The sequence below is a fragment of the Rhizobium leguminosarum bv. viciae genome, assembly GCF_012276115.1.
GTDB classification, from domain to species: Bacteria; Pseudomonadota; Alphaproteobacteria; order Rhizobiales; family Rhizobiaceae; genus Rhizobium; species Rhizobium leguminosarum_T.
The window spans coordinates 1-56,417 of record NZ_WIEU01000010.1; the positions used below are offsets into that span (position 1 = coordinate 1).

At 61.6% G+C, this 56,417-nt stretch carries 55 protein-coding genes and 2 pseudogenes (1 of these 57 running past the window's edge); 36 read left to right on the top strand and 21 right to left on the bottom strand.

Annotated elements, in window-relative coordinates; all coding sequences use genetic code 11:
• A pseudogene (locus tag GFM02_RS18265) lies at positions 1-209 on the top strand (sugar ABC transporter ATP-binding protein); the annotation flags it as partial.
• A gap of 3 nt (positions 210-212) precedes the next feature.
• Here the strand turns inward: GFM02_RS18265 and GFM02_RS18270 are convergent.
• The 3 genes from GFM02_RS18270 to GFM02_RS18280 form a co-directional block, all read right to left on the bottom strand.
• Positions 213-2,456 carry a glycoside hydrolase family 2 protein gene (locus GFM02_RS18270; protein ID WP_168273281.1) on the bottom strand — a complete coding sequence of 748 codons (2,244 nt, stop codon included), beginning with the start codon at positions 2,454-2,456 and terminating at the stop codon, positions 213-215.
• Between the two features lie 101 nt (positions 2,457-2,557).
• A complete protein-coding gene (locus GFM02_RS18275) occupies positions 2,558-3,556 on the bottom strand; it encodes a LacI family DNA-binding transcriptional regulator (RefSeq protein WP_168273280.1) in 999 nt (332 codons plus the stop codon).
• Positions 3,557-3,565: 9 nt separating this feature from the next.
• Positions 3,566-4,573, bottom strand: coding sequence for a Gfo/Idh/MocA family protein (locus tag GFM02_RS18280; protein WP_168322370.1), 1,008 nt, complete (start codon positions 4,571-4,573; stop codon positions 3,566-3,568).
• 202 nt (positions 4,574-4,775) lie between these two features.
• Between GFM02_RS18280 and GFM02_RS18285 the strand changes: the two genes are divergently transcribed.
• From GFM02_RS18285 to GFM02_RS18305, 5 genes are all read left to right on the top strand, one after another.
• On the top strand, positions 4,776-6,068 hold the full coding sequence (locus GFM02_RS18285) for an ABC transporter substrate-binding protein (protein ID WP_168273278.1): 1,293 nt from the start codon (positions 4,776-4,778) through the stop codon (positions 6,066-6,068).
• Positions 6,069-6,174: 106 nt separating this feature from the next.
• Positions 6,175-7,062, top strand: coding sequence for a carbohydrate ABC transporter permease (locus GFM02_RS18290; RefSeq protein ID WP_018243685.1), 888 nt, complete (start codon positions 6,175-6,177; stop codon positions 7,060-7,062).
• A gap of 1 nt (position 7,063) precedes the next feature.
• Entirely contained in the window at positions 7,064-7,975 is a 912-nt protein-coding gene (locus tag GFM02_RS18295; RefSeq protein ID WP_168273277.1) for a carbohydrate ABC transporter permease, read from the top strand.
• Between the two features lie 19 nt (positions 7,976-7,994).
• Positions 7,995-9,077 (top strand): ABC transporter ATP-binding protein, encoded by a 1,083-nt coding sequence (locus GFM02_RS18300; protein WP_020051753.1) that lies wholly within the window; start codon positions 7,995-7,997, stop codon positions 9,075-9,077.
• 57 nt (positions 9,078-9,134) lie between these two features.
• On the top strand, positions 9,135-9,884 hold the full coding sequence (locus GFM02_RS18305; protein WP_168273276.1) for a ThuA domain-containing protein: 750 nt from the start codon (positions 9,135-9,137) through the stop codon (positions 9,882-9,884).
• Between the two features lies 1 nt (position 9,885).
• Here GFM02_RS18305 and GFM02_RS18310 read toward each other — a convergent pair whose 3' ends face one another.
• The 3 genes from GFM02_RS18310 to GFM02_RS18320 form a co-directional block, all read right to left on the bottom strand.
• Entirely contained in the window at positions 9,886-10,797 is a 912-nt protein-coding gene (locus GFM02_RS18310; protein ID WP_168322371.1) for an SMP-30/gluconolactonase/LRE family protein, read from the bottom strand.
• A 95-nt stretch (positions 10,798-10,892) separates the two neighbouring features.
• Complete coding sequence (locus GFM02_RS18315; protein WP_168273274.1) at positions 10,893-11,714, bottom strand: SDR family oxidoreductase; 822 nt, start codon at positions 11,712-11,714, stop codon at positions 10,893-10,895.
• Positions 11,715-11,952: 238 nt separating this feature from the next.
• Positions 11,953-13,140 carry a phytanoyl-CoA dioxygenase family protein gene (locus tag GFM02_RS18320; protein WP_168273273.1) on the bottom strand — a complete coding sequence of 396 codons (1,188 nt, stop codon included), beginning with the start codon at positions 13,138-13,140 and terminating at the stop codon, positions 11,953-11,955.
• Positions 13,141-13,235: 95 nt separating this feature from the next.
• Between GFM02_RS18320 and GFM02_RS18325 the strand changes: the two genes are divergently transcribed.
• Positions 13,236-14,261, top strand: coding sequence for a LacI family DNA-binding transcriptional regulator (locus tag GFM02_RS18325; RefSeq protein WP_168322372.1), 1,026 nt, complete (start codon positions 13,236-13,238; stop codon positions 14,259-14,261).
• 64 nt (positions 14,262-14,325) lie between these two features.
• The gene (locus GFM02_RS18330; RefSeq protein ID WP_168273271.1) at positions 14,326-15,543 is read left to right on the top strand and encodes an adenylate/guanylate cyclase domain-containing protein; all 1,218 of its coding nucleotides are present in this window, start codon (positions 14,326-14,328) and stop codon (positions 15,541-15,543) included.
• Positions 15,544-15,560: 17 nt separating this feature from the next.
• Here GFM02_RS18330 and GFM02_RS18335 read toward each other — a convergent pair whose 3' ends face one another.
• The 4 genes from GFM02_RS18335 to GFM02_RS18350 all read right to left on the bottom strand — a co-directional run bounded on the left by GFM02_RS18335 (position 15,561) and on the right by GFM02_RS18350 (position 18,942).
• The gene (locus GFM02_RS18335; protein WP_168322373.1) at positions 15,561-16,340 is read right to left on the bottom strand and encodes an SDR family oxidoreductase; all 780 of its coding nucleotides are present in this window, start codon (positions 16,338-16,340) and stop codon (positions 15,561-15,563) included.
• Positions 16,341-16,422: 82 nt separating this feature from the next.
• A complete protein-coding gene (locus GFM02_RS18340) occupies positions 16,423-16,818 on the bottom strand; it encodes a DoxX family protein (RefSeq protein ID WP_130692781.1) in 396 nt (131 codons plus the stop codon).
• Between the two features lie 153 nt (positions 16,819-16,971).
• Complete coding sequence (gene dgoD, locus GFM02_RS18345; RefSeq protein WP_025396123.1) at positions 16,972-18,120, bottom strand: galactonate dehydratase; 1,149 nt, start codon at positions 18,118-18,120, stop codon at positions 16,972-16,974.
• 66 nt (positions 18,121-18,186) lie between these two features.
• The gene (locus tag GFM02_RS18350; protein WP_003543153.1) at positions 18,187-18,942 is read right to left on the bottom strand and encodes a FadR/GntR family transcriptional regulator; all 756 of its coding nucleotides are present in this window, start codon (positions 18,940-18,942) and stop codon (positions 18,187-18,189) included.
• Between the two features lie 212 nt (positions 18,943-19,154).
• Between GFM02_RS18350 and GFM02_RS18355 the strand changes: the two genes are divergently transcribed.
• The 6 genes from GFM02_RS18355 (at position 19,155) to GFM02_RS18380 (ending at position 24,904) form a co-directional block, all read left to right on the top strand.
• The gene (locus GFM02_RS18355; RefSeq protein WP_168322374.1) at positions 19,155-20,138 is read left to right on the top strand and encodes an arabinose ABC transporter substrate-binding protein; all 984 of its coding nucleotides are present in this window, start codon (positions 19,155-19,157) and stop codon (positions 20,136-20,138) included.
• A gap of 69 nt (positions 20,139-20,207) precedes the next feature.
• The gene (araG, locus tag GFM02_RS18360) at positions 20,208-21,713 is read left to right on the top strand and encodes an L-arabinose ABC transporter ATP-binding protein AraG (protein ID WP_168273268.1); all 1,506 of its coding nucleotides are present in this window, start codon (positions 20,208-20,210) and stop codon (positions 21,711-21,713) included.
• A 17-nt stretch (positions 21,714-21,730) separates the two neighbouring features.
• The gene (gene araH / locus GFM02_RS18365; protein WP_168273267.1) at positions 21,731-22,681 is read left to right on the top strand and encodes an L-arabinose ABC transporter permease AraH; all 951 of its coding nucleotides are present in this window, start codon (positions 21,731-21,733) and stop codon (positions 22,679-22,681) included.
• Positions 22,678-23,568, top strand: coding sequence for an aldose 1-epimerase (locus GFM02_RS18370; RefSeq protein ID WP_168273266.1), 891 nt, complete (start codon positions 22,678-22,680; stop codon positions 23,566-23,568). The genes araH and GFM02_RS18370 overlap by 4 nt, the downstream gene beginning before the upstream one ends.
• A complete protein-coding gene (locus GFM02_RS18375) occupies positions 23,569-24,348 on the top strand; it encodes an SDR family oxidoreductase (protein ID WP_168322375.1) in 780 nt (259 codons plus the stop codon). It abuts the gene before it with no gap.
• 124 nt (positions 24,349-24,472) lie between these two features.
• The gene (locus tag GFM02_RS18380) at positions 24,473-24,904 is read left to right on the top strand and encodes an OsmC family protein (RefSeq protein ID WP_168273264.1); all 432 of its coding nucleotides are present in this window, start codon (positions 24,473-24,475) and stop codon (positions 24,902-24,904) included.
• Positions 24,905-24,952: 48 nt separating this feature from the next.
• Here the strand turns inward: GFM02_RS18380 and GFM02_RS35590 are convergent, their stop codons facing one another.
• From GFM02_RS35590 to GFM02_RS18400, 5 genes are all read right to left on the bottom strand, one after another.
• Entirely contained in the window at positions 24,953-25,159 is a 207-nt protein-coding gene (locus GFM02_RS35590) for a 3-alpha domain-containing protein (protein WP_348643977.1), read from the bottom strand.
• Complete coding sequence (locus GFM02_RS18385; protein WP_348643978.1) at positions 25,059-25,520, bottom strand: MOSC domain-containing protein; 462 nt, start codon at positions 25,518-25,520, stop codon at positions 25,059-25,061. The genes GFM02_RS35590 and GFM02_RS18385 overlap by 101 nt, the downstream gene beginning before the upstream one ends.
• 131 nt (positions 25,521-25,651) lie before the next feature.
• Complete coding sequence (locus GFM02_RS18390; RefSeq protein WP_168273263.1) at positions 25,652-26,359, bottom strand: glutamine amidotransferase; 708 nt, start codon at positions 26,357-26,359, stop codon at positions 25,652-25,654.
• A 200-nt stretch (positions 26,360-26,559) separates the two neighbouring features.
• Positions 26,560-27,279 carry a hypothetical protein gene (locus GFM02_RS18395; RefSeq protein ID WP_168273262.1) on the bottom strand — a complete coding sequence of 240 codons (720 nt, stop codon included), beginning with the start codon at positions 27,277-27,279 and terminating at the stop codon, positions 26,560-26,562.
• 38 nt (positions 27,280-27,317) lie between these two features.
• Entirely contained in the window at positions 27,318-27,938 is a 621-nt protein-coding gene (locus GFM02_RS18400) for a MarR family winged helix-turn-helix transcriptional regulator (protein WP_246792294.1), read from the bottom strand.
• 158 nt (positions 27,939-28,096) lie between these two features.
• On the opposite strand from GFM02_RS18400, the gene GFM02_RS18405 reads away from it, so the two are divergent.
• From GFM02_RS18405 to GFM02_RS18420, 4 genes are all read left to right on the top strand, one after another.
• Entirely contained in the window at positions 28,097-28,705 is a 609-nt protein-coding gene (locus GFM02_RS18405; RefSeq protein WP_163883361.1) for a TetR family transcriptional regulator, read from the top strand.
• 48 nt (positions 28,706-28,753) lie between these two features.
• Positions 28,754-29,893, top strand: coding sequence for an efflux RND transporter periplasmic adaptor subunit (locus GFM02_RS18410; RefSeq protein ID WP_168273261.1), 1,140 nt, complete (start codon positions 28,754-28,756; stop codon positions 29,891-29,893).
• A gap of 27 nt (positions 29,894-29,920) precedes the next feature.
• Positions 29,921-33,067 carry an efflux RND transporter permease subunit gene (locus tag GFM02_RS18415; RefSeq protein WP_168273260.1) on the top strand — a complete coding sequence of 1,049 codons (3,147 nt, stop codon included), beginning with the start codon at positions 29,921-29,923 and terminating at the stop codon, positions 33,065-33,067.
• Between the two features lie 180 nt (positions 33,068-33,247).
• The gene (locus GFM02_RS18420) at positions 33,248-35,158 is read left to right on the top strand and encodes a beta-N-acetylhexosaminidase (protein ID WP_168322376.1); all 1,911 of its coding nucleotides are present in this window, start codon (positions 33,248-33,250) and stop codon (positions 35,156-35,158) included.
• Here GFM02_RS18420 and GFM02_RS18425 read toward each other — a convergent pair.
• Complete coding sequence (locus GFM02_RS18425) at positions 35,155-36,072, bottom strand: ROK family protein (protein WP_168273010.1); 918 nt, start codon at positions 36,070-36,072, stop codon at positions 35,155-35,157. The two genes, GFM02_RS18420 and GFM02_RS18425, sit on opposite strands and share 4 nt — an antisense overlap.
• A gap of 275 nt (positions 36,073-36,347) precedes the next feature.
• Between GFM02_RS18425 and GFM02_RS18430 the strand changes: the two genes are divergently transcribed.
• The 9 genes from GFM02_RS18430 (at position 36,348) to GFM02_RS18470 (ending at position 46,283) form a co-directional block, all read left to right on the top strand.
• The gene (locus GFM02_RS18430; RefSeq protein ID WP_026265462.1) at positions 36,348-36,926 is read left to right on the top strand and encodes an exopolysaccharide biosynthesis protein; all 579 of its coding nucleotides are present in this window, start codon (positions 36,348-36,350) and stop codon (positions 36,924-36,926) included.
• A 150-nt stretch (positions 36,927-37,076) separates the two neighbouring features.
• Positions 37,077-38,030: a sugar-binding transcriptional regulator gene (locus GFM02_RS18435; protein ID WP_168273009.1), complete on the top strand. Its 954-nt coding sequence runs from the start codon at positions 37,077-37,079 to the stop codon at positions 38,028-38,030.
• Between the two features lie 146 nt (positions 38,031-38,176).
• Positions 38,177-39,487, top strand: coding sequence for an ABC transporter substrate-binding protein (locus tag GFM02_RS18440; protein WP_168273008.1), 1,311 nt, complete (start codon positions 38,177-38,179; stop codon positions 39,485-39,487).
• 139 nt (positions 39,488-39,626) lie between these two features.
• Positions 39,627-40,499: a carbohydrate ABC transporter permease gene (locus GFM02_RS18445; RefSeq protein ID WP_168322377.1), complete on the top strand. Its 873-nt coding sequence runs from the start codon at positions 39,627-39,629 to the stop codon at positions 40,497-40,499.
• Position 40,500: 1 nt separating this feature from the next.
• Positions 40,501-41,331, top strand: a complete 831-nt coding sequence (locus GFM02_RS18450) for a carbohydrate ABC transporter permease (RefSeq protein WP_168283060.1) — start codon at positions 40,501-40,503, stop codon at positions 41,329-41,331.
• 18 nt (positions 41,332-41,349) lie between these two features.
• Positions 41,350-42,348: an ABC transporter ATP-binding protein gene (locus tag GFM02_RS18455; RefSeq protein ID WP_168322378.1), complete on the top strand. Its 999-nt coding sequence runs from the start codon at positions 41,350-41,352 to the stop codon at positions 42,346-42,348.
• An 84-nt stretch (positions 42,349-42,432) separates the two neighbouring features.
• On the top strand, positions 42,433-43,914 hold the full coding sequence (locus tag GFM02_RS18460; RefSeq protein ID WP_168322379.1) for a mannitol dehydrogenase family protein: 1,482 nt from the start codon (positions 42,433-42,435) through the stop codon (positions 43,912-43,914).
• A gap of 96 nt (positions 43,915-44,010) precedes the next feature.
• Positions 44,011-44,700 carry an HAD family hydrolase gene (locus tag GFM02_RS18465; RefSeq protein WP_131664478.1) on the top strand — a complete coding sequence of 230 codons (690 nt, stop codon included), beginning with the start codon at positions 44,011-44,013 and terminating at the stop codon, positions 44,698-44,700.
• Positions 44,700-46,283: an FGGY-family carbohydrate kinase gene (locus GFM02_RS18470; protein WP_168322380.1), complete on the top strand. Its 1,584-nt coding sequence runs from the start codon at positions 44,700-44,702 to the stop codon at positions 46,281-46,283. Before GFM02_RS18465 ends, GFM02_RS18470 begins: the two co-directional genes overlap by 1 nt.
• Before the next feature lie 64 nt (positions 46,284-46,347).
• Here the strand turns inward: GFM02_RS18470 and GFM02_RS18475 are convergent, their stop codons facing one another.
• The gene (locus GFM02_RS18475) at positions 46,348-47,202 is read right to left on the bottom strand and encodes a MurR/RpiR family transcriptional regulator (RefSeq protein ID WP_168322381.1); all 855 of its coding nucleotides are present in this window, start codon (positions 47,200-47,202) and stop codon (positions 46,348-46,350) included.
• 234 nt (positions 47,203-47,436) lie between these two features.
• On the opposite strand from GFM02_RS18475, the gene GFM02_RS18480 reads away from it, so the two are divergent.
• On the top strand, positions 47,437-48,150 hold the full coding sequence (locus tag GFM02_RS18480; RefSeq protein WP_168322382.1) for a sulfate transporter family protein: 714 nt from the start codon (positions 47,437-47,439) through the stop codon (positions 48,148-48,150).
• A 38-nt stretch (positions 48,151-48,188) separates the two neighbouring features.
• Here the strand turns inward: GFM02_RS18480 and nth are convergent, their stop codons facing one another.
• Entirely contained in the window at positions 48,189-48,995 is an 807-nt protein-coding gene (nth, locus tag GFM02_RS18485; protein ID WP_020051721.1) for an endonuclease III, read from the bottom strand.
• On the opposite strand from nth, the gene GFM02_RS18490 reads away from it, so the two are divergent.
• Positions 48,994-49,491 (top strand): DUF2244 domain-containing protein, encoded by a 498-nt coding sequence (locus GFM02_RS18490; RefSeq protein ID WP_064650913.1) that lies wholly within the window; start codon positions 48,994-48,996, stop codon positions 49,489-49,491. The genes nth and GFM02_RS18490 overlap by 2 nt on opposite strands.
• 177 nt (positions 49,492-49,668) lie before the next feature.
• Positions 49,669-50,541: a methylated-DNA--[protein]-cysteine S-methyltransferase gene (locus GFM02_RS18495; protein ID WP_026265460.1), complete on the top strand. Its 873-nt coding sequence runs from the start codon at positions 49,669-49,671 to the stop codon at positions 50,539-50,541.
• Between the two features lie 196 nt (positions 50,542-50,737).
• On the opposite strand, the gene GFM02_RS18500 is transcribed toward GFM02_RS18495, so the two are convergent.
• A complete protein-coding gene (locus GFM02_RS18500; protein ID WP_168322383.1) occupies positions 50,738-51,718 on the bottom strand; it encodes a sugar-binding transcriptional regulator in 981 nt (326 codons plus the stop codon).
• Positions 51,719-52,145: 427 nt separating this feature from the next.
• On the opposite strand from GFM02_RS18500, the gene tal reads away from it, so the two are divergent.
• From tal to GFM02_RS35175, 6 genes and pseudogenes are all read left to right on the top strand, one after another.
• Entirely contained in the window at positions 52,146-53,111 is a 966-nt protein-coding gene (gene tal / locus GFM02_RS18505; protein ID WP_168322384.1) for a transaldolase, read from the top strand.
• 92 nt (positions 53,112-53,203) lie between these two features.
• Positions 53,204-53,872 (top strand): DUF1345 domain-containing protein, encoded by a 669-nt coding sequence (locus GFM02_RS18510; protein WP_026265458.1) that lies wholly within the window; start codon positions 53,204-53,206, stop codon positions 53,870-53,872.
• Positions 53,873-53,920: 48 nt separating this feature from the next.
• Entirely contained in the window at positions 53,921-54,370 is a 450-nt protein-coding gene (locus GFM02_RS18515; RefSeq protein ID WP_077979431.1) for a DoxX family protein, read from the top strand.
• 136 nt (positions 54,371-54,506) lie between these two features.
• Entirely contained in the window at positions 54,507-54,998 is a 492-nt protein-coding gene (locus GFM02_RS18520) for a hypothetical protein (RefSeq protein WP_168322385.1), read from the top strand.
• Between the two features lie 194 nt (positions 54,999-55,192).
• Positions 55,193-55,471 (top strand): hypothetical protein, encoded by a 279-nt coding sequence (locus GFM02_RS35595; protein ID WP_168322451.1) that lies wholly within the window; start codon positions 55,193-55,195, stop codon positions 55,469-55,471.
• 25 nt (positions 55,472-55,496) lie between these two features.
• Positions 55,497-56,051: pseudogene (locus tag GFM02_RS35175) on the top strand (ATP-binding protein); the annotation flags it as partial.
• 88 nt (positions 56,052-56,139) lie between these two features.
• Here the strand turns inward: GFM02_RS35175 and GFM02_RS18535 are convergent.
• Positions 56,140-56,313, bottom strand: a complete 174-nt coding sequence (locus tag GFM02_RS18535; RefSeq protein WP_003552965.1) for a DUF1328 domain-containing protein — start codon at positions 56,311-56,313, stop codon at positions 56,140-56,142.
• 98 nt (positions 56,314-56,411) lie between these two features.
• Positions 56,412-56,417, bottom strand: the 3' portion of a protein-coding gene (locus tag GFM02_RS18540) for a helix-turn-helix transcriptional regulator (protein WP_168322386.1). Its footprint extends 1,101 nt past the window's final position; 6 of the gene's 1,107 nt are visible here — the last part of the coding sequence; its start codon lies beyond the right edge, outside the window; its stop codon occupies positions 56,412-56,414.

A 56,417-nucleotide genomic window follows, 5' to 3' on the forward strand; every position in this document is an offset into this window, starting at 1 on the left:
CGCGCTCGCTGACCGAGGGCGACTGCCTGATCGAGGTGGTGGAACCCGCCGGCTCCGACACCTTCGCCGTCACCAAGCTCGGCGGCAAATCCGTCGTCGCCCGCCTGCGCGCCGATACCGGCATCGCCCCAGGACAAAACACCCGCCTCGCCTTCAATCTCGACAAGGCCGTGTTCTTCGATCCCAATAGCCAGGCGCGGATCGCGTGAGGGTCAGGCGGCCGTCACGCCGAGCGACACCGGCGCGAAACGCGTCGAAACCGCTTCGACGGTGATCTCGCCGGTGAAGCCCGTCGCCTCCAGCCAGAAGCCGGCGGTGCCGCCCTGCAGCGGCACATTGGTCGGGCCGACGATCCTTGCCGGGCCGTGCACCTTCAGCGAAATGCTGTCGTTCATGAAAGGCAGGCGCTGGCCGCGCTGGTCGAGGGCGCGGATGATGACGCGCGTGCTGTCGCGTTCGCGGGCTTTCAGCGTAAGGCTATCGGCAACCACTTCCAGGGTCGTCGGCAGCGGATCGGCCATCAGCGTCAGGCTGGCCACCGGCTCGCCGCCGATATAACCGGTGAAGGTGCCGTCGATCCATTCGAGACCCCAGGTGCCAAGCTCATCGGCGGTAAAGTGCCGATGGTCGAGCACAACGGGCGGGTGCGGCAGATGCGGGTAGTTCTCGCGGTCCGGACCGATGCGCTTGCTGAGCGAACCATATTGCAGCTCCACCTCGTCGCAGTTGGTCAGGATGATCAGCGGCAGCACGCCGCCGATATTGCGTTCGCCGCGCGCCCAGAAGGTCACCGGCTTCATGACGATCTCCTCGGAAGGGTCGCACTGGCTAATATAGGCGAAAGCTGCGAATTTCGGCTCGCGGAACATGTCCATGACGCCGTGATAGCAGATGCGGTCGCCGGAGCCGAAATCCTTGTGGGTGTTGTAATCGAACATGCACCAGCCGATGGCGCCGGAGATATCGGGATCGCCATAGGCGGCATTCAGCACTTCCAGGTGCCGGCGCACATGCTCGGCCTGACGCTGCTCCTGGTCATAAATCTTCGTCGGGTGCATGTGGCCGTTGAACTCGGTGATGAGGTACGGCACCTTGTGCGACCGTCCGGTATTTTCCTGCTGGGCGCGCAGCGCGGTGCGCGGGCGGTTGGCGCCCGGCAGCTCTTCATTGCCGAGGATGAAGTCGTTCATCGTGTAGACGTCTTCGAGCAGCTCGCTCTCGGTGAGATAACGCACGCCGCCGGTCTGGCGGGTGCTGTCGAGTTCACGGGCGAGGCGATTGGTCTCGGCGTAGAAATCGTGATTATCCTGCGATTCGTTGATGCGCACGCCCCAGATGATGATCGAGGGATGGTTCCAGTCGCGCTCGATCATGCGGCGGACGTTCTCGATCGATTCCTGCTGCCATTCGGCATCGCCGATATGCTGCCAGCCGGGGATCTCCTCGAAAACCAGCAGACCGATTGCGTCGCATCGGTCGAGGAACCATTTCGACTGCGGATAATGCGAGGTGCGGACGATATTGCACTTCAGCACCGTCTTCATGATGTCGGCGTCGCGCTCCTGGGCGGAGCGGCCGGCGGCATAACCGACATAGGGGAAGGCCTGATGACGGTTGAGGCCGCGCAGCTTCAGCGGTTTGGCGTTGAGGAGAAACCCTTCCGGCGTGAATTCGGCGGTGCGGAAGCCGAACCTAGTCGAGACACGGTCGGAGCCGTGTTCGGTCCTGAGCTCGACGGTGACGTCATAGAGCGTGGGATCGGCGATGTCCCAGAGGGCGATGCCGGTGAGGCCGCCAAACGAGAGCGTGGTGCGGCTGCCGATCGTTTCGGTCGCGGCAGTGGCGACCACCGTGCCGTCGGCCTGTTTCAGCGTGGCGGTGACGGTCGCCGAGAAGCTGCGGCCCTCAGGATTGGCGATGTCGACGCGTATGGTCGCCGATTTCTCCGGGCGAAGAACGTCAGTGGTTTCGATCTTGAGATTGCGGATCGAGACCGGGTCGGTGACCTTCAGCCAGACGTCGCGGTAGATGCCGGCATAGGTCAGATAATCGATGCGGCCGCCGAAAGGCGGAATGTCTGGGTTCTCGCTGCCGTCGATCTTGACGGTGACGAGGTTCTCGCCCTTGACGAGCTTGCCGGTGAGGCGGGCCTCGAAGGGGGTGTAGCCGTCTTTATGGGCAATGATTTCTTCGCCGTTCAGATAAACGACGCTGTCGGCCATGGCGGCGTCGAAGACGAGCGAGACCTCGCGGCCCTCGAATTCCGGCAGCCAGCGCAGCACCTTCTGATAGGTGAAGGCGCGCTGATAGCTGGTCTCGTCGAAATAGCTGAAGGGCAGTTCGACGGCGGTATGCGGCAGACTGACCGACTTGGCCGCATCGAAAGCTTCGAGCAAACGCTGGCCGAAGCCCTCATGGAAACTCCAGCCTTCGTTGAAGGAAACGACGGAACGCATTCAGGCTCTCCCGGTTACGGCATCAGGGACGGTACGGCGCCTTTCGGCGCGTGAAAATTGAGTCATGGTATTCCTCCTTGATGCAATGGGTATGTGCGCGGTCAGGCGGTTGAGCCCCAGCGGGCGGTGCAGGTGAGCGTGATGCTGTGCGGGCCTTCGATCTCGGCGTCATGGCGTTCGATCAATTCGACGACGGCATCGATGAAGGCGACGTGGTCGAGGCTCAGCGTGGTGAGGTCGTTGCAATCCCAGGCGGCCATGGCAATGCCGTCCTGGCCGACGATGGCAATATCATCAGGGGTGTTCTTGCCGAGCACCCGGCGGGCCGCATCGCGTGCGCCGATCGCCATGACGTCGTTGCCGCAGATGATGGCGTCGACCTTATCCCGGTGCAGCAGGAGCACGGCTTCCTTGAAGCCGGAATCATAGGAGTAGTCACCGAAGGCCTGTGCCTCGAAAGCAAGTCCGCGCTTGGCTAGCGCATCGACGAACCATTTTCGCCGGAGCTTGTCGATCCAGCTTGAATTGGTGCCGGAGAGGTAGGCAAAACGCTTCTTGCCGTCGCGGACGATCTTATCGATGATCTCGTCGGCCGCCTCAGCGCCGTCGATGCGGATGCTGGAGACGCTTTCGTTGTCGAGCGGCTCGAAGGAGACGATGATCGGCTTCGTCGTATGGAAGATGTCGACCGCATCCTGCATCGACACCATGTCGGAAAAGACGACGACGTGATCGACCTGATAGGTGGAGGCAAGGCGCATCAGCTGCAGCCGGTCGGAATGATCGGCGCAGCAGAGGATGATCGGCAGCAATTGTCTCGCCTGCAGACGGTGGACGAGAAGCTGCTGCTCCTCGGCCTCGCAAGGGTTGCCGATCGCATTGACGACGAGCGCGACAAGCCGCGAACGCTGGTTGTTCAGCGAGCGGGCGATCGCGTTCGGCTGGTAGCCATGTTCACGGGCGACGGCGAGGATGCGGTCGCGCGTCGCGCTGCCGATGCGTGAATCCGGCGAGAAGGCGCGGGAAATGGTGGCGGAGGAGACGCCGGCGAGTTTCGCCAGTTCCTTCGAGGTGATCCGCCGTCTGCTCATACCGCTCATCTTCAGCGCCTATTGGGCGACGATCCTGACGGAAGCGCCGTCGGCCGCTGCCGATTCCTTAATTGCATCCCATAGCCTAGCGAATCTGAGGCCCATTTCAACGGAGCCGGAGTTTTCCATCTTTCCCTCACGAATGGCGAGGAAATTCTTCATAGGGTTGCCGAGAATCTCAGCTTCCTCGCGCGGCTCGGCGGTACGCCCGATACTGATCTCGCGCCAGCCGCCCCAGGCGTCGATGCGGACGATCGCCTTCGAATAGAAGAAGGTGATGTAGGAGGCGCAGCCCGGAGGGCCTTCGCCGGCGGCCGTCAATGTCGCCAGCGCGCCGTTTTTCAGCCGGGCGGAGACGGCGGTGGCGATATCGACCTGTCTGCCGTGGTTGTTCATATAGGCCGACACGCTGTCGAAATCCGAATTGGCGAGCAGGCAGACCGTGTTCATCATATGGGCGCCGGTATCGAACATGAAGCCGCCGCCGGAGATGCCAGGCTGCTGCTTCCAATGGCCGTCGTAGTTGGACGACCAGCTTTCCCAGATCATGCCGGATATGGCGATCAACGCGCCGAATTCGCCGGCGAGGGCCCGCCGGCGCGTGTCGAGCACCAGCGGCGACAGGCCGCCCTGGAAGGCGGTGACGATGGTGACGCCACTCTTTTTCTGCGCAGCGATCAGCCTCTCGGCCTCAGCAACCGTTGTCACCATCGGCTTTTCCAGGAAGAGGTCGAGGCCAGCCTCGGCGACGGCGGTTGCCTGCTCGGCATGGAAGGCGTGCGGGGTCGAGACGTAGACGATGTCGAGTTCGCCCCGGCATTCGGCAAGCATCTGGCGATAATCCTCGAAGCCCTTCGGTTTGGGTGCGCCGGCGGCGAGGCAGACGTCGATCAGGCGCTGGCGCGACGCCGCCGTGGTGTCGGCGAGTGCAGCAAATTCGATCTCGGGCATCTTGACCCAGCTCTCGGCATATTCTGCCGCCTTCAAGCCAGCGCCGATGACGCCGAGGCGCAATTTCTCAGACATGAAATTCCTCCCTGAATACATTGTGCACACGATTACACAAACCATATGGCGATGGCAATATCTAAATAGACAAGGAATATCAGCATATTAAAGCTCACCTTCGATTCTTTTCAAAGACCATCTTGTCAGTGCTAAGAATGCGTGTACATTTTCACAACCGGTGCTGGAGGGCGCCGTGTCTCTACACAAGGGAGGACTTCCGTTGAAGAAAATGGTTCTTGGCGGCCTATGCGCCATTCTGCTGAGCGCGGTTTCGACGCTGGCACAGGCAGAAACAATCCGAATTGCAAACCATGGTCAGGCCGGCATCGACGCGATGAAGTCGACGGTCGAGCGGATCGAAAAGAAATATGGCGTCACCGTCGAGGTCATCGAATATCCGGCACCCGACAAGGACTATCTTACCAAGCTCCTGACCGAGCTCGGCGCCGGCAACGCGCCCGACCTGTTTTCCATCCCGACCACGGCTGCCGTTGCCGACATGGTGGAAGCCGGTTACCTCGCGCCGGTTACCAAGGAGTTCAAGGCTTGGGACGGCTACGCCAACCTCTATGACGTCGCCAAGGAGCTTGCCGTCAGCCCGGATGGCGAAACCTATGTGATGCCGTTCATGCTCGGCATTCAGGAAATCTATTACCGCAAGGACGTTCTCGAAAAAGCCGGCATCTCCACCGAACAGCCGAAGACCTGGCAAGGACTTCTCGACCGCGCGGTCGAGATCAAGCAGAAGACCGGCGCCTACGGCCTGCTCTTCCCGGCCGGCGTCTCCTGGGGAAGCGGCGCCTTCGACGAAGGCTTCCAGCACCTGCTCGTCGGTTCCAAGACGCCGCAGCTCGTCGATGCCGACGGCAAGCTCGATCTCAATGGCGAAGGCATCAAGGATGTCTTCAACGTCTACAAGGAACTGATCGACAAGGATCTGATGCCGACGCAGCCGCTGCTCGGACCTGAGCCCTGGGTCGTGCCGAAGTACCAGATGTTCCCGGAAGGCAAGCTCGCCGCGACCACCTGCGGCTCCTGGTGCTATATTTTCGACTGGGGTCGCGAGAGCAAGAACCCGATCCCTGACGTAACGAAGGTTGTGGGAACCTGGACGGTTCCCGGCCAGAGCAGCGGCCAGTACGTACTTGCCAATCTCGCTGCGCCGTGGGCCGTCAATTCCAAGTCGGCCAATACGGAATTGGCGATCAAGGCGCTGATGGAGATCGGCTCGATCGAGACGCAGGTTTCCTACGCCGCCCGCATCGGCAACATCCCGGCCAGCAAGGATGCGGCTGACAATGCCGAGTTCAAGAAGCTGGCGGAACTGGTTCCGATCCATGCCGCCGCCGGAAACGGCGTGTTTCTGAAACAGGCCTCCGGTTTCGGCACGGTCTCGGAAGGTGTGGCGCGCGCTACCGAAGCGCTGCTGCGCAAGGAAACCGATGCCGCCGGCGCCCAGAAGATCCTTGTCGACTACGTCAAGGAAACGCTCGGCGACGACATGGTCAAGTAAGTTCCGGCACCCTCTCTTCCGCCACGACGGGGACGCGGCGCCAACGCCCGCGTCTTCCCGCTTTCATTCGATAAGCCGGTTCCATCGATAAGGTTTGTGAGCTTCCATGGCCCGAAACTCTCATGAAAAGCGCGCCGAGCGGCAATGGCTGCTGATCCTGCTGCCATCGCTGGTGCTGCTTCTGGCCTTCGTCATCTATCCGGCCCTCTATTCGATCTATCTGAGCTTTACCAATGAAGCGCTGACCGGGGCCGCGGCCCTTCGGCCCCGCTTCGTCGGTCTCAGGAATTACACGCGGCTTTTCAACGACGCGAAGTTCTGGAATTCCCTGTTCGTCACCTTCGTCTTCGTCATCGGTTCAGCGGTGATCGGCCAGTTCGTGCTCGGCCTGATCTCGGCAATTGCGCTGCGCCGGCCGATCCGCTTTCGGCGGGTGTTCTCGTCGATCATCCTGTTGCCGAATGCAGCCCCTGAAGTCGTCGCCGGTTTCATGTGGATCTCAATGCTGGCGGGCGGCGACAATGCCACACTCAGCCGCATTGTCAGTTTTTTCGGCATCACGCCGGCCGACTGGCTGCAGGTCTTCCCGCTGTCGATGATCATCGTTGTCAACACCTGGCGCGGCATCGCCACGGCGATGATCCTGCTGACGGCCGGCCTCAGCACCATTCCGGCGGAGATCTACGAGGCGGCCCGCATGGACGGCGCCACCCCATCGCAGATGTTCCGCCGCATCACCCTGCCGCTGATGATGCCGACGATCCTGCTCTACATGCTGATCTCGGCCGTCTCCACCATCGCCGTCTTCGGCCTCGTCTATGCGCTAACGCGCGGCGGGCCGGGCGGGGCGACCGAGGTCGTCAGCATCTATATCTACAACCAATCCTTCACGGCGTTCCAGCTGGGTTATGGTGCTGCGGTCGCCGTCGTCGCGCTCGTCATCTCGCTGATATTAGGTATCGCCTATGTCCGAGCCATGAAGGTGGAGGTCTGACATGGCCGTCGTTTCCCCGAGCGAAACTGCAAACAAGGGTCGCTCCGACCTCATTGCCTATGCGACACTGTCGCTGATCTCGATCTTCTGCGCCGTGCCCTTCTTCTGGGTGCTGCTCGCCTCGCTCGACGGCAACGCGCAGCTCTTCCTGCATTGGCCGGAGCAATGGACCTTCGCTAACTATATCAGAGTCTTCGCCAAGGAAGACGGGGCGAAGTGGCTGTTCAACTCGCTCTTCGTGGTCGCTAGCGCGACGCTGCTCGTCATGGTGCTTTCAGGGCTCGGCGGTTATGCGCTGTCGCGCACCCGGGCCTGGTGGAAGCTACCCTTCCTCTACGCGATCCTGCTCATCCGGGTGCTGCCGCCGACGGCGCTGGTCGTGCCGCTCTACAAATTCCTGCTGACGCTGAACAATGCGGAAGCAGCAGTGCTCAGGCCGATCTTCGGCAGCTATGCGCGCGACATCATGCGCTGGACCGGCTTCATCGACGGTTATCTCGGGCTGATCCTGGTGCTGGCGACGATGCAATTGCCGCTGGCGCTCTGGATCATGAAGACCTTCTTCGACGGGCTGCCGAGGGACTACGAGGAGGCGGCGCTGATGGATGGAGCGACGCTCATCCAGCGCATCCGCCGGGTGCTGATCCCGCTGGCGCTGCCGGGGCTTACCGCTGCCGGGCTGTTCGCCTTCATGTCGGCCTGGGGCGATTTCCTGCTGCCGCTGATCTTCCTGTCGTCGCCGGAGCTGCAGACGCTGCCGCTCGGTCTTTTCCGCGCCTTCCTGCGCGTCAACGAGATCGATTACGGCCTGCTGACCGCGCTGGCATTCATCTATCTGCTGCCCGCCGTCGTCGCCTTTGGTTTTGCGCGGCGCTTCCTCGTCCAGACGTTTTCGGGCGGCGTGAAGGGCTGAGATCAAGAAAGAGAAACAGATGATCAATCTCAGAAACGTTCGCAAATTCTACGGCGCGCTCGAGGTCATCAAGGGCGTCGACATCACCGTGGAAGACGGCGAATTCGCGGTTTTCGTCGGTCCGTCCGGCTGCGGCAAGTCCACGCTGCTGCGGATGATCGCCGGCCTCGAAGGCATCGACGAGGGCGACCTCATCCTCAACGGCAAACGCATCAACGACGTGCCGCCCGACAAGCGCGGCATCGCCATGGTGTTCCAGTCCTATGCGCTCTATCCGCATATGAGCGTTGCCGAAAACATCGGCTTTTCGCTCAGCTTGAAGAAGGTGCCGGAGGCGGAAATCCGCCGGCAGGTGGAAGCTGTGGCCGAAATCCTGCAGCTCACCGATTACCTCGACCGCCGCCCGGCCGCCCTTTCCGGCGGCCAGCGCCAGCGCGTGGCGATCGGCCGCGCCATCATCAAGAAACCGGCGTTGATCCTGTTCGACGAGCCGCTGTCGAACCTCGATTCGGCGCTGCGCGTGCAGATGCGCGCTGAGCTGCAACGCCTGCACCGCGAGCTGAAGGCGACCGTCGTCTACGTCACCCACGACCAGGTGGAGGCGATGACGATGGCAGACCGCATCGTCGTGCTGAACAAGGGTCTCGTGGCACAGGAGGGCGCGCCGATGTCGCTTTACCATCAGCCGGACAATGAATTCGTCGCGACCTTCATCGGCTCGCCGAAGATGAACATCATTCCCGTCGCCGCGACGCGGCCCATGACCGGCAAGCTGCATCTCGACAGCCCGATCGGGCTTTCGCTCGACCTGGCCGATGCGGACGGCGCGGTGCCGCAGGGCGAGGCCAAGCTCGGCATCCGGCCGGAGCATCTGAAGATCGCAGCCGAGGGCCAGGGACATTTCACCGCCGAGGTCGTCATCGTCGAGCGGCTCGGCGTCGAGACCTACATGACCGTCGGTTCGCAGCAGCAGCCGATCGTGGTGCGCGCCGAAGGCGATATCGCGGTGCGGCCGGGCGACCGCGTGCCGCTGACGGCCGATCCCGCCGCCTGCCACCTGTTCGATTCCGCCGGCCGGGTCATCCGTCCGGCAACCGCCTGACAATTTCGCCCGACACATCAAGACCTAAACATCGAGGCCCAAACATCGAGGAATGCCATGACAATCAAGGTCACCATCTGGAACGAGGGACGCCACGAGCAGCTCCATAAAGAGGTTCAGGAGATCTATCCTGATCGTATCGATGGAGCGATCGCATCAGGCATTGCCCATCCCGATTTCGAAATTCGCCGCGGCACGCTCGATGATCCTGATGAAGGCCTGCCGGACAGCGTGCTCGATGATACCGACGTGCTACTCTGGTGGGGGCATATGGCGCATGAGGAGGTCAGCGACGGGCTGATCGACCGCGTGCAGCAGCGCGTGCTGAAGGGCATGGGTTTGCTGGTGCTGCATTCCGGCCACCATTCCAAGCTCTTCCGCCGGCTGATGGGCACCAATGCCAACCTGTCCTGGCGGGAGACGCCGGAAGGCGACCTGGAGCGCGTCTGGGTGGTCAATCCCTCGCATCCGATCGCCGAGGGGCTGCCGCCCTATTTCGAGGTCAATGCCTCGGAAATGTATGGCGAGCCCTTCGATATTCCGCAGCCGGACGAGCTGGTGTTCATTTCCTGGTATTCCGGCGGCGAGGTGTTCCGCAGCGGCTGCACCTTCCAGCGCGGGCGTGGGCGCATCTTCTTCTTTAGCCCCGGCCACGAGACCTATCCGATCTATCACGACAAGACCGTGCACAAGGTGATCTCGAACGGCGTCCGCTGGGCAAAGCAGAAACACACCGATGGCCGCATCCTGGAAAACTGGCACCGGGCCGAGCCGCTGCACGGCCGCCCCGACAAAGCGAAGGCCTGATCTATGGATATTGTGCGCCGGTCGTCTTGAGATAGATCGAATAGACCGAACGCGTCGCAGTGATGAAGAGCCGGTTTTTCTTGGGGCCGCCGAAGGTGAGGTTGGACACCGTCTGCGGCACCCTGATCTTGCCGAGCAGCGCTCCCTCGGGTGAAAAGCAGTGCACGCCGTCGGAGGCACTCGTCCAGAGATTGCCGGCGACATCGAAACGGAAACCGTCGGGATGACCGACCTCGAGGCTGCAGAAATAGCGGCTGTTGGCAAGCGCCCTGCCGTCGATGACGTCGAAAACGCGGATATGGCGCGGCACGTCATGTTTTGCGGAGCCGGAATCGGCAATATAAAGCTTCGTCTCATCAGGCGAGAAGGCAAGGCCGTTCGGCTGGATGAAATCCTCGACGACGGCGTCGACCGCGCCGCTTGCGGGGTCGATCCGGTAGACGTTGCGCGTCGGCTGTTCGGGCTCGGCCTTGTGGCCCTCGTAATCCGACAGGATGCCGTACGTCGGATCGGTGAACCAGATCCCGCCGTCGGAGGGCACGACGACGTCGTTCGGCGAGTTCAACCGCTTGCCCTGGTAGCTGTCGGCGAGAACGGTGATCGTGCCGTCCGTCTCGGTGCGGGTGACACGGCGGCCGCCATGTTCGCAGGAGACCAACCGGCCCTGCCGGTCACGGGTATTGCCATTGACGTAGTTGGAGGGCGAGCGGAAGACGGAGACCGTCCCATCCGGTGTCCAGCGCATCATGCGTTCATTCGGGATATCGCTCCAGAGAAGGCAGTTCAGGTCGGAAAACCAGACCGGGCCTTCCGTCCAGCGGCAGCCGGAGTAAAGCTCCTCAAGGGCGGCGCTGCCGATGACCATTGCACCGAAGCGTTCGTCGCGGATGTCGTAAAGCGGATTGTCGCCCATGCCGGTTTCCTCCCTGAATGCTGCCGTTCTTTTCCTAGCGGCAAAAACCTGGAGGTGCCAGAGCCCGGCGATGGAAATGCCGGACTCCGGTTTCGTCAGAGAGCCGCGACCGGATGCGGCGAGCCGTCGTAAGCGCCCCAGATCGACTGGTCGAAGCAGATGACCGAGCCGGTCATCAGACCGGATTCGCAAGACGACAGGTAAGCGCAGGCGCGCGCCACCTCGTGCGGATCGACGAGGCGGCCGAAGGGCTGGCTTGCCGCCGCCTTCTCCAGCCAGTCGGCGGGGGCATCGTGATATTCACGCTGGATCCGGTCCTCGCCTTCGGAGGCCATCCAACCGATGTTCAGGCCGTTGACGCGGATGCGGTTGCGCAGCAGCGCGTAGGCGGTATTCTTCGTCAGCGTTTCCAGCGCGCCCTTGGAGGCGCAATAGGCGGCGATGAAGGGCTGGCCGGCTTTGGCCGACATCGAGCCGATATTGACGACCGTACCCTCGATCTTTTCGCGGCGCATGACCTTCACCGCCTCCTGCATCAGGAAAAACGGCGCGCGAACATTGACGGCGAACATGGCGTCGAAGAGTTCCGGGCTGGTATCGAGAATGGTGCCGCGATCGGTGATGGCGGCGGCATTGACCAGCGCGTCGACGCGGCCGAAGGTCTCGTCACAGGCGCGCACGACATTCTGTGCATCCTCGACCTTGCCGAGGTCGGCTTTGACGTAGACGATCCTGGCGCCGGTCGCAGCCGAAATCTCCGCCGCCTTCGCCTTGCCCTTGGTTTCGTTGCGGCCGCAGATGACGATGCCCTTTGCACCGCGTTCGGCGAAGAGACGGGCAATGGTTGCACCCAATCCTTGCGTGCCGCCGGTGACGATGGCGATCTTGCCGTCGAGGCGGCCGTGCTCTGTGCTCATGAGGTTCCTCCTTTGTGATGACGTACGAATGGTCTCCCGCGGGTGCGAGAGGCTTATGTCAGTGCGGATGCCCCCTCATCCGCCCTACGGGCACCTTTGCCTGGGTTGAGCCACCGGTCTCAACCCGTCCTTCGGACCCCCGCTGGGGAGAAGAGATTCGCGGCAACGTCTCGATTTCCCCTTCTCCCCTCGGGGAGAAGGTGCCCGTAGGGCGGATGAGGGGGCTCCAGCCTCCAAATCAGCTCAGCTTCTTCTGCGCCTGCTCGGCAAGTGCTGCCGTAAAGGCTTCATCGCTCCAGCCTTCCCGCAGCGCTTCATGCATCAGCTGCGCCTGTGTCTTCGGCGCCAGTCCGCCGAGCGGCGGGTCGCGGTCGAGGTTGGTCGGGAAGGAATAGCCCTCGGCGCAGGCGGCGACGGCGTTGGCGATTTCGTCAGGCGAGAGCCTGCCCTGCAGGGCCTTCAAGGCGGGAAACAGCCTGGCGCTCATCCTCTCGCGGTTGACGGTTTCCATTGCCCGGCCGAAGGCGGAGGAGACCTGCAGGAGGTTGGCGACACGCTTGATGTCGGCCGAGCGGTTGGTGCCGGCGGCATGGAAGAGGGCGGGATTGAAGAAGACGACGTCGCCTTTTTCGAGCGGCAGCTGGACATGGTTGGTCTCGAAATAATCCCGGAACTCCTGCCGCTTCAGCGCGAGATAGCCCGGCACATAGGTCTGGCTGTGCGGCAGGAAGAGCGTCGGGCCGCTTTCGAGCGGCATGTCGCAATGGGCAACCGCACCCTGCAATGTCAGTACCGGCGAGAGCCGGTGCACATGCGCCGGGAACTGCTCGATCACCTTTGAGGACTGAAAGCCGAGATGGTAGTCGCGATGCGCCGACTGCGCCGAACCGCCCGGATTGACTCGGTTGACCTGCGCCGTCATCTGGTAGCTCGGGCCGAGCCAGGCTTCGCTGGCCAGCGCGATGATGACGTTGCCGTAATATTCGGCGAAATTTGCCGGATCGGCGAGGCAATGTTTTTCCAGCGAATTCCAGATACGGTCGTTGGCGCCAGGCTTGGCGAAGTGGTCGCCGCCGCCGGTCGCGGTGCGATGCTGTTCCTCGATGATCGCATCGAAGATCGTGCTGGCGCGGTCGATGATGCCGGTGTCTTCGTAGGCGCGCTTGAACACGACGACACCAGGACCCTCGCCGAAAGCGTCGCAGATTTCCGCCAACATGGCGCGTCGGGCTTCTGGCGTCGCGGCCGCCGTCATCACCTTGCGGCTGTCATAGATCAGCACGTTTTTTTCGACCGCAGACGCCGAGGGGTAATCGGCAAGCGTGGTCGTCTTTTCCGCAAGGGCGCGAAACTCATCGAGATCGCAGGCGTCTTCGCTCAGCCAGACGCGGTCGGCGCGCAGTTTCTGCTGGTTGTCGGTTTTCATGGGGGGCTCCTCCCTCTTTCCAATGGAGGCACTATACGCCGCGATGCCAGGTGATATAGATCAGAAATCCATCAAAAAACCATCAGGCCGATCGCATGGCACACCTCTTTCTCGTCAAGGATATCGCCTTCCAGGCAGGGCTCAGCACCGCGACCGTCGACCGGGTGCTGAACGGCAGGCCGGGTGTGCGCCGGCAGACCGAGATGCGGGTGAAGGCGGCGATCGCGGAGCTGGAGAAGCAGCAAGCCGGGGCGATGGGCGGCGGCCGCATGCTGGCGATCGATATCGTCATGGAGACGCCGCAGCGTTTCAGCGATGCGGTGCGGGCCGCCTTCGAGGCGGAGATGGCGACCTTCCTGCCGGATGTTTTTCGCTGCCGGTTCCATTTTGCCGAGGTGATGAAGCCGGCCGAACTGGTGCAGCTTCTCGATCGCATCCGGCTGCGTGGCACGCACGGCATCGTGCTCAAGGCGGCTGACGTCGCCGAGGTGGCTGCCGCCGTCGCGCGGGCGGATGCGGCCGGCATTCCCGTCGTGACGCTGGTGACCGACCTGCCGAATTCGGCCCGCATCGCCTATGCCGGCGCCGACAACCGGGCGGCGGGAGAGACCGCCGCCCATCTGATCGGCGAATTCCTCGGGGCTGGCGGCGGCAAGGTGCTGGTAACGCTGTCGAGCGGGCGGTTCCGTGGCGAGGAGGAGCGCGAAATCGGCTTTCGTCGCGTCATCCGCGGCCGTTATCCCGACATCGGCATTACCGAAATCAGCGAGGGGCACGGCACCGATGCTGCGACGGGAACGCTTGCCGCGGCAGCGCTTGCGGCCGACCCCGCCATCAACGCCGTCTATTCGATCGGTGGCGGCAACCGGGCGGTGCTGGCGGCCTTCGACACGGCCAAACGTCCCGTGCGCGTCTTCGTCGCCCATGATCTCGATGCGGATAATCGCGCCCTGCTTGCTGCGCGTCGGATCGGCTTCGTGCTGCATCATGATCTCAGAACCGATGCGCGTTCGGCCTTCCGGGCGATCATGAGCCGGGCGACTGCCTTGCCGCGCGCGGTTACGCCCACGCTTTCATCAGTCGAAATCATCACGCCCTACAATATGCCCGCGGCCGATTGAGCCAATTGACTTCCTTCGATGCCGAATTCGGGCTACAGCTTTGAAGCGAGTATAGGTGAGCGGCATGGATTACAGCGACGTCAGCACGATTGCAGCCTGGATCACGGAGCAGGGACTGAAAGGCGCTTCAGAGGCCGAGTTGATGACCGGTTTCTGCTCGGCTTGCCGGGACGCCGGCCTGCCGCTCGACCGTGGTCTGGCGCTGATGGATACGCTGCATCCGGTGCATGAGGGCCGCGCCTTCCGCTGGGACAGCGTCGAGGAAGTCGAGACCGAATTCGAATATGGTCCGACGATCTCGGGCGAAGCGGCGTCGAACTGGCAGCGTTCGGCCTTCTATCATCTTTGGTCTCGCAACGAGCGGGAGATACGCCGGCGTCTTGGCTTCGGCGATCCGATCGATTTCTCCATGCTCGATACGATCGCTGAAGCCGGTCACACCGACTATGTGGCGATGATGCATCGTTTTTCCGAGGCCGGCACGATCGGCGAGATGGATTGCTTCTTCTCGCATTTCGCGACGAAACATCCGGAGGGCTTTTCCGATCACGACCTCGCCATCCTGCGCAAGCTGGTGCCGGTGTTGGGGCTGGCGATCAAATGCATCGCGCTCGGGCGTATCGCCCGCACCATCGCCGAGGTCTATCTCGGCGAGGACGCCGCGCGCCAGGTGATGGAAGGCAAGATCAGCCGCGGCAAATCGGAGCGGATTTCCGCGGCACTCTGGTTTTCCGACCTGCTGAACTACACCAAAATTTCCGACAGCGTGCCGCCGGAGGAGATCATCCCGCTGCTCAACGACTATAGCGAGGCGGTGATCACGGCGATCCACGAGTCCGGCGGCAACGTGCTGAAGCTGATCGGCGACGGTGTGCTCGCCATCTTCAAGGGTGCGGTGCCGGCGGAGACATGTCGTGCGGCGCTGAGCGCCGAATCGCTGCTGCGGGAAAAGCTGACCACGCTGAATGCTGTGCGTGCGACCGACGGCCGGGCGACGACCGACGTCTATATCGGCCTGCATATCGGCGACGTCTTCTACGGCAATATCGGCAGCCAGGACCGGTTGGACTTCACCGTCATCGGACCTGCCGTCAACGAGGTCAGCCGCATCGCCTCGATCTGCCGCTCGGTCGATCTCAACGTCTTGATGTCCTCCGATTTCGCCGCCGCGATACCGGAGGAGGAGCGCGCATCACTCGCCTGCATCGGGCGTTATGTGTTGCGCGGCGTGCAGCGCGCGCAGGAACTGTATACTCTCGACAGCGCCCGGCTGAACGGCTGAGTTCCCGACTGAAAAGGCTATCGCAGCAGACCCTGGCCGCCGTCGATCCAGATCGGCGTACCGGTGATGTGTCGGGCGCGGTCGGAGGCGAGGAAAAGGATGGTTTCGGCGACGTCCTCGCTCTTGCCTGCCTTGCCGCCGGCAATCGGGATGTCGCCCTCAGGCCAGATGACCGGAACCTCCGTCTCCTCGCGATGGCGGCTGTCGGTATTCGCGCCGATATTGGTCTCGATCTCGCCGGGGCAGACGGCATTGACGCGGATGCCGTGCCGACCGAGTTCGAGGGCGAGCTGCTGGACCATGGCGACCTGGCCCGCCTTGGTTGCGGTGTAGGCGGTGGCGCCCGGTGTGGTAAAGGTACGGGTGCCGTTGATCGAAGAGACGACGATGATCGACCCGCCATGGCGCTTCAGATGCGGAACCGTCAGATGCAGGGTCAGATAGGTGCCGCGCAGATTGACGGCGATGGTCGTGTCCCATTCATCCGGCCTCAGATCGTCGATCGGTGCCCAGACACCGTTGATCCCAGCATTGGCGACAACGATGTCGAGGCCGTCGAAGGTGTCGGTCAGTTGCGCGACGGCGTCCCGCATTTGAGGTTCGTCGCTGGTATCTGCCGTCAGCGGGATCGAATGGCCGCCGGCGGCCTTGATCTCGGCGCAAGTTTTTTCGACCTCGTCGGCGGTGCGGCTCAATGCTGCGACCTTTGCACCCTCGGCAGCGAGCCGCAACGCGGCCGCTTTGCCGATGCCGGAACCGGCGCCTGTCACCAATGCGATCTTTCCCTTCAGCTCCATGGGCGGCCTCTCCTTGCGGTTTTGCCGACATGCCAACTATTCGGCGCGGCAATTGGTTCCGGAAGGAGGCGGGCCGTCGCGGTTATCTGAGAAGCGTTTGCTTCAACGCCCATCTCTCCGGTCCGTGGACGGCGGCAAAGAGCAGACCGGCGAGGAAGGTAAAGTGATCGATGAAGAAGCCGAATTCGGCCTGGTTCTGCTGCCAATGGGACGGGCCGTGGAAGGCGAAAGCGAGGAAGATCACATAGATGCCCGCGAGCAGGCTGGCCTCGGTGAAGAAGGCCCCTGATATGAAAGCGAGTGCCAGCGCGATCTCGAAGAAGGCGGCGACCCAGGCAAGGAATGTCGCCATCGGAAAGCCGGCAGCAGTGATATAGCCCGCCGTTGCGCCGATATCGGCGAACTTGAAGCCGGCGGCCATGAAGAAGACGAAGCTGAAGATGATGCGGGCGACGATGATTGCGATTGCTCTGGCCATCCTGAAATCTCCTCTTTGAGTTTCCATTATGACGGAGGAGCCCCCCGATATCCTACACGGTGAATGAAAAAGGGCCGCTTGCGTGAACCTATCACTTTGAATTGCGCACAATCCTTTCCGAAAATCGGTTCCGATTTTCGGGGTTATGCGCTCTCACCATTCGGCGAAGCTGCCGTCGGCATGCCGCCAGATCGGGTTGCGCCAGCGGTGGCCCTCCTTGGCGCGCTCGATGACATAGGCCTCGTCGACCTCGATGCCGAGACCCGGACCCTGCGGTATCGAGACGAAACCATCGGCATAGTGGAACACCTCCTTGTTGGAGATGTAGTCGAGGATGTCGTTGCCCTTGTTGTAGTGGATGCCGAGGCTCTGTTCCTGGATGAAGGCATTGTAGCTGACGGCATCGACCTGCAGGCAGGCGGCAAGCGCGATCGGACCCAGCGGGCAATGCGGCGCCAGCGCCACGTCATAGGCCTCGGCCATGGCTGCGATCTTGCGGCATTCGGTGATGCCGCCGGCATGAGAGAGGTCCGGCTGGATGATGTCGACGTAGCCATCGGACAGAACCTGCTTGAAGTCCCAGCGCGAAAAGAGCCGTTCACCCAGCGCAATCGGCGTCGAGGTGTGGTTGACGATATCGCGTAGCGCTTCCTTGTTTTCGGAAAGCACCGGCTCTTCGATGAACATCAGCTTGTAGGGATCGAGCTCCTTGGCGAGGACCTTGGCCATCGGCTTGTGGACGCGGCCGTGGAAATCGACGCCGATGCCGATATGCGGGCCGATCGCCTCGCGGATGATGGCGATGGTCTCGACCGCCTTCTCCACCTTTTCGTTGGTGTCGACGATCTGCATTTCCTCGCAGCCATTGAGCTTGATCGCCTTGAAACCGCGGGCCACCACTTCCTTGGCATTGTTGGCGACATCCGAGGGACGGTCGCCGCCGATCCAGGAATAGACTTTGATGCGATCACGGAGCTGGCCGCCGAGCAGGGAATGGATCGGCTGGCCGAGCGCCTTGCCCTTGATGTCCCACAGCGCCTGGTCGATGCCCGAGATTGCGCTCATGTGGACGGCGCCGCCGCGATAGAAGCCGCCGCGATACATCACGGTCCAGTGGTCTTCGATCAGGAAAGGATCCTTGCCGATCAGGTAGTCTTCCAGCTCATGGACGGCGGCCTGAACGGTGAGCGCACGGCCTTCGACGACCGGCTCGCCCCAGCCGACGATACCTTCATCGGTTTCGACCTTCAAAAACAGCCAGCGCGGGGGAACGATATAGGTGGTGAGCTTGGTGATCTTCATCGCTGTTCTTTCAGTCTCTTCCCGGGTTTGCGATCGGCGGCACGTCCGCAGATTTGTCGTGATCGGTCATTTCGTTCTGCCGATCGCTTTTTCGGCGGCGGCAAGATCGCGCACCGCAAGATCGAGCATGCGGTTGGCGCATTCGCGGGCGCCAGCCTTGTCGCGCATGCGCAGGGCCTCGACCAGCTGGCCGTGAACGAGCACCGCATCCTCGCGGTTCTCGACGCCGATATTGGAGGCATGCAGCGCATATTTCAGCGCCGCGTGAATGGCGCTCGACAGGCGGCGGAAGACTTGATTGTGGCTGGCGGTGAGCAGCACCGTGTGGAACATGACGTCGGCATCGGTGAAGCTTTCCGGGTCGCGGGCGCTGTCGCGCATCTGCCGCCAGGCATTGTCGAGATCGGCGATCTCCTGGGCGCTGGCGCGCTCGGCGGCATATTCGGCGGCTGCCGGCTCGATGGTGCGGCGGGCTTCGAGAATGCAGCCGAGCAGGTCGAAATCCTTGATATAGGGACCCATCCATTCAAGCACGTCAGCGTCGAGGATGTTCCAGTCGTCCTTATCGCAGACGGTGGTTCCGATGCGCGGCTTGCCGCGGACAAGGCCTTTGGATTCCAGCACTTTCAGCGATTCGCGAATGACGGTGCGGCTGACGCCGTAGAGTTCGCAGAGATCGTTCTCGCGCGGCAGCGGCGAGCCCGCGGGATAGCGGTCCGCACAAATATCCTGAGCGATCGCCGCCGTGACGTTGCGGCGTACGCGCGGGCGGCGCTCGATGCGGCGGCTTTCGGCCCCGCTCTGTCGCTCGATTGTTTCCAACTCACCTCTCCGCTCTGTCTCGCGCGCTAGGCAACCGAACCTGATTATCCGAATTCGATCCGCTTTGCGACGCTTCCTCCCGGCATCTCGTCAATAATCCTATTATTCCAATCATCATACATTGGCAATTGACTGGTATGATGATTTATCATAATTCATTGGACGTTGCCTGGGAGGCAGCGCTCGGTTTTTGAGAGTTTAGGGAGAGAGACATGCGCTTGTTCAAAGCAGCCATTCTGGCTGGCACTTTCGCCATTCTGGCAGCCGGCTCGGCATTTTCCGCGGACGTCAAGATAGGGTTTATCGTCAAGCAGCCTGAGGAGCCTTGGTTCCAGGACGAATGGAAATTCGCCGACCAAGCCGCCAAGGAAAAAGGCTTCACCGTCGTCAAGATCGGTGCCGAAGACGGCGAGAAGGTTCAGTCGGCGATCGATAATCTCGGCGCCCAGGGTGCGCAGGGCTTCATCATCTGCACGCCCGACGTCAAACTCGGCCCCGGCATCGTCGCCAAGGCCGAAGCCAACCAGCTGAAGCTGATGACGGTCGACGACCGCCTCGTCAGCGCCGATGGCAAGCCGCTGGAAGACGTGCCGCATATGGGCATTTCAGCCACCAAGATCGGCGACACCGTCGGCCAGGCGATCGTCGACGAAATCAAGAAGCGCGGCTGGGACATGAAGAATGTCGGCGCCGTGCGGGTCTCCTATGACCAGCTGCCAACGGCCGTCGACCGCGTCGATGGTGCGATCTCGGTGCTGAAGTCCGCCGGCTTCCCGGCCGAAAACATCTATGATGCGCCGCAGGCGAAGACGGATACGGAAGCAGCGCTCAACGCGGCGACCACCGTTCTCAACAAACATGCCGACGTGAAATACTGGGTCGCCTTCGGCCTCAACGACGAAGCCGTCCTCGGCGCCGTCCGTGCTTCCGAATCGGTCGGCATTCCGGCGGCCAACGTCATCGGTGTCGGCATCGGCGGGGCGGAATCGGCGATCAACGAGTTCAAGAAGCCGGCGGCGACTGGCTTCTTCGGCACCGTCATCATCTCGCCGAAGCGTCACGGCTATGAGACGGCGCTCAACATGTATGACTGGATCGCCAACGACAAGGAGCCGGCAAAGCTGATGCTGACCTCGGGTTCCCTAGCACTGCGCGACGATTATGAAAAGGTCCGCAAGGATCTTGGCATCGAGTGATCGTCCTTCCAAGATGATATCGTCCGGCGGCCGCTCAGCGCGCCGCTGGCTCTTCTCGGCGGAGCGATGATGGCTTTCCTCGAATTCAGCAATATCTCCAAGGGTTATCCCGGCGTGCAGGCGCTGGCGAATGTGTCCTTCACTGTCGAGAAGGGTGCCGTCCACGGCCTGATGGGTGAAAACGGCGCCGGTAAATCGACGCTGATCCGGGTACTGTCAGGCGATCAGGCCGCCGATGGCGGCAGCATCCTCATTGATGGCGAGGAGCAGAAATATGCGTCTGTCCGTGACGCCTTCCATGCCGGTGTCATCGTCATCCATCAGGAACTGCAACTCGTTCCGGAGCTGACGGTCGCCGAAAATCTCTGGCTCGGACGCTTTCCGGCCAAGGGCGGCGTCATCCATTCGAAGGCGCTGATCGAGACGGTGCGGTCGAAGCTCGAGGAGATCGGCATCGATGTCGATCCGTCGGCCAAGGTCGCCTCGCTTTCGATCGGTGCGCGGCAGATGGTCGAGATCGCCAAGGCCGTCATGCTCGATGCGCGGGTGATCGCGTTGGACGAGCCAACCTCCTCGCTTTCCTCGCGTGAAAGCGAAATCCTGTTTTCACTCATCGACAGGTTGAAGGCGCAGGGAACGGTCATTCTCTACGTCTCCCATCGTCTCGACGAGATCTTTCGTCTTTGCGACAGCCTGACGGTGCTGCGCGACGGCAAGCTTGCCGCCCACCATCCTCAGATCGCCGAAACCACGCGCGAGCAGATCATCTCGGAAATGGTCGGACGTGAGATCAGCAATGTCTGGGGATGGCGCGAACGTCCGCTCGGCGACGTTCGGCTGGAGGTCAAGGGCCTGTCGGGGCCGAGGCTGCGCCATCCGATCAGCTTTTCCGTCCGCCAGGGCGAAATCCTCGGTTTCTTCGGCCTGATCGGCGCCGGCCGCAGCGAGATGGCGCGGCTGCTTTACGGCGCCGACACTAGGCATCAAGGGCAGGTGACGATCGACGGCGTTGCCGTTTCGCCGAACAATCCGAAAGCGGCAATCAATGCCGGCATGGTGCTCTGCCCCGAGGACCGCAAGTTCGACGGCATCGTCCAGGGACGATCGATCGAGGAGAATATTGCGATCTCGTCGCGCCGGCATTTTTCGCCCTTCGGCATTCTGAGTCCGAGACAAGAGGCGGCGCTGGCAGATCGGTTCATCGCCAAGCTTCGGGTGCGGACGCCGTCGCGCAAGCAGGACATCATCAACCTCTCGGGCGGCAACCAGCAAAAGGTCATTCTCGGCCGCTGGCTGTCCGAGCAGGGGATCAAGGTGCTGGTCATCGACGAGCCGACGCGCGGCATCGATGTCGGGGCGAAGTCGGAAATCTACGAAATTCTTTACGAGCTTGCGGCCGGCGGCATGGCGATCGTGGTCATATCCAGCGAGTTGCCCGAAGTCATGGGCATCTCCGATCGCATCATGGTGATGTGCCAGGGCAGGGTGGCGGCCAACGTCGCCCGCCAGGACTTCGACGAGCGCAGCATCCTGACGGCAGCGCTTCCCGACAAGAACGCCGCAGGCACTATTTAGGACCAGGAATACGGACGATGATTTCGTTGAAAAAAATTCTTCTCGGCGAACAGGGGCTGGTGGTGATCTTTGCTGCCGCCTTCGTGATCGTCTCGCTCTTCGTTCCGAACTTCCTGACCGAGCGAAACATGCTGGGGCTGCTGCAGTCGGTCGTCACGATCGGCATCGTCGCCTGCACGATGATGTTCTGCCTGGCGTCGCGCGATTTCGACCTTTCGGTCGGATCGATCGTCGCCTTCTCCGGCATGATCGCGGTGATGGTCTCGAATGCGACGGGCTCCATTCCCGTCGGGCTGCTCGCCGCCCTGCTGTGCGGCGCCGTCGTCGGTTTCGTCAATGGTATCGTCATCGCGCGCTTTCGCATCAATGCACTGATCACCACGCTTGCGACCATGCAGATCGTGCGCGGGCTGGCGCTGATCGCGTCCGATGGCCGCGCCGTCGGCATCAACGATCCCGCCTTCTACCAGCTTGCCCTGTCGCGCTTCCTGACCGTGCCGACGCCGATCTGGATCATGCTGATGCTTTTCATCCTCTTCGGTTTCGTGCTCAATCGCACCGTCTTCGGCAAGAACACCCTGGCGATCGGCGGCAATCCCGAGGCCTCGCGGCTTGCCGGCGTCAATGTCGTCAACATGCGCATCTGGATCTTTGCGCTGCAGGGGCTCGTCTGCGGCATTGCCGGCATCCTGCTTGCCTCGCGCATCACCTCCGGCCAGCCGAATGCGGCGACGGGGCTTGAGCTTTCGGTGATTTCGGCCTGCGTTCTCGGCGGCGTCTCGCTGGCCGGCGGCCGGGCGGCGATGAGCGGCGTCATTGTCGGCGTGCTGATCATGGGCATCGCCGAAAACGTCATGAACCTCTTGAATATCCAGGCGTTCTATCAGTATGTGGTCCGTGGGCTGATCCTGCTGATCGCAGTGTTGCTCGACAATTTGAGGTCTTCGGCTGCGGGACGGCGCGGATGAACCAGGGACAAATCGGCGATGACATCGAACTGAGGCACGGCGATCTCGCCGTCCGGGTCAGCCGTCGGGGTGCGGCCGTCACCGCCGCGACCTATCGAGGCATCCCCTTTCTCGTGGCGGCCGGCGGTCCTGAAGGAATGATGGCGAATTTCGCGATGGTGCCGTTCGGCAACCGCGTTGAAGGCAACGCCATGTCCTTTGCCGGATACGACTATGCCTTCCAGCCGAATACTTCCGATCCGCTCTATCGGCACGGCGACGGCTGGCTCAGCCTCTGGCAGCTTGAAGATGTCAGCGCGGAGCATGCGCAATTCTGCTTTTCCCGGGGCGCCGACAGGGTTTCACCTTATGCCTATCTCACCCGGCAGGAGATCCGTCTCGCCGGCGATGCTCTGGTGCTGACACTTTCCGTGGAAAACCGCGGCGAAACCGCTCTTCCCTTCGGGCTCGGTCAACATCCCTTCTTCGCGCGCACGCCAAAGACGCGACTGACGATTGCGGCCGATCGCTATTGGAGCGAGCGGCCGGACCATCTGCCGGAGATGCCTGGCCCTTTGCCGGACTATTTCGATTTCAGATCCGAAAAGCTTTTGCCGCAGAGATGGATGAACAATGCCTTCGAGGGCTGGAATGGGCGGGCTGCGATCGTCTGGCCGGAACTTGGAATTCAGGCGGCGCTGGAAGCCGACGGTGCGCTCGATCGCTTCATGCTGTATATGCCGGTCAGCCGGAGCGACTTCTTCTGCCTCGAGCCGATGAGCCACCTGCCGAACGGCCATCACCTGCCTGATTTCGGTGGGCTCGCGCCGCTTGTGCCGGGGGAGGCTCTTGCCGGCACGGTGACGATCCTGATGTCGGCGCTGCCGGTTTACCGGGAGGAGGGATAAATGAGCGGCCGCCTGCAAGGCAAGAACATCCTGATAACAGGTGCTGCGCAGGGTATCGGCCTTGCGATCGCAAAGGCTTTCATGCGGGAGGATGCTGCCGTCTTTCTCGTCGATCGCGATGCGGCGCTGCTGGTGCAGGCGGCAAAAGAGCTTCAGAGCGGCGGCGGCCGGCTTGGTTATCTGCCGGCAGATATTACCGATGCCGGAACGATCACCACATTGGTCGCTCAGGCGAATGAAGAAATCGGACAGCTGAACGCGCTCGTCAACAATGCCGGGGTCAATGTCTTTGCCGAACCGCTCGAGACGACGGACGAGGAATGGAACCGCTGCTTCGACATCAATCTGAAGGGCGCATGGAATTGCTGCAAGGCGGTGCTGCCGGGCCTGATCGAACAGGGCGGCGGTGTCATCCTCAACATCGCATCGACGCACGCTTTCACCATCATCCCGCATACATTTCCCTATCCGTTGGCAAAACACGCCCTGCTCGGAATGACGAAATCCTTGGGGCTCGAATATGCCGCCCGCAATATCCGCGTGAACGCGCTGGCGCCGGGCTATGTCTCGACGCAGAAGGTGATCGATTACTGGAACGGCTTCCCTGATCCGGAGGCGGCAAAGGCCGAGACGATGAAACTGCATCCCGGCGGACGCATCGCGAACCCGGAGGAGATCGCCATGGCGGCTGTTTTCATGATTTCTGACGAGTGCCCGTTCATCAATGCCGCCTGCCTGACAATCGACGGCGGCCTCAGCGTCCTGCAGCATCCCGTTTGAACGGGTTTCGACCCCGCTATTTTTACATGCCTGTCGTCTTCTCGGGATAGAGCATTATATTGCCCATCGGGAAGGCTGGCGCCCCGCCGCTTTCTGAAAACCCAATCGAAAACAGGAGGACGGCATGCAGATCAATCGCACGGCTTCGGCCCATTGGACGGGTGGCCTCAAGGACGGCAAAGGCCTGATCTCGACGCAGAGCAGCGCCCTGAAGGACTATCCCTACGGCTTTGCAAGCCGCTTCGAAGGCATCCCCGGCACCAACCCTGAAGAGCTGATCGGTGCCGCCCATGCCGGCTGCTTCACGATGGCGCTGTCGTTGATCCTCGGTGAAGCCGGCTTTACCGCCGAGCATATGGAAACCTCCGCCAAGGTGACGCTCGAAAGCGTTGAGGGCGGTTTTGCTATTACCGCCATCCATCTCTCGCTCTCCGGCCGTATTCCCGGTGCCGATGAAGCGACCTTCACCGAACTCGCCAACAAGGCGAAAGCCGGCTGCCCGGTTTCCAAGGCTCTCGCCTCCGTTCCGATCACACTCGACGTCAAGGTCGCCTGATTCCTGTTGCCTCAACGGAGTGCCGCGCGCTTCTGCGTCGCGGCACTTTCAGTCTCCTGCTGCCTCATGGCCCTCGAGGCGTTTCGCCCAATCCTCGATTCTCCCGCTTTGGAGCCGGCGAGCAGCATAGTCGCGCCAGCTTGAAGCCAGGCGATCAAGCGCCGCTATCCCGGCGAGTTCGTCGCGATTGAACGGATCGATGTAAAAATATCCGCCAGATGCGGGCGATGCTCCACTCCGGCGTGGATCGCTCAACCAGCGTCAGACCGTTCCTGGGCTCGACGTTGCCGGGCTGCAGCACGCGATAATACCATCCCGTTCGCCCCGATGATTGCACGTCGCGCGCCATCGTCTTCCTGCCGAAGCGCTCGTTCAGGCGCCAGCAGGGTTGCCGGCCCTGGCTGACTTCGACGATGGCCGATCCCAGCCTGAAAACATCGCCGATCGCCACGTCGTTTTCGGTGAGGCCGGCGGTGGAGAGGTTCTCACCGAACGCACCTGGCGAAGACAACAACGGGTGCTGCCCGATGTCTTGCGCCCATTCGGCGTAGTGTTCATGGGGATAGTGGTGCACTGCCTTTTCAGGGCCGCCGTGTTTTGCGGTGTCGCCCTGCATGTCTCCGCTGAAACCTGTCTGCGAAAGCTCGACTGCCCGCTGAACCTCGAATTTCGCAATCCCGCTTGGGGTTCCACGGGCTCCAAGCGGTGCGACCGGCCCGACCCGAAGACTGAGAAGCGGCAAGACCGTCATGAGCGAGCCTCCAGCCCGTCAAGCCAATCACGGAGCATCAGCCGCGCGGCCTCTCTAAGACGCGGTCCATATTTCCGTGCATCCTGCCTCAGTGAGGAGGGATTGACCTTCGCGGTTGCGAGTTCGACCGCATGGCCGACCAGCCACCGCTCGAATCTCTTATCGGTCTCCGCTTCGGGATGAAACTGCAATCCGAGAATGTTCGAACCGATCGAGAAAGCCTGCTGCTCCACGAGATCGGAAGAGGCGAGGTCTACTGCTCCGAGCGGAAGCGAATAGGTATCTCCATGCCAATGCAGGACGGCGACATCCTTGAGGCGCCTGAGGGGGCTCGATCGCCCTGCCTCGGTCAACGCCAGCTTGGAAAAGCCGATCTCCTTGATGCCTGTGGGAAAGACCCTCTCTCCGAGGGCGGCTGCGATCAATTGCGCACCAAGGCAAATGCCGAGCGTCGGCAGCCCGGCCGACAGACGTGCGCGAACGAAGTCCATTTCGGTGCCGAGAAACGGGTAGGCGCCGTCATAAACGCCGATCGGGCCGCCAAGGATGATCAGGAGGTCAGGCGAGCACGGATCGCCTTTGCAGAAATCCATGTCGCCGACATCGCTGTAGCGGATCGTGTATCCGGAGGCCGTCAAGGGTTCAGCGAAGGATCCCAGGTCTTCAAAGTGCACATGACGCAGGATGAGAGCCGTCTTGTTCATGCTTGCCTCCGAAGGCCCGTTGACGGCGCCGATAGCTCGCGTCTGTCTTGTGCGCCCTTGATCCGCCGGCATCGCCCGCCAGCGCTACCTGTTGCGCATGTGCGATCAATGAGGGTAATTCTGTTCATGTTCTTTCTCTTCATTCGCCTGGAGGGGAGAATGCCGGTTCGTCGATGGCAGTCGGCGAACCGGCTCGGCGATTACTTGGCCGGCTCGACCTTGCCGGGAAGGCTCAGATTGCCGGAAGCGACCTTGAAGACATTACTGACGCAGAGCAGCGGCGCATGCAGGTTGCCATTGACCTTGAGGCCTGCTGTCACGCCGTCGAAGGACGCTCCCTTGATGCCGTTGATCAGCGACAGGGGTATCTCGACGTCGACGGTGTCGCCCTTGAAATTCGTCGGATAGTCCGGGCTGTCGATCAGGAGCGGTACGCCCGGCCATGTCTTCGGCACTTTGGGTTTTGCTCCATCGGGAATGTCGATCACCTTCAGACCGGCGCCGCAGGCCTCGTCTTTTGCCAGCACCACCCAATGCGGATGCCAGACGTGCTTGTTCTTGCCGCCGTTCGCGGCATCGTCGAAATCGGGATGGAAGGTCACGGCGAGAGCGACGATGCCCTGGCTTTTCTCAAAGCCGATTTCGCCGCTGTCGAGGGTCGTCGGCCAGACATAGGCATAGACGCTGGAGCCCTCGAACTTGCCCGTTGCATCGGGCTTGTCCTTGCCCGCCTCGCCGCGCACCCACGTGGTGAACAGGGCGGTATCGCCCTTCGTGGTGATCTTCGTTTCGACGATGTCGAAGGACGCCTGGACAACCTCGTTCGGTGCGGCTTCAACGGAATGCGCATAGGCTGTTTCAAGATACGGCAAGGCCGTTCCGGCGACGACGAGCGTCCCGGTCAATAGTTTCCGAAGCATTGGCTTGTCTTCCTTTCGTTTTGCCTGGAGGGTCTGAATTATCCCGTTTCGAATGTTTCCCAGGTGGCAGCCCGGGAAGAGGGATCGGCTAGTTCGTGGTCGCGGCAATCGACACGGAGCTCCCGCTGGCCGAACGACGCGTTCACGAAATGACAGTGATGAGGCCTTTCCTCATCCGCATGGACGAAGGGGGCAAAGTACCGGCAGGTCACGCACATCCGCTGGACCGGGATCGCATCCTTTTCCTGAAGGTGGCGGATCATCTTCACCAGCGTGATCAGCAATTGCTGCTGCTCGCCGTCATCGAGGGAGCCAATTGCCTGCTCGGCGAGCTGGCCTTCCGTATCGTGCCGGAGTGCAGCGAGGCCAGCCGGGGTCAGGTGGACCCCGATCGAGCGGCGGTCACCTTGTCCCGCCCGCTTCTCCACATGCCCTTTCTTTCCAAGCGCGTTGATCGAATCCGTCGCGGTCGGCTGAGAGACGCCGAGATGGGCGGCGATCTCCTTGACGTCAAGCCCGCCTTTGCGCCCTTCCAGCAGCGTCAGGATCGCCAGCTGGGTGGGGTTGAGGCCGATCGCCTTTGCTCTCTCCCATTCGTCGACGCGCATTGCCATCGCCAGGCGCGAGAGGCCCTCGCGGATGCGGTAGTTTAGAGACAAAGGGTTCTTCGGCGTTTCCATGCGCCCAATATACATAGGACTCCTAAATATTCAAGATGAGTTGAATGAAAATGGCGAGACGTTGACAAATGACGTCTGATATTTTACGACTGACGAAATTCACAAATCGTCAGTCGTAACTCGAGGTATCGAAACTCATGAACGACATTGCGGAAAATACGCTCGACGTCACGCGGCAGGAGAATGTGACCCGCATTCTCGACGCGGCCGAGCGGCTGTTTCGGCACTATGGCTACAGCAAGACGACGGTGGCCGACATTGCCCGCGATCTCGGCATGTCGCCAGCCAATATTTATCGTTTCTTCGCCTCCAAAGTCGAAATTCACCAGGCGCTCTGCGGGCGCATGCTCGCCACCGCTTATCAAATTGCCTACGACATTCGCCATCAGCCGATCAGTGCCAGCGAGCGGCTGCGCCGCTATGTCGAGACCCAGCATCAGTTGACGCTCGATCTGATGCTGGATGAGATGAAGGTGCACGAGATGATCGTGGTCGCCATCGAGCGCGACTGGCATGTTATCGAAAAGCATATGGATCGTGTTCATGATCTCATTGCCGAAATTATCGCCGAAGGCATTGCAGCCGGGGAATTCGCCGAGCAGGACCCGGTGGTTGCCTCGCGCTGCTTTGGTGCTGCGACGAACACTCTCTGCCATCCGCAAATGGTGGCGCAATGTCTTGCCAAAACGAACCGCGCAAGCGTCGACGAGCTGATCAGTTATGTGATCAGGGCGCTGAAGAAATAATGGACGGCAGCCGCCACCGAAACCCCAAACGATCCAGGAGTGCGAAAGATGTTTTCGCTCAAGACGCTCAGCCATCGCATGCCGTCCGTCGCCAGTCTCATGCTCTTCGGCGCCATCGGCATCGGCGTTTCCGCCTGCTCGGAAGAGAAGGCTGAGGTCAAGCAAGTCATCCGGCCGGTGAAGGTCGTCGAGATCGCCAAGGCCGGCGACACCCGCAAGCTCGACTATTCGGGCTCGGTCAAGGCGCGTACGGAAATGAACCTCGGATTTCGCGTCGCCGGCAAGATCACCGAACGCCTCGTCGATATCGGCGACAAGGTGAAGCCGGGCGACGTGCTCGCTCGGATGGACTCCACCGATTACCAGCTGGCGGTCAAGACGGCGGAAGCCAATCTCGCAGCCGCTGAAAAAGGCGTGGAAACCGCCGATCTCGTGAACAAGCGCAATCAGCAGCTGTTCGACAAGAATGTTTCGCCGAAATCCCAGCTGGAGCAAGCGTCGCTCAGTTACGATCAGGCCGTTTCAAGCCGCGATGCCGCCGTCTCGGCGCTCGATCAGGCGAAGAACCAAGTAAGTTATGCGGAGCTGAAGGCCGATCACAACGGGATTGTCACGATGATCAATGCCGATGTCGGCCAGGTCGTTGCGTCGGGCACTCCCGTCGTCGCCGTTGCCGTCGACGGCGAAAAGGAAGTGCAGATCGCCGTTCCGGAAAATGACATTGCCGAATTCAAGCCGGGCAAGACAGTCAAGGCAAGCTTCTGGGCCGACGACAGGCTGGTGCTCGACGGCAAGGTGCGCGAGGTTTCCGGAAGCGCCGACCAGCAGTCGCGTACCTTTGCGGTCCGCGTGAGCCTGCCGAACGATCCGCTCGTCTTGCTCGGCATGACGGCGACGATCGAGGCCGACGTCAGCAATGGCAACAGCTATGTCTCGATCCCGCTCAGCGCACTGGCTGAAAAGGACGGCAAGCAGATGGTCTGGACCGTCGACCGCGACACGGCGACCGTGCATGGCCGCGACATCAAGGTCGCCGATTTCACCGGAGATGGCGTGCATGTGACCGAGGGTCTCGATACCGGCGATCTCGTCGTTTCGGCCGGCACGCAGTTCATGAGCGAAAACCTGAAGGTGAAGGTGCCGGACCAGCAGTCGGCCCTGGCTGCCACGGACCAGACCGTCCGCTGAACGCGCCATAGGATAGGGAACAAGACCATGGACGCCACCACCAACGAAAAGCGGCCCTTCAATCTGTCGCGCTGGGCGATCGGACATCCGAGCATCGCCCGCTTCCTCTTCGGGCTGATCATCATCACCGGCGTGCTCGGGCTGATGCGCATGGGCCAGCGCGAGGATCCCGAATTCACCTTCCGCGTCATGGTCGTTCAGGCGATCTGGCCAGGTGCTTCCATTCAGGAAATGGAAGATCAGGTCGTCAACAAGATCGAGCGCAAGCTGCAGGAAACGCCGCATATCGACTGGGTCAAGTCCTATACGCGAGCAGGCAGCGCGATCATCACCCTGCAGGTCAAGGGAGACACGAATTCGGAAGAAGTGGCCGATGCCTTCTATCAGGTGCGCAAGAAGGTCGGCGACATCTCCAGCGAGCTGCCGCAGGGCCTGCTCGGCCCCTATTTCAACGACGAGTTCGGCGACACCTTCATCACGCTGCATTCGATCAGCGGCGACGGCTATTCCTACCCGGAACTGAAGAAATTCGCGATCCAGGCGCGCGACATGCTGCTGACGACGCCGGGCGTCGAGAAAGCCGTCATCATCGGCGACCAGCCTGAGAAGATCTATATCGACGTCTCGTCGAAGGCGCTCGCCGAGCGCGGCCTGACGATCCTCGATCTGCAGAACGCCATCAAGGGCCAGAACAATGTCGATCCGGCCGGCTCGGTCGATACCGGCCTGCGCTCGGTGCGCATATCGGTCGAAGGCGACGTGAAGAAGGCGGCCGATATCCGCGAACTACGCCTTCGCGCCGGCGGCCAGGTGACGCGCCTTGGCGATATCGCCACCGTCAGTTCCGGTCTCGAAGATCCCTACCAGCGCAAGTACCGTTTCAACGGCCACGACAGCGTTCAGGTCGGCGTGGTGATGGCCAAGGGCTTCAATGTGACCGATGTCGGCAAGGGCGTGGAGGCGACGTATCAGCGCTTCGAGGAGGCGCTGCCCTACGGCGTCGCCGTCGATCAGATCGCCAACCAGCCCGACGTGGTGACGGATGCGGTCAGCGAATTCATGCATGCGCTCGGCGAAGCTCTCATCATCGTGCTGGTCGTCTCGTTCGTGTCGATCGGCTGGCGATCGGGCCTCGTCATCGCCATCGCCATTCCGCTGGTGCTCGCCGCCACTTTTGCGCTGATGTACGAACTCGGCATCGACCTGCAGCGCATCTCGCTCGGCGCGCTGATCATCGCGCTCGGCCTGCTCGTCGACGATGCGATGATCGTCGTCGAGATGATGGAGCGAAAGCTGGAGGAGGGGCTCGTCAAGATCGAAGCGGCAAGCTTTGCCTATTCCTCGACCGCCTTCCCAATGCTGACGGGCACGCTGATCACCACGGCCGGCTTCATTCCCGTCGGCTTCGCCGCCTCGACGGCCGGCGAATATGTGCGGTCGCTGTTCTATGTCGTCGGCATCGCGCTTGTCACCTCGTGGTTCGTCGCGGTCTACTTCACGCCGTGGCTCGGCTATATGATCCTCAAGCAGCGCCATCACGCCGGCGAGCATCACGATGCCTTCGACACCGGCTTCTACCGCCGGCTGCGCGGCACGGTCGGCTGGGCGGTGCGCCACCGGGTCATCGTGCTGCTGCTGACGCTCGGCACCTTCGTTACTAGCCTTTGGGCCTTCCAGTTCATTCCGCAGAATTTCTTCCCGCAATCATCGCGGCCGGAAATCCTCGTCGATCTCTGGCTGCCCGAGGGCACCAGCATCAAGGAAGTCGAGGTACAGGCAAAGGCGCTCGAAGCCAAGATGATGGATGATCCCGACAAGCGGTTCATCGCTACCTATATCGGCGAAGGCGCGCCGCGCTTCTTCCTGCCGCTCGACCAGCAGTTGCGCAATCCGAACTTCGCCCAGCTGCTCGTCATGGCCAATGACGAACCGGCACGCGAGCGGCTGATCGTCAAGCTGCGGACGATCCTTGCGGAAGACTTCCCCGACATTCGCGGCAAGGTCGACCGCCTCTTCCTCGGTCCGCCGACCGGCTGGCCGGTGCAGATGCGCGTCATGGGGCCTGACCGCCAGGAAGTCAGGGAGATCGCCGATCAGGTAAAGGCGCGCTTCCAGGCCAATCCGATGCTCGGCGCCATCCATGACGACTGGCTGGAAGAGGTGCCGGGGATGAAGCTGGTGATCGACCAGGACCGCGCCCGGGCACTCGGCGTCACCTCGCAGCGCGTGCGCCAGATGCTGCAGACCGCCATGTCGGGCACTGCGCTCGACGACTTCCGCGACGGCGAGGAGACGGTCTCGATCGTCGCCCGCGAGCCGGATGCCAGCCGTTCGCTGTTGTCAGCGGTCAACTCGGTCTATGTGCCGACGGATTTCGGCGGCTTCGTGCCGGTCTCGCAGGTTGCCAAGGTCGTGCCCGTCATAGAGCAGGGCATCGAATGGCGGCGCAACCGCCTGCCGACGATCACCGTGCGCGCCACGCTGCCTGACGATGTGCAGGCGAACGACGTGGTGATGAAGATGTATGCCGACATGAAGGACCTGCGCGACAGCCTGCCTGCCGGCTACAATGTCGAAATCCAGGGCGGCGCCGAGGACGCGGCGGAAAGCCAGATGTCGATCGCCGCCAAGGCGCCGATCATGCTCGCCGTCATCATCGTGCTGCTGATGGTGCAGCTGCAGCATTTCGGCAAGGCGATGCTGGTGCTCGCCACCGGTCCGCTCGGGATCATCGGTGCGGCGGCCGCATTGCTGATCAGCGGCGCGCCCTTCGGCTTCGTGGCGATCCTCGGCGTCATCGCGCTGCTCGGCATCATCATGCGCAATTCGATCATCCTGGTCGACCAGATCGACCAGGATATCAAGGCCGGCATGCACCGGCAGGAGGCGATCGTCGGCGCGGCCGTGCGGCGTTTCCGGCCGATCATGCTGACGGCGCTGACCGCCGTGCTGGCGCTGATCCCGATCTCGCGCGGTGTCTTCTGGGGTCCGCTCGCCTACGCGATGATGGGCGGCATCCTGGTTGCGACCGTGCTTACCATTCTGGTTCTGCCCGCCGGTTACGCCCTTTTCTTCGGCCGCGAGCCGAAGACAAAGGACGAGCCAGGCCAGCATGCCGACGCCATCCAGGAAGAGGCGGATGACAGACGTCCGCCGGCGTTGGCAGCAGAGTGAGGACGGCGCGGCGAAAGCCGCGCCGTTTTCCTTGCAGGTCAAAGCTTCCTCATCAAAGCGCGTCGCTGCCGTCTTGGAGTTGCGCGCCGATTCCATTGCCGCCTCGAAAAAGCTAAGCTGCGAAAGCATGCCGGGAGACCAACCGCGATCCCGGCCTCAGCGACGAGGCAGCGCACGACCATGGCCGATTACCATCTGGAAGCAAGCTGGAGCCCGATCGAGGGCAGTTTCGGGCGCCTCACCTTCACGCTTTTCAATCTTTCGACCGAGCCGCTGTCCGGCTTCTTGCTCGCCTATACGTCAGAGACGCGGGTTGCCGACAAACATGTCTGCGACGGCGGCAGCCTCAAGCGACAGGTCGCGCATTTCCACGAATTCCTGCCGCCCCAAGACCTGAGCGTGCCGCCCGGCGGGCGCTGGCGGTTCAGCGTCGAGGGGCTGACCAGGGCGCCGAAACATATGACATCGGGCGTCAAATCGGCCTATCTGACACTTGGCGACGGACGCCACGTTCCTGTTGGTTTCGGCGATCTCATGCTCGAAGGCCGGGATGGTGGCGTGGCGCCGCCGCTTCTGCCGCCGGGCCGGGCCGAGGAACCTTATTCGCTGCTGCCTTGGCCGCTGGCGCTCGGGCTGAAGGCGGGAGAGCTGCCGGTCGTCCTTTATCCGGCCGAGCGGACGCGGCCTGATGCGGTCAAGGCGCTCTCGCTGGTTCTTGCGCTTTACCAGCGGCTTTATCCGGCCGACAATATGCCGTTTTCCCTCAGTGCTGTCGAAGGCGGGCGGGCCATTCGTTTCGTCACCGAATCGTCGATCGCCGCCTTTGCTTACGAATTGCGTTTTACCGCGCATGAGATCGTGCTTTCGAGTGCGGATGCGGCCGGGCGGCATTACGGGCTGATCAGCCTGGCGCAACTGCTGCACGGCGCCCGCGCCGATCGAGAGCGCTTCAAATTCCCCAATTTCGGCACGATCGCCGACCAGCCGCGTTATGACTGGCGCGGCTGCCATCTCGATGTGTCCAGGCAATTCTATCCGGTGGCAGACGTCGTGCGGCTGATCGATATTCTCGCTTGGAACAAGCTCAACATCTTCCACTGGCATCTGACGGATGACGAAGCGTGGCGGCTGGAGATCAAGGCCTATCCCGCGCTGACTGACATCGGTGCTCAGCGCGGGCCGGATGAAGAGCTGGTGCCGCAGCTCGGCGATGGGGCGCAAACGCGCTCCGGCCATTACACCCAGGAGGACACCAGGCGGATCGTTGCGCATGCCGCCTCGCTGCATATCGAGGTGGTGCCGGAAATCGATATTCCGGGCCACAGCATGGCGACGCTGTTGTCGCTGCCCGAGCTTGTCGACGGGCAGGAGGCGCCGGACAGTTACCGCTCGGCGCAGGGTTATCCGAACAACGCCCTCAATCCGGCGGTGGAATTCACCTATGAATTTCTCGGCAAGGTGTTCGACGAGATGGTGAGGCTGTTTCCCGGCGAATATCTCCATATCGGCGGCGACGAAGTGGCGCATGGCTCCTGGCTTGCCTCGCCGCTCTGCAAGGCACTGATGGAGCGGGAGAAACTGGCCGGCACCGCCGAGCTGCAATCCTATTTCCTGAAACGTATCAAAGCCATGCTGTCGGAGCGCGGCAGGAAACTCGCCGGCTGGAACGAGGTCTCGCACGGCGGCGGCGTCGATCGCGACGGCACGCTGTTGATGGCCTGGGAAAAGCCCGCCGTCGGCATCGAGCTCGCGCAGCAAGGTTACGACGTGGTGATGACACCCGGGCAAGCCTATTATCTCGACATGGCGCAGGCAGAAGCCTGGGCCGAGCCGGGCGCCAGCTGGGCGGGCTACGCGCCGCCGGAACACACCTACGCTTACGAGGCTGAGGGCGAGCTGCCGGAGGCGCTAAAGGAGAAGATGCGCGGCATCCAGGCCTGTATCTGGACCGAGAACTTCCTGTCCCGCGCCTATTTCAACCGGTTGGTTTTTCCGCGGCTCCCGGCAATCGCCGAGGCTGCCTGGACGCCCCTGGTGCGCAAGGACTGGGATCGGTTCGCCGCGATCGTACGGATGTGGCCGACACTTTAAGGAGCCGCTGCTTCCGCCTTCAGTCCCAAAAGCGCCGCGCCGATCAGGCCGGGTTCGATGCGGCATTCGCTGCGCACCACCAGCGGGCGATCGAACTTGCGCAGGATGCGGGCGCGCACGGCGTGGTCGAGCTCGGCAAGCAGTGGCTCGACATTGGAAAGCCCGCCGCCGACCGGCACGATGGTCGCGCCGGTGATGTTGATCGTCAGCGCTAAGGGCGAGGCGACGAGATCGATATAGACGTCGATCGTCCGGGCCGCCTTCTCCTCTCCATGGCGCCACTGGGCGATGATCTCCTCGCTGGCAAGGTCGAGATCGTGCAGCGTCTTGTGCAGGCGCTCCAGGCCGCGGGCGCCGCCGACGGTGTCGACGCAGCCCCTCTGGCCGCAGCCGCAGGCATAGGCGGGAATGGCGACGGGCGGATTGCCTGCCGCAGATGCGATGATCGGCCCGTGACCCCATTCGCCGGCAAAGCCGCCGGCCTCATTGACGAGGCGTCCGTCGGCAACCAGGCCGCCGCCGACGCCGGTACCGAGGATGGCGCCGAAGACGATGCGGTGGCCGCGGCCAGCGCCGAGACCGGCTTCGGCCATCGCGAAACAGTCGGCGTCGTTGGCGATCAGCACCGGCAGGCCGAGCTCGGCTTCGAGGTCGGCGCCAAGCGTGCGTTCGTGGATGCAGGGAATGTTGGCGCAGATCAGGCGCTGCGTATCGGGATCGACGACGCCGGCGATGGAAAGGACGATGCGGCTCGGCTGCTCACCGGTCTCGGCGATGATGCCGCGCAGGGTCTCGACGAAAGCGGCAAAATCATCCCTGGGCGTCGGGCGGCGGCCGAGGGGAAGGATGTCTGTCTCGGAGCGGGCGATGCCGCCCTTGATGGCGGTGCCGCCGATGTCGAATGAAATGATCATTGCCACCCTGCCGTTTTTCTGGTCTTCGAGCGTCTGCTCGCACTGTTGGCGGGGAATTTCAAGCCTTCATTCGGCTGCGGTGTCGTCGGGTTTAGGGTCGTGTCGTGTGGCAGCCCAATTTCTAACCCGGCAAGTCATTCAAATGGCATATTGCATCGCCAGAATTCGACCCTAGACTTCCATCAGTTCCCGGACCCATGACGATCGAAAACGCCGACACCGACAGACGCAGAAGCCGAAGACCACGTCCCAAAGGCCGTCGCCTCTCATCCATCCTGCGGCAGATGGCCGCCGACCAGAGCCGCGAGCGGATCTCGATCGGCGATCTGTTCGAAACGATGGGCGACAGGGCGATCAGCGCGTTGATGCTGATCTTCGCATTGCCGAACGCTTTTCCCACTCCGCCCGGCACTTCTGCCGTGCTTGGCGCGCCCTTGGTCTTCCTGGCAGCGCAGCTGACCTTCGGGCTGAAACCTTGGCTTCCGAAGGTGATTGCCGACCGTTCGATGCGGCGGGAGGATTTCGAGACCATCGTCGGCCGCATCCACCGCTGGCTCGCCTGGGCCGAGCGCATGCTGAAGCCGAGGCTTGCGATCTTCGCCGAACCGCCGGCGGAATATCTTGCCGGGGCGGCATGCCTGCTGCTGTCGATCGTGCTGCTGCTGCCGGTCCCGCTCGGCAATATCCTGCCGGCGCTCACGATCTCGGTCTTCGCGTTCGGGATCTTGGGCCGTGACGGGCTCTTCGCACTCATCGGCTTTGTGATGACGGCCGTGTCGCTCGTCGTTGCCGGCGGGGTGATTTACGGTCTCGTGAAGGCGGCGATCTATCTCGTCGTACAATGGTTTGCCTAAACGGAGTTTGCTTGGGTGATGGCGATTATTTGGCCGACCTCTTTGCAACAGGCTCGACATTTGCCGGAATTTTGTTTTGATCTGGCGTGATACAGACTTAAATCACGTTCGGCGGCGGCACGCCGGCTCATTTTGCGCGGTAGGCAGTAGATGGTAAAAAGATCCGAGACCCCTGCACGGCTCGACGATGCGGCGCGTGCCGGCTGGCTCTATTACGTCGCCGGGCGTACGCAGGATGAAATCGCCGCTGCGATGGGCATCTCGCGGCAATCGGCGCAGCGGCTGGTGTCGCTGGCGGTCGCCGAGCGCTTGATCAAGGTGCGGCTCGATCATCCGATCGCCGCCTGCCTGGAGCTCGGCAGTCAGCTGCGGCGGAAATTCGGGCTGAAACATGTGGAGGTGGTGCCGAGCGATCCCGCGTCGTCGTCGACGACGGTCGGTATCGCCGAGGCGGCCGCGTCCGAGATCGAGCGATGGCTGAAACGGGCCGAGCCGATCGTGCTTGCCATTGGCACCGGCCGCACGCTGAAGGCGGCCGTCGACCAGCTGCCGGCGATCGAATGTCCCAATCATCGCATCGTTTCGCTGACCGGCAATATCGCCCCGGACGGATCGGCGGCCTATTACAACGTCATTTTCAGCATGGCCGACGCCGTGAAGGCGCGGCACTATCCGATGCCGTTGCCGGTGCTCGTCACCTCGGCCGAGGAGCGGGAGCTGCTGCATGGCCAACAGCTGGTGCGCTCGACGCTTAACATGAGCGCGCAAGCCGATGTCACCTTCGTCGGCATCGGCGAGCTCGGCATCGATGGGCCGCTCTGCGTCGACGGTTTTCTGGAGAAGGATGAGATGATGGAGCTGATGCGCGGGGGCGCTGTCGGCGAAATCTGCGGCTGGATCTTCGATGTCGACGGCAGGTTGATCGACAACCCGATCAACGAACGCGTCGCGTCGGCGCCGATCCCGTCCCGCGACGCATCGATGGTCATTGGGCTTGCCAAGGGCAAGCGCAAATTCAAGGCGATCAGGGCGGCCGTTGTCGGCCATCAAATCAATGCTTTGATCACCGACGAAGAGACTGCTGAGTTTTTGCTCAGGAATTGAGCAAAAAATATTCTAATAAAATCAAATGGATGACTATCGCCTTCGGCATCGCAGCAACGATTGTCGATTGACATTCTCTGTTGTTTGTTGAGTAATTGCCCATGAGCGAAGCGAATGCTCACACCCCATCTTCTGGGAGGAAGATTATGACATTGAGAACTTTTCTGCTGGGCGCCTGCTCAGCACTGGCGTTTGCCGGTATGGCTTCGGCCGAAACGCTGACGATTGCGACCGTGAATAACGGCGACATGATCCGGATGCAGAAGCTGACGGATGATTTCAAGGCGAAGAATCCCGGTATCGACCTTGAATGGGTAACCCTGGAAGAGAACGTACTGCGCCAGAAGGTCACGACCGACATCGCGACCAAGGGTGGCCAGTACGACGTCTTGACGATCGGCACTTATGAAGTTCCGATCTGGGCAAAGCAGGGCTGGCTGGTGCCGCTCGACAATCTCGGCGCCAATTACGACGTCGACGACCTGCTGCCGGCGATCCGCAGTGGCCTGACCATGGACGGCAAGCTTTATGCGGCGCCGTTTTACGGCGAAAGCTCGATGGTCATGTACCGTAAGGACCTGTTCGACGCTGCCGGCCTGAAGATGCCGGACGCCCCGACCTGGGACTTCATTGCCGACGCTGCCCGCAAGATCACCAACAAGGACAAGGAAGTTTACGGTATCTGCCTGCGCGGCAAGGCCGGCTGGGGCGAGAACATGGCCTTCCTGACGGCGATGTCCAACTCCTTCGGTGCCCGCTGGTTCGACGAAAGCTGGAAGCCGCAGTTCGACCAGCCCGAATGGAAGGACACGCTCGACTTCTACGTCAAGCTGATGAAGGATGCCGGCCCTCCGGGCGCTTCCTCCAACGGCTTCAACGAGAACCTGGCGCTCTTCCAGACCGGCAAGTGCGGCATGTGGATCGATGCCACCGTCGCTGCGTCCTTCGTCAGCAACCCGAAGGAATCGACCGTCGCCGACAAGGTCGGCTTTGCGCTGGCTCCCGACAAGGGTCTCGGCAAACGCGGCAACTGGCTGTGGGCCTGGAGCCTTGCCATCCCGGCAGGTTCGCAGAAGGCCGAAGCCGCCGAGAAGTTCGTCGCCTGGGCGACGAGCAAGGATTACACCAACCTCGTCGCCGAGAAGGACGGCTGGCTGAACGCACCTCCGGGCACCCGCGCCTCGCTCTATGCGAATGCGGAATACCAGAAGGCGGCTCCCTTCGCCAAGACGACGATCGACTCGATCAACTCGGCCGATCCAAGCAAACCGACCGTCAAGCCGGTCCCTTATGTCGGCGTCCAGTTCGTGGCAATCCCGGAATTCCAGGGCATCGGCACGGCGATCGGTCAGCAGTTCTCGGCAGCTCTTGCCGGCCAGCTTTCGGTCGACCAGGCATTGCAGAGCGCACAGCAGCTGGCCACCCGCGAAATGACCAAGGCCGGCTACATTAAATAAAGCCTCCTGAGCAAGAGGCGGATCCTTGACAATCCGCCTCTCTGGGCCGCCGATTGCCCGAACTGCATCGGCGGCCGCTTTTTTCCAGACAAAGCTGCCTTGCGGCCGCTCCCCGCTTCAGTCCAGATCGGTGATTGCCATGGCAACCTTACATACCCGCTCCTCCGCGCGCCTGATGATCGCGCCCTCCGTGCTGCTGCTCTTTGCATGGATGATCGTCCCGCTGGCGATGACGATCTATTTCTCGCTGCTGAACTACAATTTGCTCAGCCCCGGCATGGAAAGCTTCGTCGGTTTTCTAAATTATCAGTACTTCCTGACGGATCCGGCCTTCTTCGCCGCGCTGATCAACACGCTGCTGCTTGTCGCCGGCGTGTTGTTGATCACCGTCATCGGCGGCATCGCCTTTGCGCTGCTGCTCGACCAGCCGATGTACGGCCAGGGCATCGTGCGCATCCTGGTGATCGCCCCGTTCTTCGTCATGCCGACGGTGGCAGCACTCGTCTGGAAGAACATGTTCATGAACCCGGTCAACGGGTTGTTTGCCCATCTTGCCAAGGCGATCGGCCTGCAGCCGATCGACTGGCTGGCGAATGCGCCGCTGTTTTCCGTCATTCTGATCGTCGCCTGGCAGTGGCTGCCGTTTGCCACCCTCATCATGCTGACGGCGCTGCAGTCGCTCGACGAGGAGCAGAAGGAAGCCTCCGAGATGGACGGCGCCGGGCCGATCTCGAAATTCATCTACATCATCCTGCCGCACATGGCGCGTGCCATCACCGTGGTGATCCTGATCCAGACGATCTTCCTGCTTTCGGTCTTTGCCGAAATCCTCGTCACCACCAATGGCGGGCCGGGCACCGACAGTACCAACCTCACCTACCTCGTCTATGCCCAGGCGCTACTGCAGTTCGATATCGGCGGGGCATCGGCCGGTGGGATCGTGGCTGTTATCCTCGCCAATATCGTCGCGATCTTCCTCGTGCGCCTCGTCGGCAAGAATCTGGAGGCTTGAGATGGCCAGAAAAGTCACAACCAAGCGCAAGCTCATCGTCACCGCGATCGCCTGGACGCTCGGCATCCTGATCTTCTTCCCGATTCTGTGGACGTTTCTCACCAGCTTCAAGTCGGAAGCCGACGCCATCGCCTCGCCGCCGCAGTTCCTCTTCTTCCACTGGACAACGGAGAACTATACCGAGGTGCAGAGCCGGTCGAACTATCTCAGCCACTTCATGAACTCGGTGATCATCTCCTTCGGCTCGACGCTGATCGGCCTGATCATCGCCATTCCGGCCGCCTGGGCGATGGCGTTTTCGCCGACCAAGCGGACCAAGGACGTGCTGATGTGGATGCTGTCGACCAAGATGATGCCGCCGGTCGGCGCAATGATCCCGATCTATCTGATGTTCCGCAATTTTGGCCTGCTCGACACGCGCACCGGCCTGGTGATCGTGCTGACGCTGATCAACCTGCCGATCATCGTCTGGATGCTCTACACCTACTTCAAGGAAATCCCCGGCGAGATCCTCGAGGCGGCGCGCATGGATGGGGCGTCGCTGATGAAGGAGATCGTTTACGTGCTGACGCCGATGGCGGTGCCCGGCATTGCCTCGACGCTGCTCTTGAACATCATCCTTGCCTGGAACGAGGCGTTCTGGACGCTCAACCTCACCGCCTCGAAGGCAGCACCACTGACGGCCTTCATCGCCTCCTATTCCAGCCCCGAGGGCCTGTTTTACGCCAAGCTCTCGGCGGCATCGACGATGGCGATCGCGCCGATCCTGATCCTTGGCTGGTTCAGCCAGAAACAACTCGTCCGCGGCCTGACCTTCGGCGCTGTGAAATAACATAAAAGGGAGAGAAACATGGGCAGTATTACCCTTCAGAAGGTTTCCAAGGTCTTCGGCGAAGCCAAGGTCATCCCTTTGATCGATCTCGACATCAAGGACGGCGAGTTCGTCGTCTTCGTCGGCCCGTCGGGCTGCGGCAAGTCCACGCTGCTCAGGCTGATCGCCGGGCTCGAGGACGTCTCCGGCGGCAAGATCGTCATCGACGGCCGGGACGCCACCGAAAAGGCGCCGTCTGAGCGCGGCCTTGCCATGGTCTTCCAGTCCTATGCGCTTTATCCGCACATGAGCGTGCGCAACAACATCGCCTTCCCGCTGAAGATGGCCGGCATCGACAAGGCGGAGATCGATCGCAAGGTGAGCGATGCCGCCCGGGTGCTTAATCTCACCGACTATCTCGAGCGCAAGCCGCGCCAGCTGTCCGGCGGCCAGCGCCAGCGCGTGGCGATCGGCCGCGCCATCGTGCGCCAACCTTCGGCCTTCCTGTTCGACGAACCGCTGTCGAACCTCGATGCGGCGCTGCGCGTCAACATGCGCCTCGAAATCAGCGAGTTGCATCAGCAGTTGAAGACGACGATGGTCTACGTCACCCACGATCAGGTCGAGGCGATGACCATGGCAGACAAGATCGTCGTCCTGAACCGGGGCAATATCGAGCAGGTCGGATCGCCGCTCGAACTCTACAGCCGTCCCCGCAACCTCTTCGTCGCCGGCTTCATCGGATCGCCGAAGATGAACTTCATCACCGGCCAAAACGCCGCCGCGCTCAATGCTCATACTATCGGCGTCCGGCCCGAGCATGTGCTGCTGTCGATGGAGAGCGGCGATTGGAAGGGCAGGGTCGTGGTCGCCGAACATCTTGGTTCCGACACCTTCCTGCATATCGATGCCGAGGGCATCGGCATGCTGACGGCGCGTGGAAGCGGCGATTTCGCCGCCAAAGCGGGCGATACGGTCTTCCTGACGCCGGACCGTTCGCGTATTCACAAATTCAACGAGGGCGGCCTTGCTATCTGAGGCAGGCGGCCGGGCTGGGGGCAGGCATGCGAGCCGGACGATATCGCCCGGCCGTCTCGGCAAGACCTTCAAGAGGACTGAAACATGACGTGCAAACTATCGCTGGCAACGCTTTCGGATGTGGCGCGCACTGCTGCCATCCCTGGATATGACAGGGCGTCGCTGAAAGCCGGCATCGTGCACTTCGGCGTCGGCAATTTCCACCGTGCCCATCAGGCGATCTATCTCGACGATCTCTTCAACGCCGGCACGGATCACGACTGGGCGATCGTCGGCGCCGGCGTGCTGCCGTCGGATGTTGCGATGCGCGAAAAGCTTGCGGCGCAGGATTTTCTGACGACGGTGGTCGAACAGGACAACAACAAGACGGCGGCGCGCGTCACCGCACCGATGATCGACATCCTGCCGGTGGGCGATGCCGTTGCGATCATCGCCAGGCTTGCCGATCCCGAGATCCGCATCGTTTCGATGACGATCACCGAGGGCGGTTATTTCATCGATGCATCAGGCACGTTCAATCCTGCCCATCCGGCCATTGCCGCAGACGGAGAGAACCCCAACGCGCCGAAGACGGTGTTCGGCCTGATCGTTGCCGGCCTGAAGGCGCGCAAGGACAAGGGCATCGGCCCCTTCACCGTCATGTCCTGCGACAACATTCCCCATAATGGCATCGTCACCGCCAATGCCGTCGTCGGCACGGCGGCACTTTCGGACCCCGCCTTTGCCGACTGGATCCGGGTGAATGTCGCCTTCCCGAACGCCATGGTCGACCGCATCACGCCGGCGACCAGCCAGCGCGAGATCGATTTCCTCAGGGACAATTTCCAGATCGAGGACAGTTGGCCGGTCTATTGCGAGGAATTCAAGCAATGGGTGCTTGAGGATAAGTTCACCGCCGGCCGGCCGGCGCTGGAAAAGGTCGGCGTCACCTTCGTTGCCGATGTCACGCCTTACGAGCATATGAAGATCCGCATCCTCAACGGCGGACATGCCGCGATCGCCTATCCGGCGGCGTTGATGGACATTCATTACGTTCATGATTCCATGGAAGACCCGTTGATCCGCGCCTTCCTCGCCAAACTCGAGAAAGACGAGATCATCCCGATCGTGCCGCCGGTGCCGAACACGTCGCTGACGGATTATTTCGCGCTGATCGAACATCGCCTGCTCAATCCGAAGATTGCCGATACCATTCCGCGGCTGGCGCAGGACGGCTCGAACCGCCAACCGAAATTCATCCTGCCGTCGACGCTCGACAACCTGCGTCAGGGCAGGGACGTCGTCGGTCTGGCGCTGGTTTCAGCACTCTGGTGCCGTTATTTCGCCGGCAAGACCGATAGCGGCAAGGATATCGTCGTCAACGACGCGAGCGCAGAGCGCCTGCATGCGGCAGCGCTGAAAGCCAAGGACGATCCGTCGGCCTTCCTCGTCTTCGACGATATTTTCGGCGAAGTGGCGAAATCCGAACTTTTCCGCAAGCGTTTCGCCCATGCTCTCAAAACCCTGTGGGAAAAAGGCACGCGGGAGACGCTGCAGCTCTATCTCGACGGCAAGCTCGCAGTGTAAGGAATTCGGTGGCGGTCTCTACTGCCGCCATTCATCCGGCCTTGCGAGTGAAGCGGGACGGTAACGCGTCCGAATTGAACTCAGGTTGGGTCTTGCATGGCTGATGCTGAAACACAGCTGGTGATCTTCGATTGCGATGGCGTACTCGTCGACAGCGAGCCGATCTCGATCAGCGTGCTCGTCGGGGCGATGAACGATCTCGGCGTCTCGATCACCGAGGACCAGGCCTATGAGCGTTTTCTCGGCCGTAGTCTGTCGACCCTCATCGATACGCTGGAAACCGAATTCAACGTCCATGCCGACGAGGAATTCCTCGAGCGTATCCGCATCGAACTCTACGCCCGTTTTCGCACGGAACTGAAGCCGATCGACGGTATCGCCGCGGCGATCGACGGGCTGGGCGTTCGCTGCTGCGTTGCCTCCTCCAGCCAGATGGAGCGAATCCGGTTGTCGCTGTCGGTGACCGGGCTTCTCGATAGGCTGCCCGACATCTTCAGCGCAACGATGGTCAAACGCGGCAAGCCGGCGCCCGATCTCTTCCTGCATGCGGCGCGTGAAATGCAGGTCGAGCCGGCTCATTGCCTTGTCGTCGAAGACAGCCCGGCCGGCATTGCCGCCGCCAAGGCGGCAGGCATGACGGTCTTTGCCTTCACCGGTGGATCACACGCGAATTTCGCCGGATATCGTGCCGAACTCGACCGCCTTTCGCCGGAAGTGGTGTTTGACGCCATGCCGGATTTGATACACCTTGTCCGCAACCATAAGCTGGACGGGACCAAGACTTGATGCGTGATCATGTGGTTGCGGTGGATATCGGCACGGGCAGCGCGCGCGCCGGCGTCTTCGATGCACGCGGCCGTCTGCTCGCCAAGGCCGAGCATCCGATCGTGATGAACCGGCCGCGCGAAAACCATGCCGAGCATGATTCCGAAGACATCTGGTCGGCCGCCTGCATGGCGGTGCGCAGGGCGATGGAGCAATCCGGCATCGCCGCCGCCTCGGTCGGGGCGATCGGCTTCGACGCCACCTGTTCGCTCGTCGTCCGTGACGTCGAGGGCCGGCAGCTCAGCGTTTCTACAGGCGGCGAGAAGCGCTTCGACACGATCGTCTGGCTCGATCACCGGGCGCTGAAGGAAGCCGATTTCTGCACGGCGACCGGGCACAGGGTGCTCGAACATTCCGGCCAGGTGATGTCGCCGGAAATGGAAATGCCGAAGCTGATGTGGTTGAAGAAAAAGCTGCCCGTCACATGGGAAAAGGCCGGCTTCTTCTTCGATCTCGCCGATTTCATGACGTGGAAATCGACCGGATCGCCCGCCCGTTCGCGCTGCACGCTGACGGCGAAGTGGAACTATCTCGCCCATCTCGAAAAGGGCTGGCAGCAGGACTTCCTGGAGCGGATCGGCCTTGAGGACCTCCAGGCGCGCGGCCACCTGCCGGATGAGACCACGCCTGTCGGAGACAGCGTCGGCCGGCTGACTGAGGAAGCGGCGGAAGCGCTGGGGTTGACTGTGGACTGCCGTGTCGCTGCCGGGATGATCGACGCCTATGCCGGCGCACTCGGCGCGCTCGGCGGTTATGCCGCTGATCCTGTCAAACGCGAACACCAGCTGGTGCTGATTGCCGGCACATCGAGCTGCATCGTTACCTTCTCGCGCGAACGCAAGCCGAGCCATGGCATGTGGGGTCCCTATTACGAGGCCGTCTTCCCGCAATCCTGGCTGGTGGAGGCCGGGCAATCGGCGACCGGCGCGCTGCTCGACCACATCGTGCGCATGCATGTGGCCGGCGGTGAGCCGACGGCGGCGCTGCATCAGAGGATCGTCGCGCGCATCGCCGAATTGCGGGCCGATGAGGGCGATGCCTTCGGTGCGCGGATCTTCGTGCTGCCGGATTTCCATGGCAACCGCTCGCCGCTCGCCGATCCGCATGCGGTCGGCGTCGTCAGCGGACTGACGCTCGATACGTCCTTCGACGGGCTCTGCGCGCTTTATTGGCGCTCTGCGGTGGGGATTGCGCTCGGCATCCGCCATATCCTGGAAATGATGAAGGAATATGGCTACATGACAGATACGCTCCATATCGCCGGCGGGCATGTGAAAAACCCGGTGCTGATGGAGCTTTATAGCGATGCGACCGGCTGCAAGGTCGTGGTGCCGAAGATGAACGAGGCGGTGCTGCTCGGCACGGCGATCGCAGCCTCCGTCGCCTGCGGCTTGTACAAGGATCTGGCGGCGGCCGGCGAGGCGATGTATCCAGGCGCCGACGAACGGCTTCCCAACAAGGCGAAGCAGGCGCTTTACGACCGCGACTACCGCCGCCTTCTCGCCATGCACCGGCACCGCTCCGAATTGGAAACGATGCAATAGAGCGGCGCGCGTCTTTCAGACGCGGGCGCTCCATCACTTTGAACCTGCGCATAATCCCTTTAAATTAGTGATTAGCCGTCTCGCCGAGGACGGTCGCGAACTCCATCATGCGACGGCGGCGAAGTGCCGCCTCTTCTCCGACTTGGAGGATGACGGATTCCGACAGGCAATCGAGCAGCGCGATCAGCGGCGGAAGATTGTCGAGATCGGGGGCACGAGCGGGCGGCAGAGGCAGCATGACGTTCGACTGGTCTGCCATCCAGTCTGCTTGCTGCGGCGAAATGAGCACGACCTTATAGCCGTAGCGCCGCGCCGTTCTGGCAAGCAGCCGCGCCTTGGCGAAGCGGCGGCAATCGATGATCACGAGCAGCGCGTCGTCGACTGCCAGCCGGGCGAAGAGTTCCGCAAAACGGCTGTCGGCGGCGTCGAGCGTGCGTACGCCGTCGCGGGCTTGCGTCAGCCGCTGACAGAAATGATTGGCCAGGCTTGCGAGCCGCGCATGAGTGGCGATCGACACTTCGCGGGCGGTGCTGATCAAGCCGACGGCTTCCGACCAGTTCGGTTGCGCCGTCAGATGATAGATATGATGGAGGGCCTGAATCTGTTCGGCAACCAGCACGGCGAGCGGTTTGCCCTCCGCGGCGTCGGCATGCAACTCGCTCATGGCGCTCTGCAACTGCGCCGGCGATGTCGTCACGGTCTCGCGAATCTCCACCTTGACGCTGTCCAATCCCTGATAACCGAGCGCGCGCAGGAAGCGCCCGACGGTCATCGGCGAGAGATCCAGTCTGTCGGCAACGGACGCAGCCGTCTCGAACGGCAGGTCGTTCAGATGTTCGGTGAAATATTTCGCGATACGGCGTTCCGCCGGCGTGCCGGTTTTTGCGTATTGCCTGAGTTTTTGCACAAAGTCTTCCACGGCAGCCTCCCCATCTTCCTCAGAGGCGTTCCGTGGATGCGCTGTTGCGACCCCTTGTCTTTGCAACTATTTCGGAAGCTGCTTCTCAGGCCCGTGCGTATTTCATGTATCCCACAATATTATATTAGTATTTAGTTTTCGACAAGTTTTCTATTACTGAATGCAATTTTATTCTCTCTTGTCGGTGGCCTGCATCTTCCCTACATCTTCGGCGCAACCGGAGACGCCTGAGACATGATTCTTGACGCCGCTCGACTTTCGCTCGCCAATCTGTTCGCATCGGAAACGCGTTCTGTCTTCTGGAAGGTGCTCGGCCTGACGATCCTCGTGCTTGTCGGACTCTGGTTCGCGCTGCGCGGAGCCTTCATGGCCTTTCTCTTTCCCTGGCTCACGAGCTTCTTTCCCGATATGCCGGATTGGGCAGGGTGGTTCGCTCTCATCTTCGCAATTCTTGCCGGTATCGGCCTTGCCCTCATGCTGGCGTTGCTGCTGTCGCCGGTCACGGCGCTGATCGCCGGCCTGTTTCTCGACGACGTCGCCGATGTCATCGAAAAGCGCGACTATCCCAGGGACACTCCGGGCACGGCCATGCCGCTCGGTCCGGCGATGGCAAGCTCGATCAAGTTCCTCGGTGTGGTGATCCTCGGCAATATTGTGGCATTGCTGCTGCTGTTCATCCCCGGCGTCAATCTGGTCGCGTTCTTTCTGGTGAACGGCTATCTGCTCGGACGGGAATTCTTCGAATTCGCCGCCATGCGCTTCCGCTCGCCGGATGAGGCGCGGCTCTTTCGCGCCAAGCACGCCTCCACCGTCTTTCTCGGCGGGCTGATGATCGCCCTTTTCCTGGCGATCCCGATCGTCAATCTTCTGACGCCGCTTTTTGCCGCCGGCATGATGGTGCATCTGCACAAGCTGATATCTGCTAAGGATCCCGGTCTTCGAGCCTGAGCTACACCGGGCAGGGCGGAGACGTCGTCCATCGCGATCTATTCAACGGCCTCGCCGATCACCTGCGGCGGTAGCTCGACCAGCGGTGCCGGCATATCCCAACTCTTCTCCGGCGATTTGCAGAGATCGGCGATGACACAGCGCTCGCATTCGGGCCGGCGCGCCTTGCAGGTGTAGCGGCCATGCAGGATCAGCCAGTGATGGGCGTGATAGAGGTAATGGCTGGGGATCACCTTCATCAGCCGCGCCTCGACCTCGTCGGGCGTCTTGCCGGGGGCAAGCCTGATGCGATTGGCGATGCGGAAGATGTGCGTGTCGACGGCCATCGTCGCCTGGCCGAAGGCCATGGAAAGCACGACATTGGCGGTCTTGCGGCCGACGCCCGGCAATCTCACCAGTTCGTCGCGCGTCTCCGGCACCTTGCCGCCGAATTGGTCGACCAGCATCTGCGAGAGCGCGATGACGTTTTTCGCCTTGTTGCGGTAGAGGCCGATCGTCCTGATGTAATCGCGCAGCCGCTCCTCGCCGAGATCGAGCATCTTTTCCGGCGTATCGGCAACCTTGAAGAGCGCGCGCGTCGCCTTGTTGACGCCAACATCGGTCGCTTGCGCCGAAAGTGCGACGGCAACGACGAGCGTGAAGGGGTTAGTGTGCTCGAGCTCGCCCCTCGGTTCCGGCCGCTGCACCGAGAAGCGGCGGAAGATCTCCTCGCGCTCGGCCAGCGAATAGGCCGTGCGCACCGCTGCCGCCGGTTTGCGGCGGACGATCACATTCGTGTCCTGAGGCATCTTGGTAACGGATTTGAGTTTCGGATTTGCCATGGAAACTCTATACTCAGCAGCCATGATGGAAAGCAACGCCGACAGCTTCAACGAGCAGCCTGTTTTCGCCGCCGAGCTCTTTCCCCACCGGTCGCTCGGCCGCCGGGGCTTCAAGGTGCTGCTTGCCCTATCCGGTGCCGTCTGCTTGCTTTACGGCACGTTCTTCATCGCGACGGGGGCCTGGCCGATCGGCTTGTTCTTCGGAGTGGATTTTCTGCTTCTCTACGGCGCCTTCTGGCTGAATTACCGCTCCGGGAAAGCGCGCGAACAGGTGACGGTATCGCGCACGGACGTGTCGGTGCGCAAGTTTGCGCCATCGGGACGGATGGTGGAGCATCATTTCAATCCGTTCTGGACGCGCTTCCTCGTTCGCCGGCACCAGGAGATCGGTATTCTTTCCATGCATATCTTCGGCGAAGGCCGGCGCACGGATATCGGCTCCTTCCTCAATCCCGATGATCGCGAAAGCTTCGCCAAGGCCTTCAAGGGAGCGCTGGCGACGGTCAAGCAGCGGATCTGAACTGCGGTTTCAGCTTTTCACAGAAGCGCAGAACCGCTCTAGCTTTTGTTTTTACGCAATTCCGGACGGAAAACCGCTTCGCACTTTTCCGGGCATTGCTCTATCCAGCGGCTACGCAAGAATCGGGTGGTTTGCTCACCCCCACTTGACTATCTCCTTGTTAGAAGGAGAAAGACGATGAATATGATTGCCAACCTGCAGACAGACATCACGCCTGACGGCCCTGATTATGACATTGTCCGTCGGGTGATCGAACTCATCACCGAGGATTACCGCGACCAGCCTTCGCTGGAGGCGATCGCGGCGCGGCTCAACCAGTCGCCGACCCAGCTGCAAAAGACGTTCACCCGCTGGGCCGGGCTGTCGCCCAAGGGTTTCCTGCAGGCGGTGACGCTCGATCACGCCAAGCGGCTGCTGCGCAAGGAAGACATGCCGCTGCTGGAGACCTCGATCGAGGTCGGCCTTTCCGGGCCGAGCCGCCTGCACGATCTTTTCGTCACCCATGAGGCGATGTCGCCCGGCGAATGGAAGGCGAAGGGCGGCGGCCTCATCATCCGCTACGGCTTCCACATCTGCCCCTTCGGCGTGGCGCTGATCATGGTGACCGACCGCGGCCTTGCCGGCCTTGCCTTCAGCGATTCCGGCGACGAGAGGGCCTGCCTCGAGGATATGACCTGCCGCTGGCCGAACGCCTGTTATGTCGAAGACCTGCAGGCGACGGTCCCCTATGCCGCCCGCATCTTCGAGCCCGGCAAATGGTCCTCGGACCAGCCGCTGCGTGTCGTGCTGATCGGCACGGACTTCCAGGTGCGCGTCTGGCAGAGCCTGCTGAAAATCCCGTTCGGCAAGGCCGTCACCTATTCCGATATCGCCAACGATATCGGCCGGCCGACGGCGCAGCGCGCCGTAGGTGCGGCGGTCGGGGCAAACCCGATCTCCTTCGTGGTGCCTTGCCATCGGGCGCTCGGCAAGAACGGCGCACTGACGGGCTACCATTGGGGCCTCACCCGCAAACGGGCGATGCTCGGCTGGGAATCGGCGCACGCCTGATGGCCTGCCGCCTTCTCGGGCGGCAAAGGTAACGAGAAGGGATGGACGAGGGCGGTGACGTAGCTCGTTCGTCGGTTGTCCTTCGACCGTTCGCTCCTTGCGTCGCTCACTCCAGCCGCCTGCCGGCACCGACCGGGGTCGAGCCACGGGTCTCGACCCGTCCTTCGGACCCCCGCTGGGGAGAAGAGGCAAGCTGTTATGTCTCTGCCAATTCCAGCAATGCCCGTGCAGCACTTTCATCGGTGATCAGCGTGTTGCAGCCGATGCGCTTGATCGTCGCACGGATCGCCACGGCCCGATGGGCGCCGCCGGAGGAGAGCACGATGTGCTTTGCCTCTTTCAGCGTGTCGAGATCGACGGACATGACGCGCCGATTGATCGAATGGTCGACCGAATTGCCGTCCTTGTCGAGGAAGTTGAACATCGTGTCGCAGACGCAGCCGGCATCGATCAACTCCTGCAGCTCGGCCTTCGAGATCCAGCCCTCCGACAGCGAGGTCGAATGCGGGCCGATATCGCCGCAACTGACGATCGCCAGATCAAGGTTCTCGGCGAGGCGGTAGATCGTATCCAGCCCGCATTTCTCGATCAGATTGCGCTTGGTCTCGATGGAGTCGACGAGAAGCGGCGCCAGGAACATGTAGCATTCGGCGCCGAGCTGGTTTGCCAGCCGCCATGTGTAATCGATCGGGTTCGTCTGGTGCACGGCAACGATGCCGCCGAGCAGCGAGACGACCTTGCAATTGGAGCGGCGCGGCGGGCGGAAGCTCGACAGCGAGGCTGTCATGGTGCGGCCCCAGCCGACGCCGATGGTGTAATCGTCGGGGATGGCTTCGGAGAGGAATTGGCCAAGCGCCAGGCCAACATTTTTCGCCAGCGAATTGACGTCGCAATTGCCCGGCGCCGGCACGACGATCGCCTCGTCGAGGCCGTAGGTGCGCTCCAGCTTTACCGAAAGCTCGACGCAGTCGCCGATCGAGTCGTTGATCCAGATCTGGACTTCGCTGCGTTTCATCGCCTCGTCGAGCAGGCGGATGACGGTGGTGCGGCTGATGCCGAGCTGTTCGGCGACGTCTTTCTGGGTAAGGCCCTCGTTGTAGTAGAGCCATGCCGCCCTGAGCCGCAGCGAGGATGCCTCGGAATAGGCCGTGTGCGTGCCGCGTTTGAGCTTGGCCATATCTCCTCCCGCGTGATTCCTGCCCTAAATCCCCTCGTGGCGGATGAAGAGCCGCAATGACATCTCTATTGATGGGATAATGACGGGTATGACACTTATGTCAATTGTAATGCACAAATGTCCTTGACTTTTCCTTGCTTGAACAGTGATAGTCTTAGTGACAAAAGTCGTTCCTGTCCGTCCGAGGAGGACAAAGTGCGGGCATGCCGAAAGTCAGGACTGGCCTTTCAGCCGCAGGCGGTATCGTTTGCGTTCGGTCTGCCGTTTGCCCGCGGGAACATCGCCACTGTCCCTCACGTTTATGAATCATCCGTGACGGATGGGCGCATTTTCGCCTGCAGCATGCAAACAACCTGTCGGTAGATCACCTTTGCCGGGCGGAACTCGCGCCGGTCCGCAGCCTAAGTTCAAAAAAGGATTTTTGACCATGACATCGAAGCTTGACCAACTCCGCGAGATTACCACTGTTGTCGCCGACACCGGCGATATCGAAGCCGTCGCCCGCCTGAAGCCGGTCGATTGCACGACGAACCCGAGCATCGTGCTCAAGGCTCTCGGTACGCCGATGTTTGCCGACGCAGTCAAGGAAGCCGTCGCCTGGGGCAAGAAGCAGGGCGGCAATCCCGAAGCCGTTGCTTCCGCCGTTGCCGATCGCCTCGCCATCTCCGTCGGGGCAGCGCTGGTGAAACTCGTTCCTGGCCGTGTCTCGACCGAAGTCGACGCCGACCTTTCCTTCGATACCGACGCTTCGCTTGCCAAGGCGCGCGCGATCATCGCTGCCTACAAGGATCGCGGCATCGGCCAGGACCGCATCCTGATCAAGCTCGCTTCCACCTGGGAAGGCATCCGCGCCGCGGAAGTGCTGCAGAAGGAAGGCATCGACTGCAACCTGACACTTCTCTTCAGCAAGGCCCAAGCGATCGCCTGCGCCGACGCCAAGGTTTTCCTGATCTCGCCCTTCGTCGGCCGCATCCTCGACTGGTATAAGAAGTCGACCGGCAAGGAGTTCACCCCCGAGGAAGATCCGGGCGTCATCTCCGTCCGTGAAATCTACAACTACTACAAGGTGAACGACATCAAGACGATCGTCATGGGCGCCTCCTTCCGCAGCGCCGGAGAAATCGAAGCCCTTGCCGGCTGCGACCGCCTGACCATCAGCCCGAACCTGCTCGACGAACTCGCCAAGGATGAGGGCAAGCTGGAGCGCAAGCTGTCGCCGGACAGCCGCAAGCCGGATCCAAAGGTCTCGGTCGACGAGAAGACCTTCCGCTGGATGATGAACGAAGACGCCATGGCGACGGAAAAACTCGCCGAAGGCATCCGCGCCTTCGCCAAGGATCTCGGAACGTTGCGCAGCATCGTGCAGAAGGAACTGCAGCTCGCCGCCGCCTGATAAGGCCCGGCTACAATCGGAGGCGCGGCTGCCGGCTGGCAGGCGCGCCTTTTTCATGCTGTTATCAAGGGCATATGCTGTCGGAGACCGATATGGCGGATGAGGAACGGGCAAATTCGCTTGCGGCATTTGCCTACAAGCATGTGAGCTTCATCATCGCCGTTGTTGCCGGACTGGTGGTCTTCTTGGCTCTCACCTCGCGTGAAGTCAGCGCCGGCAATATCTTGTTCGGCTGGAATGTCAGCGCCGGCGTTTTTGTCGCGCTCAGTTGGCGCAAAATGCTGCGGGCGACGGTTGAAAGCATCCGGAAACGCTCGGCGGATCTCGACTTCTCCGACACCGTCCTGCTGGCTCTGTCGATCGGTGCCGCACTTGCCAGCATTGCCGGGATCGGCCTCGAGCTTCATTCGATCAAGGAAGCGGCGCCCGACATCGCACTGGCGCGGGCGGGAGTCGCGGTTCTGACGATCCTGATCTCCTGGATCTTCCTGCACACGCTTTTCACCATCCACTATGCCCACTATTTCTACGGCGGGGCGGAAGAGGAGGGCGGGCTGAAGTTTCCCGACGGGATCGAAGAGCCCGGCTACTGGGATTTCCTCTATTTCTCCTTCACCATCGGCGTTGCCGCACAGACGGCGGATGTCGCGGTCAGTTCGACCAGCATGCGTAAGCTGACGCTGTTGCATGCCGTGCTGTCGTTCCTGTTCAATACGACGATCCTGGCGCTGGCGATCAATGTCGGTGCGAGCCTGCTATAATGCATCTTGCCATGAGCGGCTAACTGCCTGCTTTTCAAACCGGAGGATATGATGGAAAGCGCCTCAAGCCGGCCCCGACTTGCCGATCTCATTCTTCTCCTCGGCAGGCTTCTGCTGTCGCTGATCTTCCTGCACGAAGGTTGGTCGCTCGCGGCAGATATCACGGCGACCGTCGACATTTTCGCAAAACTGGGGCTATCGGCGCCGGTGGCGCTTGCCACCATTGCCCTTCAGATCGGCGCCGGCCTTTCCGTTGCGGCAGGCTTCCTCAGCCGGCTTGGCGCATTGGCGCTGGCACTCTTCTGCCTGGCGACCGCCTTGCTCTTTCACACAAATTTGGCGAGCCAGAACGAACTGCTGCATTTCGAGAAGGACCTGGCGATTGCCGGCGGCATGTTCGTCCTGGCTGCTTCGGGTGCGGGATCGATATCGATCGACAAGCTGCTGAGAAAGCGAACGAACAAAATGCCTCCCTGGCTCAGGGCGGTGTTGTCGTGAATGCCCCGGAAATTCGAAGGTCTTCGGCGCTGAATTTGATGAATTTCGCGGGCGCGCCCTGGCGCAATAAAACCGAATAAAACCGAACAAACAGAAGCGTCGATGCGGGCTACACTTTTGGCGACAGGTCAGGAGTGTGCCAGTGATGTCTTCCGCGCAAAACAATCAGCAAAAGCCAATTCTCGTCTTTCTCGGAAAAGACGCTGCCTGCGATATCGTCTCGAAATTGAATGAGAACGGATATGTCGCGGCGGCTGTGTCCTCGGTGCCGGAGCTCTTCGACGCCTTGCGTTCGGACCGATATTTTCTGGCCGTAACGATGCGATCGGATATCGACATGGTCCGAAACATCAAGCCGATACCGGTCATCAATCTGGAGGTGTTCTTCCATACTGTCCAGTCGGCCACGAAGTCCGTCCGCTCCTCGAAGGAGTTCGACACCGACGCATTTCTAAGAAGGATCGCGGCCCTTACCGAGTCAAGGACAGGCAGAATTGCTGCGGTCCAGAGAGCCCCTGCTGCGAACGAGACGCTGATTGCAGGCACGGCGAAGGCATCCCGTTGGCGTGCCGCCACATCCCTTCTTTTAAGCCGCCGCTCCGCCCCCAGCGCAGAACGGGCCGATTAGAGGTGGCCGAATTCCCGTCGCCGACGGACCGGTCTTCGCCTGATTCAGATCCCGATGACCCGGTCCCGTCTCTCCGGTCGGCCACGCTGCGCCTCGTTCCGAACGATTCCTATGAGCATATTTCTACCGGGTTTCGGCGGCTTGAAAGCATCATTCCGAGACCAGAGCTTTTTACTTGGTGCGGGTGTCTTCTCATGTTTCAGTTGCTCGGTGCAGCATCGGCAAGCGGATATATCATCACGCTATTGTTCCTGCTCGTGGCGATCGGTCGTCTCGCCAGAAACGGTCTCGATAGACTCACCGCACGGCTCCCGAAGCGCTCGGCGTTGAAGTTTTATACGACGGCGATCGTCTCTCTGGTGTTTTTTTGCCTGCTGGTCGTCCGGATGTGTTTCATCGCCACCGTCATCATCGACAGCGCCATCCAAGGTGACAAGGTGGAAATCAGTGGCGATCCCGAAAGCCAGTTTTGACGCCGGACCCGGTGTCGGAAATCCTGCAACCACTGCGGAGACCGATCGAAAGGTCGATATCTCAAGCCTGTTGCAGACGATTGCGACAGACTTCTCCGACATGGGCGTCGATGTGAGTTTCACCGGCCCGCGGCGACTGGCGTTTGTCTGCAAACCTCAGGCCCTTACGCGCGCAATTACCAATCTGATCGACAATGCGTCTCGTTATGCAAAGCAAGTCGAAATCGATCTGCAAGAGAACGGCGATGGCGGGATCAGAATATCGGAGGGCGACAACGGCCCCGGTTTGACCGATGAGGCCAAGGCGAAAGTTCTGGAGCCGTTCTTCAAAGTGGATAAATCTCGCCAGATCGGCGCGAAAGGCGGTTCCGGGCTCGAGCTCGGCCGAGAAGGTTCGATGACCGGCTCGGTGAATTATGCCGTGGAGATCTATGATGCTGCGAGCAATCGTCTCCTGTCTTCCTATGTCACCAAGCAATATCCCAATGCGATGAATATCGACGCAAGCTTCACGGCGATGGATGCTTCCATGGTGGGCGTCCGCAAAGGTGCCGACGCTCTCCTTGCCGAGCTGAAATAGGCTGCAGGCTCAAAAGGGCTGGCCATACCAGGCGGCGAAGCCGCAAGTGCAAGATGCGCCTCAATATTTTCAAGCGGCCGCGCGACCACTACAAGATCGCCTGGCCGGCCATCAGCGCAAGGACGAGGAAGATCAGGAAGATCACCAGGGCGATGCCGAAGAGAACGCGGGCGATCGTCGCGGTGGCGGCGGAGACGCCGGAGAAACCGAAGAAGCCGGCGATGATCGAAATCACGAAAAATATCAGAGCCCATTTCAGCATGACGTCATCCTTTGCGGTTGCCTGAGAAAGACGCGGCAACCGGGAAATTGTTCCAGATCGTTTGAAACGGGATGGCGTTCAATTCGGAGATATTCCCATTAGAT

What these genes read in the sequence shown, in the direction of transcription:
- GFM02_RS18270 (WP_168273281.1), bottom strand. Translation starts at nt 2,456, where the DNA reads ATGCGTTCCGTCGTTTCCTTCAACGAAGGCTGGAGTTTCCATGAGGGC.
- GFM02_RS18275 (WP_168273280.1), bottom strand. Translation starts at nt 3,556, where the DNA reads ATGAGCGGTATGAGCAGACGGCGGATCACCTCGAAGGAACTGGCGAAA.
- GFM02_RS18280 (WP_168322370.1), bottom strand. Translation starts at nt 4,573, where the DNA reads ATGTCTGAGAAATTGCGCCTCGGCGTCATCGGCGCTGGCTTGAAGGCG.
- GFM02_RS18290 (WP_018243685.1), top strand. Translation starts at nt 6,175, where the DNA reads ATGGCCCGAAACTCTCATGAAAAGCGCGCCGAGCGGCAATGGCTGCTG.
- GFM02_RS18295 (WP_168273277.1), top strand. Translation starts at nt 7,064, where the DNA reads ATGGCCGTCGTTTCCCCGAGCGAAACTGCAAACAAGGGTCGCTCCGAC.
- GFM02_RS18300 (WP_020051753.1), top strand. Translation starts at nt 7,995, where the DNA reads ATGATCAATCTCAGAAACGTTCGCAAATTCTACGGCGCGCTCGAGGTC.
- GFM02_RS18305 (WP_168273276.1), top strand. Translation starts at nt 9,135, where the DNA reads ATGACAATCAAGGTCACCATCTGGAACGAGGGACGCCACGAGCAGCTC.
- GFM02_RS18310 (WP_168322371.1), bottom strand. Translation starts at nt 10,797, where the DNA reads ATGGGCGACAATCCGCTTTACGACATCCGCGACGAACGCTTCGGTGCA.
- GFM02_RS18315 (WP_168273274.1), bottom strand. Translation starts at nt 11,714, where the DNA reads ATGAGCACAGAGCACGGCCGCCTCGACGGCAAGATCGCCATCGTCACC.
- GFM02_RS18320 (WP_168273273.1), bottom strand. Translation starts at nt 13,140, where the DNA reads ATGAAAACCGACAACCAGCAGAAACTGCGCGCCGACCGCGTCTGGCTG.
- GFM02_RS18325 (WP_168322372.1), top strand. Translation starts at nt 13,236, where the DNA reads ATGGCACACCTCTTTCTCGTCAAGGATATCGCCTTCCAGGCAGGGCTC.
- GFM02_RS18330 (WP_168273271.1), top strand. Translation starts at nt 14,326, where the DNA reads ATGGATTACAGCGACGTCAGCACGATTGCAGCCTGGATCACGGAGCAG.
- GFM02_RS18335 (WP_168322373.1), bottom strand. Translation starts at nt 16,340, where the DNA reads ATGGAGCTGAAGGGAAAGATCGCATTGGTGACAGGCGCCGGTTCCGGC.
- GFM02_RS18340 (WP_130692781.1), bottom strand. Translation starts at nt 16,818, where the DNA reads ATGGCCAGAGCAATCGCAATCATCGTCGCCCGCATCATCTTCAGCTTC.
- dgoD (WP_025396123.1), bottom strand. Translation starts at nt 18,120, where the DNA reads ATGAAGATCACCAAGCTCACCACCTATATCGTTCCCCCGCGCTGGCTG.
- GFM02_RS18355 (WP_168322374.1), top strand. Translation starts at nt 19,155, where the DNA reads ATGCGCTTGTTCAAAGCAGCCATTCTGGCTGGCACTTTCGCCATTCTG.
- araG (WP_168273268.1), top strand. Translation starts at nt 20,208, where the DNA reads ATGGCTTTCCTCGAATTCAGCAATATCTCCAAGGGTTATCCCGGCGTG.
- araH (WP_168273267.1), top strand. Translation starts at nt 21,731, where the DNA reads ATGATTTCGTTGAAAAAAATTCTTCTCGGCGAACAGGGGCTGGTGGTG.
- GFM02_RS18370 (WP_168273266.1), top strand. Translation starts at nt 22,678, where the DNA reads ATGAACCAGGGACAAATCGGCGATGACATCGAACTGAGGCACGGCGAT.
- GFM02_RS18375 (WP_168322375.1), top strand. Translation starts at nt 23,569, where the DNA reads ATGAGCGGCCGCCTGCAAGGCAAGAACATCCTGATAACAGGTGCTGCG.
- GFM02_RS18380 (WP_168273264.1), top strand. Translation starts at nt 24,473, where the DNA reads ATGCAGATCAATCGCACGGCTTCGGCCCATTGGACGGGTGGCCTCAAG.
- GFM02_RS18385 (WP_348643978.1), bottom strand. Translation starts at nt 25,520, where the DNA reads ATGCAGGGCGACACCGCAAAACACGGCGGCCCTGAAAAGGCAGTGCAC.
- GFM02_RS18390 (WP_168273263.1), bottom strand. Translation starts at nt 26,359, where the DNA reads ATGAACAAGACGGCTCTCATCCTGCGTCATGTGCACTTTGAAGACCTG.
- GFM02_RS18395 (WP_168273262.1), bottom strand. Translation starts at nt 27,279, where the DNA reads ATGCTTCGGAAACTATTGACCGGGACGCTCGTCGTCGCCGGAACGGCC.
- GFM02_RS18405 (WP_163883361.1), top strand. Translation starts at nt 28,097, where the DNA reads ATGAACGACATTGCGGAAAATACGCTCGACGTCACGCGGCAGGAGAAT.
- GFM02_RS18410 (WP_168273261.1), top strand. Translation starts at nt 28,754, where the DNA reads ATGTTTTCGCTCAAGACGCTCAGCCATCGCATGCCGTCCGTCGCCAGT.
- GFM02_RS18415 (WP_168273260.1), top strand. Translation starts at nt 29,921, where the DNA reads ATGGACGCCACCACCAACGAAAAGCGGCCCTTCAATCTGTCGCGCTGG.
- GFM02_RS18420 (WP_168322376.1), top strand. Translation starts at nt 33,248, where the DNA reads ATGGCCGATTACCATCTGGAAGCAAGCTGGAGCCCGATCGAGGGCAGT.
- GFM02_RS18425 (WP_168273010.1), bottom strand. Translation starts at nt 36,072, where the DNA reads ATGATCATTTCATTCGACATCGGCGGCACCGCCATCAAGGGCGGCATC.
- GFM02_RS18435 (WP_168273009.1), top strand. Translation starts at nt 37,077, where the DNA reads ATGGTAAAAAGATCCGAGACCCCTGCACGGCTCGACGATGCGGCGCGT.
- GFM02_RS18440 (WP_168273008.1), top strand. Translation starts at nt 38,177, where the DNA reads ATGACATTGAGAACTTTTCTGCTGGGCGCCTGCTCAGCACTGGCGTTT.
- GFM02_RS18445 (WP_168322377.1), top strand. Translation starts at nt 39,627, where the DNA reads ATGGCAACCTTACATACCCGCTCCTCCGCGCGCCTGATGATCGCGCCC.
- GFM02_RS18450 (WP_168283060.1), top strand. Translation starts at nt 40,501, where the DNA reads ATGGCCAGAAAAGTCACAACCAAGCGCAAGCTCATCGTCACCGCGATC.
- GFM02_RS18455 (WP_168322378.1), top strand. Translation starts at nt 41,350, where the DNA reads ATGGGCAGTATTACCCTTCAGAAGGTTTCCAAGGTCTTCGGCGAAGCC.
- GFM02_RS18460 (WP_168322379.1), top strand. Translation starts at nt 42,433, where the DNA reads ATGACGTGCAAACTATCGCTGGCAACGCTTTCGGATGTGGCGCGCACT.
- GFM02_RS18465 (WP_131664478.1), top strand. Translation starts at nt 44,011, where the DNA reads ATGGCTGATGCTGAAACACAGCTGGTGATCTTCGATTGCGATGGCGTA.
- GFM02_RS18470 (WP_168322380.1), top strand. Translation starts at nt 44,700, where the DNA reads ATGCGTGATCATGTGGTTGCGGTGGATATCGGCACGGGCAGCGCGCGC.
- GFM02_RS18480 (WP_168322382.1), top strand. Translation starts at nt 47,437, where the DNA reads ATGATTCTTGACGCCGCTCGACTTTCGCTCGCCAATCTGTTCGCATCG.
- GFM02_RS18490 (WP_064650913.1), top strand. Translation starts at nt 48,994, where the DNA reads ATGATGGAAAGCAACGCCGACAGCTTCAACGAGCAGCCTGTTTTCGCC.
- nth (WP_020051721.1), bottom strand. Translation starts at nt 48,995, where the DNA reads ATGGCTGCTGAGTATAGAGTTTCCATGGCAAATCCGAAACTCAAATCC.
- GFM02_RS18495 (WP_026265460.1), top strand. Translation starts at nt 49,669, where the DNA reads ATGAATATGATTGCCAACCTGCAGACAGACATCACGCCTGACGGCCCT.
- GFM02_RS18500 (WP_168322383.1), bottom strand. Translation starts at nt 51,718, where the DNA reads ATGGCCAAGCTCAAACGCGGCACGCACACGGCCTATTCCGAGGCATCC.
- tal (WP_168322384.1), top strand. Translation starts at nt 52,146, where the DNA reads ATGACATCGAAGCTTGACCAACTCCGCGAGATTACCACTGTTGTCGCC.
- GFM02_RS18510 (WP_026265458.1), top strand. Translation starts at nt 53,204, where the DNA reads ATGGCGGATGAGGAACGGGCAAATTCGCTTGCGGCATTTGCCTACAAG.
- GFM02_RS18515 (WP_077979431.1), top strand. Translation starts at nt 53,921, where the DNA reads ATGATGGAAAGCGCCTCAAGCCGGCCCCGACTTGCCGATCTCATTCTT.
- GFM02_RS35595 (WP_168322451.1), top strand. Translation starts at nt 55,193, where the DNA reads ATGTTTCAGTTGCTCGGTGCAGCATCGGCAAGCGGATATATCATCACG.
- GFM02_RS18535 (WP_003552965.1), bottom strand. Translation starts at nt 56,313, where the DNA reads ATGCTGAAATGGGCTCTGATATTTTTCGTGATTTCGATCATCGCCGGC.